We start from the raw sequence: 55,964 nt of genomic DNA on the forward strand, positions 1-55,964 counted from the left end.
CCGCGCAGGAGCGGCACGGACACATCGGTCTTCGGCACGAGTCCCGTCATCTTCGCCGTCACCGACATCGAATAGAGCGCAGGACGGTGAATGTGGCCGCAGAAGGTGACGTGGGCGGGGGTCGATATCAAGCTCCTGGCGGCGTCCGCCGTCGAGCGAATGTAGTGCCAGCGCTGGGGATGAGAGGCTTCCGAGTGCACGAACAGGCGGTCACCGTCCTCGACGAGCATCGGCAGCTCGGCGAGAAACCGGCGCTGCACGGCGTCGAGCCGTCCGCGCGTCCATTCCATGGCGATCTGGGCTTCATTGTTCATGGTTTCGGACGAGGAGTTCACCGCCTGGTCGTGATTACCGCGGACGGCGACGGCCCCCTGGGCGACCAGCTCCATCGCGGTATCCACGACCCATTCCGGATCGGCACCATAGCCGACGAAATCGCCGAGCATGACGAAGCGCTCCGCACCCCTGGCGCGGGCCGCCTTCAGGCATGCCTCGAACGCCTGCCGGTTGCCGTGGATATCCGAGAAGACAGCGAGAAGCACGCACCCTCCACCCTCAAACTCCTAATTGACGCCGATAAAGCCAATTTGAGGGAGGCGGGCAAGATGCGCCAGCGCGGGGCGGTTGACCAGCGCCGCGCTGACGTGATGGTGAAGAGCCTATTCCTCGTCCTTGGGCGGCATCCGGGGCGGCGGCAGCGGCGTGAAGACCGCTCCCTGCGCGCCGGCCGGCGGGGCGCTGAACTCCCCGGTCGAGGAATCGCCGCCGCTGGTCTCGAGGATGACCTTGGGCGTCACATATTCCCGCACCATGTCGATCAGGCTGCCCTCGCCGCCGCCGAAATCCGCCGCGCGTCCGCCTTGCGGGTGGCCCGCAGCGATCTCGTTCTCGGCTGCATGGGTCTTGTCGGCCAGGGCGTCGTTGTAGGGGACGCGGAAGGCGCGCGGGATGCCGCTCGGACGATGATCCTCGTCGACTTCCTCGACCCAGAGATAAATCGAGCCGGGATCGCCCTCCAGCGAATGCGGCTCGACGATCCGCGCCTTGAGCAGCTTGAAGTTGGCAGGCAGCCGGTCGGTGCTGGCCCAGCCGAGCAGCCCGCGCATTTCGGTGAAGCTGACGACATAGAAGGCGCTGGTCACCACCACTGCGACAGCCTTGAGCGACCAGTGCAGCCGCGCATAGACCAGCACGACCAGCAGCAGCGCGCCGATCACGGCATAGGCAACAGACAGCGTGAGGATGACCGTCTGCAGATTAATCACGGCGGATCCTCTTTACGTTCGCGCTCACACCGGTGCTCGGGTCGAGGTCGGCCCCATTGCGCCAGGTGCTGCGAAAGGTCTCCATCAGCGATTTCGGCCTTTGGCTGACATCGATGACCTTGCCCTCGGCATCGAGCCGGAACCGCACTGCGGTCTTCTCGTCACCGGTATGGTCGAGCGTGAACTTGTTGTCGAAGACCACCTGCGCGGTCGGGTTGAGTTTCTGCACTTTCACATTGGCCGTGACAGGCTCGCCGGTCGTGGCGACGAAATGCGAGACGTTGACGGTGTATTCACCCGGCACGATACCGCGCAACGTCACGATCTCCTCGCGAATGGGCGAAGCGATCTTCTTACCGGCGACCATGATGAAGTCGTTGGCCCCGCCGCGGTCGTCGCGGTCGAGCGTGAGGAAGCCGGCCTCGCGGTGGCGATACCAGGCGATGTTGCCGGCGGGGTCCTGCACGAACAGGTCGAGATCGTCCGGGTGATTGTCCGGCCAGTCCAGCGTGATCATGAACTCGGCCTTGGAGTCGATCTTGCCCTCCTTGGCATCCGGGGAGACCGCAAGCAGCGCAAGGAAGAACAGGAAGGCGACCACCTGGAGCGCCTTGAACAACATCACGCCCAAGGGATCGAACTGCTCCTCGCGCGGATAGAGACCGAAATCATCCATCATGACGGCGTTCCAGCGCCTTTGCGCTCGAGCACCGGCGTCACATAGGTCTCGGTCAGCACCACGGCATCGGAGAACACCCGCTGGGTCGCGGAATCCAGCATGTAATACTGGATGCGGACCAGGATGGAACCGACGAGGCCGGCCAGCGTCGTATACATCGCAACCGCCATGCCGTCGCTCATCAGCCCCATCGAGGAGCGCATCGCGACCTTGTCGGCGGCATCCAGTCCGGCAATCGGCGCCAGCATGATGATGAAACCGATGATGGTGCCGAGCAGGCCGAGCTTCATCAGCGTGTCGGAGACGAAGGCACCGAACCCGTTGGAGCCGCGGAGCCGGTCGGCGAGCGTTCGCAGCAGCAGCGTCTGATCGACCGGCCGGTAATCCTGCGCGGCGGCCTTGGTCACGAGGCTCTCGATGTGATCCCGCACCAACCCGCGCGGCAGCGTGGTCGCGCTCGCATCGAGCACCCTGCTGCCGTCGGGCGCCGCCAGCACCGCGCGGCAGCGTCGCGCGGCCGCTCCCTCACGCGCGATCGCCCGTGTGCGCAGGAAGCAATGACCGCAGGTCAGGATATAGAGCACCGCGATCACGCTCGAAATATAGGTGCGGTCCGAGGTCAGCATCAGATGGATCAGGCCGAACCGCCACAGCAGCACCACGGCAAAGATCGATAGCCCCGTGAAGATCATCCAGAACAGCAGCGCGCTGCGCTCGGATGGGTCGGTCGCCGTGTTCGCGATCGGTCCAATCGTCATCGAACTCATGCTGCACTGCTCCTGACCTTCGATTCCACCCCGATTAGATCAAAGCCGCCGCATCCGGTCCAAAGACCCATGCCCAATCCGGCTTGGGAAATTTGCCCGAGCTGCAATCTTGCGGTGCCCTGCAATTGGCAAGGCGCGACGGCGTTGTTAGGCTGAGCTTACCAAACTTTGGGGTGATCGCATGCGCCTCGTGCTTCAGCTTGTCGCCCGTCTGCTTCTCATCGTTGCGCTCTGCCTGGGCGCGGCGACCTTATGGGCCACGTTCGATGCCTATCGCAGCGTCGACCGGGCGACTGCGACGTCCGCGCAGCGGGTCGCGCAGGCGCTTCAGGGGCTGTATTGGCACGAGCTCTTGCTGCGCAGCAGCAGAATGCGCGAGCATCTCATGCCGGTTCCGGAGTGGCGAACGCTGGAAACGATGAAGTTGATCTCGCCCGGCGTCTGCGTCGAGTTCCAGCCGGCCACTGCATTCGAAAAGCCGCTGTGCGGCCAGAGCCAGGGGATCGGCAGGATGCCGCCGCGCTGGTTCGCGTCCATCGTTCCGACCTTCCTCGGTAGCCACGCCGAGGTGGTACGGCCGGTCAGCCCCCGGGCGGCAGCCGCCGGAACGGTGGTTGCGACACCGGATCAAGCGGCCGCAATCTCGCTCGCCTGGGAGTACATTCTCAATGTGATCGACGTCGCGCTGCTGATGGCGGCGGCGATCGCCCTGCTCGCCTCGCTCGCGATCGCGCACACGCTGGCACCGGCGCGGGCCATTGTGCTTGCCCTGCAACGCATGGCGCGCGGCCAGTATCGCACCAAGCTGCCGCGCTTCCGCTCCATGGAGCTCGGGATGATCGGCGGGGCCGTCGATGCGCTGGGCAGCCGGCTGGAAGAATCCGTCGAACAACGCGCGGCGCTGACACGGCGCCTGATCGAGATCCGCGACGACGAGCGGCGCGCGCTCGCCCGCGAACTGCACGACGAGTTCGGGCAAAATCTCTCCGCCATCCTCGCTTTCGCCAACACGATCGAGACGGCGAGTACGAAGGACAGGGATCATGGCATCGCGCAGGACGCGCGCATGATCTCGCAGGCCACGCACCATCTGATGGCCTCGCTGCGCGATACGCTGAAGCGCCTGCGCAATCCCCTGCCCGAGGAGCTCGGGCTGGAAGCCAGCCTCGTCAACCTCGTCGACAGCTGGCGCTCGCAGAGCGCGACGCAGCCGACGATCCAGCTCGACCTCAAGGGCGACCTCACTGACATCAGCGGTCCGGCCGCCACGACCGCCTATCGCGTCGCCCAGGAATGCCTGACCAACGCGCTGCGCCACGGTGCGGCCCGCGAGATCTCGTTGCACGTCGAACGCTGCGCAGGCGAGGACGATGCGCTGCTGATCCGCGTCGAGGATGACGGCGGCGGCGATGCGGCGCGCGTGGCGCGCTCGGCCGGTTTCGGCCTCACCGGCATCCGCGAGCGTGTCGCAGCCGCCGGCGGATCATTGTCGATCCTGCCCGCGAGCCGCGGGCTCAGCGTCGCCGCGACGATCCCGCTTGCCGCATGAGGCCGTCATGAGCGAGGTCGCAGCAACAGGCATCTCGGTGCTGCTGGTCGACGACCATCCGATCGTCCGCCAGGGCTACCGGCGCGTGCTGGAGAGCCAGGGCGATCTCCACGTCGTGGCGGAAGCCGACAATGCCGCGGATGCCTACGGCGCCTTCAAGACGCACGACCCCGACGTCGTCGTGATGGACATCTCGATGCCCGGCGCCAGTGGGCTCGAGGCGATCCGCAACATCCGCGCGCGCAATGCGCGGGCACGGATCCTCGTCTTCACCATGCACAACGAGGCCGTGCTGGTGAAAGCCGCCTTCAGTGCCGGCGCCTCCGGCTTCGTCACCAAGAGCAGCGCGCCCACCGCCGTCGTCAACGCCATCCGCAGCGTCGCCCGCGGCGAGCGCGCCATGAGCGACGACATCGCGCATGTCCTGGCCGAGGACAGCCTGTCGACAGGCTCGGCGCTGGATCAGTTGGGCGAGCGCGAGATCGAGATCTTGCGCCAGTTCGCCGGCGGCGCCACCACCGAAGAGATCGCGACGCATCTCAATCTCAGCGTCAAGACGGTCCAGAATTATCACTATCTGATCAAGACCAAGACCGGCACACGCACGGATGCGCAGCTCGTGCGGCTGGCGGCGAGCTGTGGATTGACCAGGATTTAGAGCTTAGCGACGACGTGCTCGCATAAGTTCCCAAGGCCCCTCATCAAAGCTCTGCTGCCCCAACGAAGGTCTCCAGCCTCCCCCAGATTGTGCTAGGCTCGATCGCCGGCACGGCATCGAAGCCACCCTCGTTCCCGTTGTATGTTTCGCACAACAGCAGGAGACGCTTCCATGAACATCAGGGACAGTCTTCTTGCAGCACTGATCGCCTTCAGCGTTTTCGCGAGTGGCCCCACCGAAAGCGCGGCAACCGAGGCGAAAGACCAGATCACCATTCTTTATGACGCCTTCGGCACCAATGACGCGATGACAAAGGACTGGGGCTTCTCCGCCCTCGTCGAAGTCGCGGGAAAACGCATCTTGTTCGACACGGGTAACAACCCCGAAATCTTCGCTGCAAACGTGAAGGCCAAGGGTGTCAACCTCTCGGACCTCGATTTCGTCGTTCTTTCGCACCGCCACTCCGATCACATGGCGGGTTTGTCCTACGTCCTGAGCGTCAATCCGACCGTCAAGATCTACGCGCCCAAGGAAGGATTTGGCATCTACGGCTCTTCGCTGCCGTCCGGCTTCTACCGGAAAGACGAGGCCTTGCCGCCGGAGATGCGGTACTATGGAGGCAAGCCCCCAGCGGTGATAAAATCTGGCTCGGCATGGGCCAATGCAAACTTCGAGCTGATTGATCAAACGACCGAAATTGCTCCTGGTATCACGCTTATTTCGCTGATCTCCGACGTGCCCGGGACGAGAGAACTCAAGGAGCTATCTTTGGCCGTCAACACCGCAGAAGGCGTAGTCCTTCTGGTCGGTTGTTCGCACCCCGGGATCGAGCGCATTGTCGAAGCGGCAACCGCCATCAATCCCAGGATTCATCTCATCGCCGGTGGATTTCGTCTGGTCGTCGCACCTGACGAGGCCATCGCGAAAGTCGTTACCGCTCTGAAGGACAGATTCAAGGTCGACGCCGTCGCACCGGGACATTGCACCGGTGAGCCGACTTTTGCCGCGCTCAAGCAGGCGTTCGGCGACAACGATCTCTATGCCGGTCTCGGCACGTCGATTTCGGTTGGAACGAGTGGGAATACCAGACGCGGGGAGGGTCCGACGCTTGACGACCTTGCGACGTACCGCAGACTGGCCGGGCGCGAGGACCCGTTCGGCATATTGCGGTCGCGCAACTTGCGGTCGGGATCCGCGCTCTAGCACATCGGCGCGGTTCGCATTTTATCCAACGCTTGAGCCGAGCGGAATGGAACCGACACCGTCGCGCGTTTGTTGGCAGCAGAGTGAAGGAGTTGCGCCATGAGTAAGGCTATGCACCGAACGCTCGTCGATCCTCCGCTCCTCACCGTGGGCGACCTCATCGACGAACTCTGCCGCCTGCCGGATACGGCGGTCGTCCACTTCCGCTGCCCCGCGCTCGATCAGGAGCTTACATTCCACCACCTTCGGAGGCAGTCAAAGAACATCGTCGAAATCGCGGTGAATGCATATCCGCAGAGCCCGCCGGTTGTCCCATCCGCCGACGCCGCTTTTCACGCACGAAAACAATCGTCCCCCTCGCCTTCTCTTCGCGAGGACACCCTTCTGCGCAAGGCGAAAGGCTGAAGCGACGGTTGCGCGCTTTGGTGGGAGGGTGTTGGCCTAGGCTGCCTTCAATCCGCGCAGCAACAGCGCGAGCGTCGCGTCGACGCGCGCGGGCAGATCGGCATCTTTCCACTCGTCGGCATGGGCCGGATGGTGGAAGCGGCAGGTCGCATCGAACAGCGCGCGCGCGGTGGTCTTGACGTCGTCCACGGCGAACACGCCCTGCTTGACGCCGTCGGTCAGGATCGCCGCGATCTGATCGATCATCGTGTCCTTGTGACACTTGACCGCCGCGCAGGCCTCGCGCGCCAGCGTGAGATAGGTCTCGAACATCTCGGGGTCGTCGAGCACGCGCGAACGCTTGGCGGCGAACAGCGTGCGCAGCCAGCGGTCGAGCCTGTCGGGCGCAGGGCCCTGCTCCTTGGTGATCGCCAGCAAAGGCGCGTCGATGCGGTCGAGCCAGCGCTTGGCAACGGCCTCGCGCAGCGAAGCCTTGCTCGGGAAATGGCGATAGACGCTGCCGTGGCTCACATCGAGCGCACGGGCAACGTCGACCACGGTGGCCTTGGCAAGTCCGTAGCGCCGCAACACGTCCTCGGTGACTTCGAGGATCCGCTCCGGCGTCAAGACAACGGCTTCGTTCATGCCAGCACCATGTTCCCGTTCAGGGTCCAGTTACCCGGCGATGGATGCTTACCGAAGCGCCCATACCGGTCGGTTCGGAAAGCTCTCGCCTTAATGAGGCAGTTTTGCAGCCTGCGCCGCGATCTGGCGCGCAACCAGTAAATTGAGCCAATGCCCAATCGTCCCGGTGAGATTGATGATTTCGGTCGTCATTGTCGTAGTCTCCATTCGTCCGCGGCCCTCGCCCTTGAATGACGACCCTCGACCCGGTGTTGTTTCGGATCGCGGGCTCCCCCTGGAGGTGGCCACGGGACGCCCAATCGGAGCGTCCGAGAACGGATATACACGTCTCGATGACAGATTTCAATATCTGTCAGTCAATGATCCGTGATTGACAGCCAATATTTGCGGGGCCGCTGCCTGGGTTTGCCGACCACATCCGCTCCGCGGACCATGATACCTCTCGGCACTATCGTCCCCCACCGCTTTGCCGCGCCGTCTGTTTCGCCCTCCCCCTCCGCCACATCACGGCGTAAAAAGCATTCTCGCCGGCGTACTCCGCTTTCGCCCACCGCCCGCCTCCCATGCGGCGTACGCTGCGTCCACCCGTCCTACGAAGAAGAAACGGATCCCCTCCATGCCCATCGTCAACCGCATCGCCGCCCTCTCCGATGAAATGGCCGCCTGGCGCCATGACTTCCACGAGAACCCGGAGCTGCTCTACGAAGTCCATCGCACCGCCGGCATCGTCGCCGACAAGCTTCGCGAGTTCGGCTGCGACGAGGTGGTGACGGGCATCGGCCGCACCGGCGTCGTCGGCGTGATCCGTGGCCGCAAGTCGGCCTCCGGCAAGACCATCGGCCTGCGCGCCGATATGGACGCGCTGCCGATCCTGGAAACCGCCGATGTGCCCTATGCCTCGAAGATCCCGGGCAAAATGCACGCCTGCGGCCATGACGGCCACACTGCGATGCTGCTGGGTGCCGCAAAATACCTCGCCGAGACGCGCAATTTCGACGGCACGGCGGTCATGATCTTCCAGCCCGCCGAAGAAGGCGGCGGCGGCGGCAAGGCCATGGTCGAGGACGGGCTGATGACGCGCTGGAACATCGACCAGGTCTACGGCATGCACAACATGCCGGGCCTCGCTGAGGGTCATTTCGCGACCACGCCGGGTCCGTTGCTCGCCTCCTCCGACAACATCCGTATCACCGTCCACGGCAAGGGCGGCCATGCCGGCGCCACCCCGCACCAGGCGATCGACAGCGTGCTGATCGGCTCGCAGATCGTCAACGCGCTGCAATCGATCGTCGCGCGCAACGTCAATCCGCTGCAGTCGGCGGTGGTCTCGATCACGCAATTCCACGCCGGCACCGCCTTCAACATCATCCCCGAGACCGCCGAACTCAGCGGCACCGTGCGCACGCTCGATCCTGACGTGCGCGATCTCGTCGAGCGCCGCATCGGCGAAGTCGCCGAAAGCGTCGCCCGCGCCTATGGCGGGGCGGCGGAGACGACATACACGCGGATGTATCCGGTGACCTTGAATCATGCGCGCGAAGCCGGCGTCGCCGCCGACGTTGCCCGCGACATCGTCGGTGCCGACCGCGTCAACGACAAGATCATCCCGATGATGGGCGCGGAGGATTTCTCGTTCATGCTGGAAGCACGCCCCGGCGCCATGGTGCTGGTCGGCATGGGCGACAGCCCGGCATGCCATCACCCGGCCTATGTCTTCAACGACAATATCCTCGGCCACGGCGCCTCGTTCTGGGTACGCCTGATCGAAACCGCGATGCCGGTCGGGTAGTCTTGGTCTCGTAGCTGCGTAGGGTGGGTTAGCCGAAGGCGTAACCCACCTCTTCTGCTTCCGCGGTGAGAGACAGCGGTGGGTTACGCTTCGCTAACCCACCCTACGACTGCGTACCTCTCATCCCTGATATTGCAGCACGTGCATGCCGGCGTTCCAGTCGCTGACGAACATCATCCCGTCGGGCCGGACATAGGCGTCGCACGTCTTCGCCGCGAGCGCGACGTTCGGACGGGGGTCGATGAGCTTCTTCGGCGTCGGCGGCACCCAGTAGGCGAGCTCCTTCGGCGCAAAGGCGTCCCTGACGTCGAACACCCGCACGCCGGCATTGTTATAGGTCGCGAAAATCGTCTCCTCGCTCTGGAACGCGCCGGGACGGTTCTCGTGTAGATTATGCGGACCGAAGGTGCCGTTGGTGCAGAAATCGCGGTCGCGCGGCGTCGGCAGGGTTGCGATCGGCACCGGGTTTTCCGGCGCGCGCACGTCGAGCACGAAGGTGTGGAACAGGCCCTTGGCGCACTGGTCCGCGTTCGCTTCATCCGCGACGATTGCGAGCTGACGCTTCGGCAGCGGCAGCGGCGTATGCGTGCCGCCGGCGAAGGGCGGCGACCAGTTGATGTGCGACAGCAGCTTTGGATTGGTGGGATCGCTGATGTCGTGGATGGTGAAGCCGCCGTCGCGCCAGGCCGCATAGCCGCGATCGCCCGCCGTGATCATGTGATGGAGCGCAAAGCGCTTACCCTTCGGCGTCGCCGGCTCGCCGGCCGCACGGTTCATCCCCGGCAGCCACCATTTCGCGACGATCTCCGGCTTGGTGATGGTCTTGAGGTCGACCACGCAGAGGATGTGGTCGGTGAAGCCGTCGAAATGCGCCGACACATAGGCGTAGCGCCCGCCGGGCCACCACAGCCGGTTGATGCCGAAGCCGGGCATTTCCAGGAATGCGATCTCGCGCATCTCGCCGGGTTTGGAGATGTCGTGGATGGAGAGGCCAGAGCGGAATTTCTTCGCCTTGGTGATGCTGTCGACCAGCGTGTTCTCGAAATAGCCGCGCATGTTGTCGTAGGACTGCATCGCGACGATGTTGGCGCCGTTCGCAAGCAGCAGCATATCTTCAGCCACCTGCAGATGGTGGGTGCGGGTGTACTGTCCCGCGGTGAAGAAATTGACCGGCTTCAGCGCACGCGGATCGGAGGCGTCCAGGATCGTCACGCCGTCGCTGAACATGTGCCCGACATAGATGTGCTGCCGGTTGAACATCACCTGCACGCTGTCGGGCCGCCCGCCGATGTCGCTGTAGGAGATGTGCTGGATGCCCTTGCCGATGCCTTCAGGGGGAACGTCCGGGTCTGCGGCCCGTGCCGGCCCCGACCAGCCAGACAGCGCGGCAGATCCGAGCACGGCTGACAATTGCCGAAGATGGCTGCGGCGAGTGACTTCAGGCATCACGTTTCCCCCATTTTTTGGCGAGATGATGCTCGCTTGCGGCGAGGCACGCAAGCCTTGTGTCGTCCGCCATGCAAGCGTCACGATCGACGAGCTGCGTCAGCAAATTGGTCAAGACGCGCTGCGCGCACCGCCTGTCAGCGGGCCGCAGAGCGTAGACCTATTGGCTCATCCGCCCTCATCGGGCGAGGTGCGGTCTGGTCTGACGCGAGAGGTAGAGTGAACTGGAAGACGGCGCCTCGCGGCTCGTTTGCACCAGCCCACATCCGTCCGCCATGCGCCTCGATGATCGAGCGGCAAATGGCGAGGCCCATCCCCATGCCAGTGGGCTTGGTGGTGTAGAAGGCTTCGAACAGGCGCTCCACGTTCTTCGGATCCAACCCGAGACCGGAATCCCGCAAAGTGACGTGCACGCCGTCCGATGCATCCCAACCGGTGCTGATCAGCAACTCGCGTTCCCCCTCACCGACCGCGGCCATCGCCTCGATCGCGTTGACGATCAGGTTGAGCACCACTTGCTGAAGTTGAACCCGATCTGCCTGAACGGCCGGCAAGCCCTCGGCAAACTGCGTTCGCACCGAGACGCTGTTCTTGAACGCTTCGCTGCGGGTCAGCGCGATGACCTCAAGCACCGCCGGGTTGATCTCCAGATTCTCTTTTTGTGGGGGAGCATTCCTGATGAGCGCCCGAATCCGGCCGATGATGTCGCCGGCGCGCATGCCGTCACTGGTAATCCAGCCGAACGTCTGTCGAACCCGCTCCAGATTCGGCGGCTGGGCCTCCAGCCAGTTCAACCCGGCCTCGGCGTTCGCCACCATCGCGGCGATCGGCTGGTTGACTTCATGGGCAATCGAAGCGGTGAGCTGCCCCATCGTGGTGACGCGATTTGCGTGCGCGAGCTCCATCAGGGCTTCACGGTAGCGCCGCTCGTGTTCGCGGCTTTCGGCTTCCGCCCGCTTGAGTGGCGTCAGATCAAGGACGAAGCCGACGCCATTATCCGTACCTTGCCCAAACATGGTCCCGCCGATCAGCACCGGCACACGGCTTCCGTCCTTGCGCACATACTCCTTCTCGAATGGTTGCGCCGACCCGATCCGCTTCAATTCCGTCACGGTCTGCAAATCGCGATCGCGCCATTCCGGCGGTGTGAGGTCGGTCCGATGCAGACGCCCCGAGGCGAGATCCTCCCGATCGTACCCCACGATGCGAAGGAATGCATCGTTGGCCTCCAGAATGCGTCCCTCGACTTCCCAGATGATGATGCCGATGATGTTGGCATCGAACAGGCGCCGGATCTTGATATCTCGCGCTGCAAGATCGCTCTGGAGCTGGATGTTCTCCTCGGTCGCCATTCTTCGCCGTTTCGCTTCGAGCCGCGCGAGCGCCAGCGCAGCTCCGGCCAGCGCGACGACGAGGACAACGGCGCCGGCGATCAGCCAGGTCCAGCGACGCTCGAATGCTTCAGCGCGCGCCTCCCGGTCGGCGAGCCGAAAGCGCTCGTGATCCACCATCTGGTCGATTTGCGAGCGGATCTCATCCATGCTGCGGATCATTGCCAGCGCGGCCAGCCCGGACGTGCCGGCCGTCTTCAGCAGCTCGTCGATTTCGCGTAGCGTTGCCGCAACGGTCAGTGCCAGATGTCCGGCCCGAAGGCCTTGCAACGGATCGTCCGCGACCAGCGTCTGTAGCGCCTGGGCCTCCCGTCGTACACTTTCGTCAGAGACGCCGTAGGCCTTGAGATAGGCGGGGTCGAGAGTCATGAGATACCCGCGCCGTTCGGTCTCCAGTTCCGCGACGATCGCCCGCAGCCGATCGAGCGTTTCGAGCACCTGGCGGCTATGCTCGGTGAATTGATGAGCTGCTTGCCGCTCCTCCCAATATTGCAGGCCGAGGAAGCCGGTCGCGGTAAACAGGGCCACCAGCACTGCGACCGCAAGGATCAGCGGACGAGTAAACCACCGCAGATAATACCCAGGAGCGAAGACTGGCATGGCCGTGGATCATCGACGCGCGTCGGAGCGGAGTGTTGCCGGAACGATAGCATGGGTGGGTCCGCGCAGGTGAGCGGGGAACCAGCCATTCTCGACGCACGCTACGCCGGCGCCGAAATCCGCCGGTTGGCGGGGCACAATGTCACGGCTGACGTCCCCTTTGGTGCAATTGACTGCCCGCAATTTGAAGCGCCAACATGGTACCAGGCGGAAACTCATGGAGCGGTGGGGTGTCAACCAGCCGTCGGAGCTTCGTCAAGGGATTGGGAGCGGCGGGAGCCGTCTTGCCCGCAGTCGGGCTGTTGCCGGGGCGAGGCCTGGCGGAAGATGCTCCCCCGGGCTATGCCGCCGCGATCGACTGGAAGCAATTTGCGGGACAGACGATCGCGCTTTCGGGCGCGATCCATCCGTGGTCGAATGCGATCGCGCCGCTGTTGCCGGAGTTCACCATACTCACCGGCATCAACGTCACCATCGATTTCCAACTGGAAACCACCTACCTCGGCGCCACGCCGATCAAGCTCGCCCGCGGCAGCAGCACGCCCGACGTCTTCATGTTCACGACCTATGGCCAGGGCATCTCGAACGGATGGCTGGAGCCGCTCAACGGCTATTTTTCCAACAGGTCGCTGACCGATCCTGCGTGGTATGACGAGGGCGACCTGCTCAAGACGGCTAGAGCTTTCCCGCTGTGGTCGGACGGCGAACGGTATGCCGTTCCGATTACCTCCGAGGCGATGACGCTTTTCGTCAACAAGGATGCGCTGGCAGCCAAGGACCAGCCGCTTCCCCGGACTTTCGACGAGCTGCTTGTCGTGGCCAGGGCGGTCAAGACCAACGGGATGTCGGGGATCACCATGCGGGCCCAGGCCGGCGGCAATTCCTCCCCACCGGCCATGGGTTTCGTGTTCTCCTACGGCGGGGCCATGGTCGAGCACAACAAGGTCGCTTTCGCGAGCCCGGAGGCGATCGCGGCCGTCGAGATGTACGGACAGCTGCTCAGCCAGGCCGGGCCTGCCGGCGTCGGCAGCTATGAATGGTACAACGTGCTGGACGACTTCCTTCAGGGGCGGACGGCGATGGCGATCGACAGCAGCAACTTCGCGACCGACATCTCCAATCCTGCGAAAAGCCATGTCGCCAAGCAGGCCGGGTTTGCAACCTTTCCGCATCTCGCCGGTCGCGGACCCGTCCCCTTCATGTCGCACTGGCAGGCGTGCATCAATTCCAAATCGCGAAACAAGCGGGCGGCTTTCCTGTTCCTGCTCTGGGCGACGAGCAAGGCGACCTCGTTGCGGACTGCCGCTGCGGGGCTGGCGACGACACGCGTGTCGGCCTGGTCGAGCGAGGGCTTCAAGACGGCGTTCGGCTCGGAGGCAGCAGAGGCGGCGCTGACCAATTTGCAGAATGCCGATGTCGACCGCGCCAAGGCGATCCTTTTCCATCCGCAATCGAGACCGATCCTGGACGCCTTCATGATCGGCGTGAATGAAGTGGTCAACGGTGCGAAATCGGCGAAGGATGCGATGACGGGCGCAGCCGAAAGGGCCAATGCGGCGATCCGCGGGTAGCGGCGATGCGCCATGCGATCGGAAGACATGGGGCCATGCCGCGTGCGGCCCCATCGCGCCCAATTAGCCGAAAACCACCTCATGCCGCATCACGAACGGGTCGAGCAGCGCGTGCACCTCGCCGGCGACCGCCTCCTGCTTGTCCCCCGGCGCGCCCACAACCGTCACGGTTGCGATCGAGCCGTGGCTGCCATGGGCGCCGACCTTGACCTTGCAGTCGATGCCGCGCGCGGTCAGCGGCGTCAGCACTTTCGTGAACACGCGCTGCGCCGCGTCCCAGCGCAGTTGCGGCTTGAATACCTTGCCGACGCCGGTCACCGGCATCGGATCGATCGGAATGATCTGCACCGGAACGGCGGCGCGCTCCGGCGTGCGCTCGCGCACCCACGTCTCGAGCTCGCCGGGCTCGACGGACGCGCCGGGCTTCAACTGCACATATCCAACCGGCAGCTCGCCTGCGTAAGCGTCGGGTTGGCCGACCACCGCAGCGAAACCGACGGCGGGATGGCGGAACATGATCTCCTCGATCGGTGCCGGATCGATGTTGTGACCGCCGCGAATCACGAGGTCCTTGGCGCGGCCGGTGATCCAGAGATAGCCGTCGGCATCGAGCCGGCCGAGATCGCCGGAATTGACCCAGACCTCGTCGACGAAGGCCCCCTTGTTGTGGGCGTCGTTGAGATAGCCACCGAACACGCCGGGCCCGGCCATGATAACGACGCCGATCTCGTCCGGCTTGCAATCGCGGATCAGGTTGCCATCGGCATCGAGCTGCACGATGCGGACGCGCGCGTATGGCATGGGAAGACCGACCGAACCGAGCCGGATCGGTCGGCTCGGATAGGCGAGCGTATGCACGCTCGATGTCTCGGTCATGCCGTAAACTTCGACCACCGGCAGCTTGAGTTTTTCCTGGATCGCAGATCCCACCGCGACCGGGATCGCCGAGCCGCCACCGGCTGCATATTTCAGGCTGGAGATGTCGGCATTTCCGGGGGGCACCGCGAGCGTCGCGGCGAGCACCGTCGGCACGCTCGACAGCGCCTCGGGCTTGAAGCGCTCAACCAGGCCCCAGATGTTCTTCACCGCGTTCGGATTGCGCCAGCCGCTCGGCGACAGCACGACCAGCGAGCCGCCGGCGGAGAGCGTCAGCAGCACCTGCGTCAATGATCCGCCGACGTGAAACAGCGGCATGCCGAACAGCATGTTCGCGCCCGGTTTCGACTTCAGCAGCAGGTTGAGTGCCCAGGCCTGATAGACTTGGTTGGCGTGGGTATGCCGCACCAGTTTTGGTGTGCCGGTGGTGCCGCCCGTGTGGAAGTACGCAGCGATGTCGCTGCCCGAAATCTTGCGCCCGCCGACAAGCCGATCGGACGGCTGCTGCTTGATCAAATCGTTGAACGCGAAAATTCCGTTGGCGGGATCGCCGCCGGCCACCTGCACGATCGCCTTGAGGTGCTTGAGCTGCGGGCGGATCTGCTCGACCTTCTGCCAGATGTCGGTGCCCGGCATCGGCCCGAGCGCCACCAGGATTTTCGTGTTCGCCGCCTCCAGAATTTCCGCGATCTGGTGCGGCTCGAGCAGCGGGTTGACGGGATTGGCGATGCCGGCGGCCTCCGCACCGAACAGCGTCACAAAGGCATCGGGCAGCAACGGCAGCATGAAGGAGATGACATCGCCCTTTTCCGCGCCGAGCGCGTGAAACATGTTGGCGGCCTGCGTCACGCGCGCGATGAAGTCGCGGTAGGTGACGATGAGCGGCGTGTCCGCCGGATCGGCATTTTGCAGAAACTGGATTGCCGCCGCGTCGGGATTGCGCGCAGCTCCGAGCCTGATGGCATCATAGGTGCTCTCTGCCGCGACACGGTCCGCATAAGGGACCTGCTCGAAGGCCCGGACCTCCTCGTCCGTCAAGAGCTCCGGATAGTCATTGCCGATGAACCGATCGAGCGCGTGGATGCCCGCCATGGAATTCCGTCCTCCCTCGGATGCATTCCCTCGCCGCCTGTCTTTTGACATTTTGGTTCGGCGAGACCTCGACCGATGACCGATCGAGCGCGGACAGAATGATGGATGATTTGGCGTTCGTCCATGGCCTAACGGCTACGGTCGTAGCACTCGGGTGCGCGTCCTTTTGAACCTCCGCGTCCGATCCGGGGACCAAGAACATGCGTCGGATTCGCCGGCCAGCGTCCTGCCGCAAGACTCGAGGTGATCATGACCACGCCCCCGCGGGACCGCGCCACACGGCTGATCGTTGCACTCGCCATGACGTCGGCGATCACGGCAACGGCGATCGCCCTGCCGCGCGCCGCGCTCGCCGATGGCCCGCTCGACAAGATGCGGGCCAAGGTCACGGCCTTCATCGGCGACAAGATGCAGACGCTCGGCGGCTCACGCATCGTCTACCAGGTGGACAGCTCCGGCCTGCGCGAAAGCGTCGTCACGGATCTGCGCGACGACGTCTACAAGACCTTGCACGACGGCCATGTCGCCTTCTCCAATCTTGCGATCCGTGACGGCGGCGTCGACGTGAAGATCGCGGACGCCAAGGGCCGCGATCAGCTGGCGCGCAAACTCGCCTCGGCCGCGGACGGACTGCCCTCGCATGCGATTGCCGTGACCGACGGCGGCGACGGCGCGGTCAGGCTCGCGCCGACCGATGCCGCATCCGCTGCACGGCTGAATGACCTCGTCGAAGATTCCATTGCCATGATCGAGCAGCGCCTCAAGGATTCCGGCGTCAAGCTCGTCAGCGTCGTCCCTGACGGGACCGACCGCATCCGCATCGTCCTGCCCGGTGTGACCGACCCCGAGCGCGTCACCGCGATCTTCGCGCGGAAGGTCAAGGTCAGCTTCCGCCTGGTCGATGCCTCGATGTCACCGGAGCAGGCACAATCCGGCACACCGCCCGAAGGCACCGAAGTCCTGCTCGGTTTCAAGGACAAGCGACCCTATCTGGTCGCCAAGGACAGTGCGCTGGACGGCGACGACATCAGCTATGCGGCGCCCGGCTTTGCGGCCGGCACCAAGGACCCGGTCGCTTCGTTCCGCTTCAACGGACGCGGCACCCGGCGCCTCGCCCACGTCACGGAAGAGAGCGTCGGCAGACCCTTCGCCATCGTGCTCGACGACAAGGTGATCTCGGCCCCCGTGATCCGCGAGCCCATCACCGGCGGCTCGGTCCAGATCTCGGGCAATTTCACCCTCGAGGAAGCCAACAGCGTCGCCATGCTGGTCCGCGCCGGCGCGCTGCCCGGGCACCTGACCCTCGTCGATCAGCAGGTCATCCAGCCGGCCACCAAGCCCTGAGGCCCGGAGCCCCCGCCGCGCCGGACAGCTAAGTTCGCTCAAACTCCGTCCGAAGTCCGTTCGCGACGCCCGGGCCCACACCCCGGCAGCCCCGAATCACGGCTGCATCAAGGCCATACGCGCAACCAACGGGCAATTGCCGAAATGCCCGATCAGGCTAAAATTTGCCTCTTGCAGCATGACGGCCGAAGGCTTCATTCAAGCGGTCGTCATTCGATTTCGGCTATACGAATACCGAGCAGGACTGAAGGCCTTACGCAGGGATAGTACCATGCCGTCCGGCAGCGCAGACATTTCCTCGATCCTCGACCGCATTCTGGACGCGGCGACGGATAATCTCAGGATCGCGAAGATCCTGGTCCAGATGGGCCTCGATCCCAACAACGTCACCTACGACGCGATCTTCAACCGGCTGCTGGAGATCTTCGTCCACAACATCACGCTGGCCAACATGTTCGCCGCGGTCGGCGCCGGCTTCTTCGTCGCCACCCTGCTGATGCGGACCATGGTGCCCTTGCGCGTCGCCAACATGATCGGCTGCGCCTTCTTCGCCATCTTCGGCGCGCTTTCGGCCAATGTCTCGACGTTCCTGCTGTATCTGCTGTTGCTTCCGATCAACGCTCTTCGCCTGCGACAGATGCTCAAGCTGGTCAAGAAGGCGCGGCATGCGGCCGAGGGCGACATGTCGATCGAGTGGCTCAAGCCGTTCATGACCGAGCGCAAATATCGCCACGGCGACACGCTGTTCAAGCTGGGCGATCCGGCCAAGGACATGCTTCTCACGGTCACGGGCAAGTTCCTGGTCAAGGAGATCAACGTCGAGATCGGGCCCGGCGCGCTGATGGGCGAACTCGGCTTCCTCACGCCCGATAACCGGCGCACCGGAACGATCGAATGCATCGAAGACGGCCAGGTGCTGACGATCACCTATGACCGCCTGCTCGAGATCTACTTCCAGGACCCGCAGTTCGGCTATTACTTCCTGGTGCTGACCAGCCAGCGCCTCCTGCAAAACATCGATCGCCTGCAGAAGCAGCTGGCCGCGGCGCGGGCGCCGACCACGAACAGGATCGCGTAAACCGGGCGACCAATTCGGCCGCCCGGTTTTCCGATTTTTCCCGCGATCAGGCGTTGGTGCCGCCGTCGACCGTAAGATTCGCACCCGTAATGTACGACGCCTCCGGGCTGGCGACGAAGGCGACCAGCGCCGCCACCTCCTCCACCTTGCCGTAACGGTTGAGCGCGGTCGCCGCCTTCTGCGGGGTCGCCCAGTCGCCGGAGGCAGGGTTCAGATCAGTGTCGATCGGCCCCGGCTGCACGTTGTTGACGGTGATGCCGCGCTCCCCGACCTCGCGCGACAGCCCTTGCGTAAACATCCGGATCGCAGCCTTCGTCGCTGAGTAAGGCACCAGTCCCGGTGTCATCATGCGCTCGCCGACGCATGAGCCGATCGAGATGATTCGGCCGTTGTCGTTCATCTGCTTCAGCGCTGCCTGCGTGGCGATGAACACGCCGCGGATGTTGAGGTTGATCACCTGGTCGAGTTCCTCCAGCGCGGTCTCCTCGAACTTCTTGGGGATCGCGGTGCCCGCATTATTCACGAGCACGTCGAGCTTACCGAGCGTACTGACGGTCTTGTCGATCGCGGCCTGCACGGCCTTGGGATCGGTGGCATCAGCCTGAATGGCGATGGCCTTCCCGCCTGCGCCTTCGATCGCCTTGACGATTGCGGCCGCAGCATCCGCGCCTCGGCTGTAGGTGATGGCGACCTTGGCGCCATCACCTGCGAGCCGCTTGGCGATGGCAGCGCCGATTCCGCGCGAGCCGCCGGTGACGAGTGCAGTTTTGCCTTCGAGTTTCTTTGACATGTTGGACTTCCTTTTGAGGTCGGGAAAGAGACGGCGGCGGCCAGCTCAGAGTTTCGAGCCTCCGTCGACGTGAACTGTGTCGCCGGTGATCCAGCGCGCATCGGGAGAGGCGAGGAAGGCGACGGCATCTGCGATGTCGTCGGGCTCGGCGATCCGCTTCAAGGTCTGCATGCCGAGCGTATAGTCGCGCCCCGCATCGGTCTTGGTGAAGGACGACATCTCGGTCCCCACCACTCCGGGCGCCACCGCGTTGACGCGCACGCCTCGCGCGCCGAGCGCTGCCGCAAAATGCTTCACAAGCGTGTCGATCGCGCCCTTGGTCGCGGCATAGGCCGGCAGCGTGCCGACCACGGCATGCGCAGCCAGCGAGGAGACCAGCACGACGCTGCTGCCCTCATGCAGGGTGGGCAGCAATTGCTGCACCAGGAAGAAAGGCGCGCGGACGTTGACGGCGAACAGCCGGTCGAAATCCTCGACCGTGGTCTCCTCGATCACGGCCGCCTTGGCGACACCGGCGTTGGCAACCAGGATGTCGAGCCGGTCACCGACGATGCCGCGCACGCGGCTCGCCAGTTGATGCGCCCCATCAGGCGCGCCGAGATCGGCCCCGATGGCGTCGGCGCGACCGCCGTTCTTGCGAATCTCGGCGACCACGGCTTCCGCCTCCTTGGAGCCTTGGCCATAATGCACCAGCACCTGCGCGCCGCGCTTCGCCAGCGCCAGCGCCGAGGCATGGCCGATGCCGCGCGAAGCGCCGGTGACGAGAGCAGTCTTTCCTTTGAGGTCGGTCATGGTCTTGCTCACTTTCTCTGGAATGGTCTGGAAACGACTTAGCTGGCGGTCTTGCCGCCGTTGACGCGAATGATCTGGCCGGTGATGAACGAAGCCTGCTCCGATCCGACGAACAGCACCGCGTTCGCGATCTCGTCTGGCCTTGCGCCGCGCTTGAGGGGCACGGCCGCGTAGAACGCCGCCTTCTTCTCCGGCGATCCGGTCAGGCGATCGAGCATGGCGGTATCCGTCGGACCGGGAGCGACCGCATTGACGCGCACGCCGAAGGCCGCAGCTTCCAGGGCCGCTGACTTGGTCAGGCCTTCGACGGCATGCTTGCTGGCGGTGTAGAGTGCCAGGTTGGCCGCGCCCCGTTCGCCCATGGTCGAGGAGATGTTGATGATGCTGCCCGCGCCCTGCGCCTTCATCACGCGCAGCTCGTGCTTGATGCTGAGCAACGTTCCAAGCACGTTGGTGTTGAAGATGTCGGCGTAGCTTTGCTCGGTCTGCTCCCACACCGGGGCGGGAGTGCCTTCGACGCCGGCGTTGTTGACCGCAATATCGAGGCGGCCGAACCGCTTGACGGTCTTGTCAACGAGATCGCTGATCTCGGCTTCATTGCGGACGTCGGCCTTGACGAATTCGGCCTCCGCGCCAGGGTCGCGCAGCTCTGCGGCCAATGCCTGCCCGGCATCGTCCCGTCTGCCGGACACCGCCACCCGATGACCGGATCGCGCGAAGGAAACGGCAGTCGCCCGGCCGATACCAGCGAGCGCGCCCGTGATCAATACAACCGGGAAAGCCATGAAAATCCCTTTCTCTCTGCCTTTTCCGACGCTGCCAGATCGATTGGGTCCAACAGCATCGCTTCCGTGAGATAGGGAAAGGCTCTTTTCGTCGCCAAGACTTTGTTAGTTGCCTTTCATGCCTGACAGGTATGGGATGGTCGCCAGCGGCGCCTTTGCCTGGAGGCAATTGGGCCGCGAACCTGTTGAGAGGCATTTGCTCATGGAGCTGCGTCACCTCCGGTACTTCGTCGCTGTCGCCGAGGAAGGCAGCTTCACGGTTGCCGCCGAGAAGCGGCTGCGCACCGCGCAGCCCTCGCTCAGCCGCCAGATCCGTGACCTCGAATACGAGGTCGGCGTGCCCTTGTTTGCGCGCAGCGTGCACGGCGTCGAGCTGACGGTCGCGGGAAAGACCTTTCTCGATCACGCGCGCCTGGCGCTGACGCAAGCGGACGCGGCAATCGAGGCAGCGCGGCGCGCCGGCCGCCCCGAAAAATCACGCTTGGCACTCGGCTTCCTCACCGGGCAAGAAATCGACTGGCTGCCCGAGGCGATGCGCGTGCTGCGCGACGAGCTGCCGAACATCGACGTGACGGTGACGAGTGATTTTTCGCCCGTGCTAGCAGAGGGCCTGACGCGCGGCAGCCTCGACCTCGCCTTCATGCGGCGTGAGGCCAAATCGACCGATCTCGTCTACCAGACCGTGATCAAGGAGACGCTGGCCGCTGTGTTGCCGAGCGACCACCGTCTCGCCAAGCTGGACCGTGTCGAGCTTGCAAGGCTCGAGGGGACGCCTTTCATCAACGTTTCCGACACCGCGCCCGAGCTTTTCAAAATCATCAACGACCATTTGCGCGACAGCGGGCTCGGCATCGCGACCGCCCATGAGGCCGACAACATCGTCATGGCGGTGTCGATGGTCGCCTCCACCCGCGGCTTCGCGCTGCTGCCAAGCTATGTGAAGAACTTTCTACCCTGGTCCGTCGTCAGTCGCCCGCTCAAGGGCAAGGCGCCGACGATCGACCTCGTCGTCGGCTACCACAAGGCCAATGCCTCGCCGATCCTGGCGAAATTCATCTCGCGGTTGGGCGACCTGATCGAGCGCGCGACCAAGCACGTGCCGCGGTGATCGTGCCCGCGCGCTGCTCAGCTCAAGAGCAGCGCCATGCCCGGATCGCCCTTCTCCATCGCACGCCGGTAAGCCGGACGCGCGCCGATGCGGCCGAGATATTTGACCACGTTCGGGCATCGCGCGAGATCGTAGGGCTGGAAATAACGCATCGTCGTGAGCGAGAAGCCCATCATGATGTCGGCCGTGGTGAAGGTGCTGCCCGCGAGATACTCGGCATCGCGCACGCGCGCATCGACGAGATCGAAGGCACGGTCGATGCGCGCCTTGGTCGCGACCAGCATCGGATTGTCCTCGGCGAGCTTGAGCCGGTTCAGCAGCATCAGCCGGCCCATGCCGGCTTGCAGCGTGCCGTTGGCGAAGTGAAACCAGTAGAGGAATTGCGCGAAATCGGGCGCGTCCGGGCCGAGCACGAGGCGGCCCTTGCCGTATCTGGCCATGATGTAGTCGACGATGGCGCCGGATTCGGCGAGCACGAGATCGCCGTCGACGATGACGGGCGCCGACCCGATCGGATGCAGCGCCTTGTAGTCGGGCGGCGCCAGCATCGTGACGGAATCGCGCGCATAGCGCTTCAGCTCGTAGGGAATCCCGAGCTCCTCGCAGAGCCAGACGATGCGTTCGGATTGCGATTTGCCGAGATGATGGACGGTGAGCATGGGCGTCTCCTGCGGGCAGAGTTCCGCCCGGCCCAAGCATAGCGTAGCCAGGTGTCGCCTTGAAGATCGTTCAGGCGACCAGGCTGCGCAGCGCTCCGATCATCTTGTCCGGCGCATAGGGCTTGTTGAAGAAGCGGCTTCGTTCCGGCAGCTCGGCGTGCTCGACCAGCATGTGCCCGGAGACGACGACCAGTTGAATCGGTGGCCAGCGATTGCGCACGACTGCGGCCAGACGCAGCCCGTCCATTGAGCCGGGCATGTCGACGTCGGTCAGCACGATCCGGATATCGTCGCGGCTTTCCAGCATGACGATCGCCTCGTCCGCATTGTCTGCGAAGATCGGCGTCAAGCCGGCATCCTCGACGAGGTCGCCCGCAATCATCATCTGGAGAGGATCGTCCTCGACGACGAGCACGACGGGCTTCGCTGTCACTTCAATCTGCCCGTCCACTGTCTAAGCCTGCGACGCCGTGAGAGGTTCGTTCCGCAATCTGCCACCTGGCCGCGCTCGCCACCAGACTCGGATCGTGCGTTCGATGAGATGCCACCTTGTCCCGCATCGCGCTCGTGCCCGCGATGATGGCAGCATGTGAGTGAACTTTATAAGCTCGAGATCACGCGAAGGTTCCGCCGCGCTGGGTCACGGCGGCGTGACCCAGCGCATCGCCAACGACGATGCGACGGGTGAAACGTGGCAAGCGTTGGCTGCCTTACGCCGCCTCGTCGGTCACCATGCGCGCCACGACGCGGTCGCGGCGGATGAAGTGGTGCCAGAGGGCCGCGATCACATGGACCGCGATCAAGGCCAGCAGCACATAGGCAAAGAAGATGTGCCGATCCTCGAAGGCATCTGCCGCCGCCTTGTCCGGAGAGGTGAATTGCGGCACGTGAAACAGGCCGAAGAAGTCCGAATAGTTGGTCGCGCGCGCGCCGGAATGCGCCCAGCCCAACATCGCGACCAGGATCACGACGAGATAGAGCGCGCTGTGGCTGACATAGGCAGCGATCTTCTGCCAACGCGTGGTCTCGGCCGGCAGCGCCGGGGTCGGATTGATGGCGCGCCAGACCAGGCGCAGCACCGTGAGCAGCAGGATCACGTAGCCGATGTCGGCGTGGATCGAACGGTAGAAAAACCGATCGGGCCGTGCGGGAAAATGGTTCATCCACCAGCCGAAGGCGATCATGCCGATGATCGCCAGCGCCAGGCCCCAGTGAAACCACCGGGCGACGCTCCCCCAGCCGGTCCTCGTGTTTCTGATCATGTCGGCTCCCGAAAATTTGCGGATGTCCCAACCGCAGCGCAGCACGGCTGCAAATAGCGGGAACATGCGGCAAAGGTGAAATTGAATCGTTCCAAACTGGGCGTCGGCCGCCCCCGCCGCAAAACCGCCCTAAAAACCGAATGGTAACCATGGCGGGCTAGGGTAATCACGTGACCAATTCCCCGACGATCCTGGTATTCGACTCCGGTCTTGGCGGCCTCACCGTGCTGCGTGAGGTCGTGGCCGCGCGCCCGGACGCCCATTACGTCTACGTCGCCGACGATGCCTTCTTCCCCTATGGCCATCACAGCGAGGACGAGATCATTGCCCGCGTGGTGCCGCTGATGGGGGAGCTGATCGGCACCCATGATCCTGACCTCGTCGTCATCGCCTGCAACACCGCCTCCACCCTGGTCCTATCGCATCTGCGGGCCGCTTATTCCGTGCCCTTCGTCGGCACGGTGCCGGCGATCAAGCCGGCCTGCGCCCGCTCGAAGACCCGCCGCGTCTCGGTGCTCGGCACCAAGGGCACGGTGAAGCGCGAATACACCAAGGCGCTGATCCGTGATTACGCACTGGGCTGCGAGGTCACGCTGGTCGGCTCGCCCGAATTGGCCTCGCTCGCGGAGCGCGAGCTCAGCGGTCACCCGATCAGCGACGGCGATATCCTCACCGAACTCACCCCCTGCTTCGTCGGCGATGCCGCGGACGCGGGCGCGCGCACCGACACCGTGGTGCTTGCCTGCACGCATTATCCGCTGCTGCTCGACCGGATGAAGAAGCTCGCGCCATGGCCGGTCGAGTGGATCGACCCGGCACCTGCGATCGCCCGCCGCGTCTCGGATCTGCTTGGCGCATCGACCTGCGGCATCGTGCAGTCCGGCGCCGAGATGATTTTCACGTCGAACCGCGTGCATGGCCTCAGCGCCACGCTGACGCCGTTCTTCGGCGGGCGCGCGGTCGCCTGACTTGCGCCGCGGCGGCGCGCTGCTAGGCTCCGCCGTCGTCATCCCTCCGCAGGTCATCACATGCCGGTCCCCGCAACGCCGCTCAATAGCCTCCGCCAATTGTGGAGCGAAGGCCGCCCCGCCTTCGGCGCGATCGCAACGATCCCGAGTGTGCAGATGGTGCAGATCATGGCGCGCTCGCTCGACTGGATCATCGTCGATCTCGAGCACGGCCCGATCGGATTGACGGAAGCGCATGCAATGATCGCCGCGACGACGGGCACGCCGTGCACGCCGCTGGTGCGGATCGCGGCGAACGAGCCGTGGCTTGCGAAAGCGCCGATGGACATCGGCGCCTTCGGCATCAATTTCCCGATGATCACGAACCGCAGCGAGGCGGAGAAGGCGGTGCGCAGCGTACGCTATCCGCCGCGCGGCGATCGTCTGTGGGGTCCGTTCCACGCGCCGTTCCGCTGGGGCCAGTCGATGCCGGACTACATGGCGTCAGCCGACGACGAGATGATCTGCATGATCACCATCGAGCATGTCGATGCCGTCAACCGCATCGACGAGATCATGGCAACGCCAGGCATCGACGTCGCCGTCATCGGCCCCGGCGATCTCGCCACCTCCATCAACAAGCGCGGACGGATGGACGATCCCGAGCTGCTCGAACTGGTCGCCCGCGCGGAGGCCGGCATCCTCAGAAGCGGCGTCCCGATCGGCGGCGTGGCCCGTACCGCAGACCAGGCCAACGCCCTGATTGATCGCGGCTACCGCGCGATCGCGCTCGGCTTCGACTGGTCGCTGTTCCAGCGCGGCATCATGGCGGCCTTCGACGGTATCAAGCGCTGAACAGGCCGGTTGCCACCTTGCCGGGAACAGCGGCACTGCTAGGGTCGGCCGTTCCAGAGAGGAAAAACCATGCTCAAAAAGACTTTGCTCGCTCTGACCTTCACCAGCCTCGCCGTCGCTGCCTTCGCCCAACAGACCGGCATCAAGCGCACCCCGCTCCAGAAAGTCGAATTCCCGGATGGCTACAACACCGTTACCGCCATCGCGGAAGTCCCGGCGGGCGGGGCGGCAGGACGCCATACCCATCCCGGCGTTGAGACCGGCTACGTGCTCGAAGGCGAGCTCAATCTGCTGGTCGATGGGCAGCCGGAGAAGACCCTGAAAGCCGGTGATTCCTACCAGATCCCGGCAGGCGTCGTGCACGACGCCAAGGCTCATGGGGATAAGGCCATGAAAGTGCTGGGAGTTTACATCGTCGACAAGACCAAGCCGCTGGCCTCGCCGGCCCCCTGACAGGGCCGAACCGATACGCCCCCAGGCGGTTGGTTCGTGCTAGAGCAGACGGCGAGCGGGCGCCCCCTCGTCGTCGCTCATTTTCAATCCGCGGGAACCGGAGAACGATGCGCGGTCAACCTAAGAACATTTCGCTGCCGCGCCGCCTGATTATCGACCTCATGCGCGCCTCGATGGGCGTGCCGTTCGTCTCGCTGTCCCGCTCGCTCAATATCCGGCCGCTACTGGACGCCCGTGGGGGCGCGATGGCGCCTGCCGGCTGGGCCGCGATGTTCGTCAAGGCCTTTGCCCTGGTCGCCAGGGACGAGCCGGTCCTGCGCACCGTCTATGCCAAATGGCCCTGGCCATCGCTTTACGAGCTGCCGAAGAGCGTGGCGCTGATCGCCATCGCCCGGGTCGAGGACGGCGAGGAATGCGTGATGCCGCAGCGAATCGCGGCTCCCGAGACCATGACTCTGGCCGCGATCGACGCCGAAATCCGGCGCGCCAAGACCGCGCCGATCGACGACGTCCCGATGTTCCGCAAGATCATGCGGGCGACCCGCCTGCCGCTGCCGCTGCGGCGGCTGTCCTGGGCGGTGGGGTTAAATTTCGGCCGGCAGCGGGGCAATTGGTTCGGCAGTTTCCAGGTGAGCTCGGTGGCCGCCTATGGCGGCGGCGAGCTCCATCCGGTCACGCCCGGCCCCTTCATCGTCAGCTACGGGGTCGTCGAGCCCGACCAGACCATCCATGTCGTGATCCGCTGGGACCATCGGGTCACGGATGCCGCCCCCATCGCCCGGGTCCTGACCCGGCTGGAACAGGTGCTAAACACTGAAATCGCTGCCGAATTACGGGCGGCTGGCGCCAAACCGATCCGGGCCGTCGGAACCTGATTCCGGGGCCGTTCGCATTGACAAATCGGCCCAAACTCTCCTAAAAGCCCCCTGCTCGCGGGCCGATTTCGGCCCGCGAAGCGTTTCGCGACCCGTGGTCCTGTTCCTTCAAGCTTTGGGGATCGGATCTGTCAGTGCCGGGCTAGCCCGTCACCCAGGAGGGCGCGTTTCCTCAAACCATGCAACCGAAGAGGACGCGATGACTAAGCGCAGTGAGGCGAAGTACAAACTCGATCGCCGTATGGGCCAGAACATCTGGGGCCGCCCGAAGAGCCCCGTGAACCGCAGGGAATACGGCCCCGGCCAGCACGGCCAGCGCCGCAAGGGCAAGCTTTCCGACTTCGGCGTGCAGCTGCGCGCCAAGCAGAAGCTGAAGGGCTACTACGCCAACATTTCCGAACGTCAGTTCCACGGCATCTATGTCGAGGCGAGCCGCCTCAAGGGTGACACCGGCGAGAACCTGATCGGCCTGCTCGAGCGTCGTCTCGACGCGGTCGTGTACCGCGCCAAGTTCGTCTCGACGATCTTCGCCGCGCGCCAGTTCATCAACCACGGCCACATCAAGGTGAACGGCCGCAAGGTCAACATCTCGAGCTACCAGATCAAGGTCGGCGACGTGATCGAGGTCAAGGAAGCCTCCAAGCAGCTCGCCCACGTTCTCGAAGCCAGCCAGCTCCCCGAGCGCGACACCCCCGATTATCTCGAAGTCGACCACGGCAAGATGACCGCCAAGTACGTGCGCATCCCCGGCCTCTCCGACGTGCCGTTCCCGGTGCAGATGGAGCCCCATCTGGTCGTCGAATTCTATTCGCGCTAAGATCTGAATACCGAAAGGCCCCGGTTCGCCGGGGCCTTTTCATTTGCGGCTGCCACTCCCACGTCTGAAGTGATCTGTGCTATGATTGCGGTGAGTGGAGATGATCATGACGCGTCTTCTGGAAGAGGCCTTCACCAAGGTTTCCGGACTGCCCGATTCAGAGCAGGACGAACTGGCGCGGACCCTGCTTGAACTCGCCGGGGTCGATCAGCCGCCGATCCAGCTGACAGCAGCAGAAGAGGCAGATCTCGCCGACGCCGAAGCTGAAATTGCCCGTGGCGAGCTTGCCACGGCCGACGAAGTTCGCGCCATGTGGGCCAAGCACGGGCTGTGAATGTTCGCTACACGAAGCGGGCGCTCGCCCAGATCGACGCAGTTCTGACTTACATCGATGCGCGCTCGCCCCAGGGAGCCAGCCATGTGCGCGACCGCATTGTCGCGCTCATCACACTGCTTGGGGATCACCCCTATGCCGGACGGCAGACCACACGCGCATACGTCCGTCGCTTGCCGGTCAACCCTTATCCTTATCTGATCGATTATCGTGTGACCTCGACAGAAATCGTTATTATGCGATTTCGCCACGCTGCGCGGCGTCCACCCAGAACTGGCTGACCGCGACCAAATGCCATTCCCTCAGGGAGCAAGTTGATGCTCTACACCCCTCCCCCGATCGATCCCAAGGCGCCGCCGGTGCGCATCAATCTGCTCTCGGACACGCAGACCAAGCCGACGGCTGCGATGCGCGAAGCGATGGCGCGGGCCGAAGTCGGTGACGAGCAGGTCGGCGACGATCCGACCGTGAATGCGCTGTGCGAGCGCGTCGCCGATCTGATGGGCAAGGAGGCCGCGGTCTACATGCCGTCGGGCACGATGTGCAATGTCACCGCGACGCTGGTGCATTGCCGTCCCGGCGACGAGATCCTGGCGCACGAGACCGCGCATATCATCGCCCGCGAAGGCGGCGCGCATGCCGCGATCGGCGGCTTCCAGGTGACCCAGCTCAAGGGCGCCGACGGCCAGTTCACGCCGGAGACGTTCCGGAAGGCGCTGCATCCGCGCACGCGCTACCAGCCGACACAGACCGTCGTCAGCGTCGAGCAGACCGCTAATATCGGCGGCGGCACGATCTGGAAGAAGGCCGCGCTCGACGAGATCGTCGCGATCGCCAGACAACATGGCCTCGTCACCCACATGGACGGCGCGCGCCTGCTCAACGCCACGGTCGCGAGCGGTATCTCGCCGCGCGACATGACCGCGGGCTGGGATTCGGCCTGGATCGATTTCTCCAAGGGCCTCGGCGCGCCGATCGGAGGCGTGCTCGCGGGCACCAGTGCCTTCATCGACGCAGTCTGGCAGTGGAAGCAGCGCCTCGGCGGCTCGATGCGGCAGGCCGGCGTCTGCGCGGCCGCCTGCATCTACGCGCTCGACCATCACGTTGACCGCCTCGCCGACGACCATGCCAATGCGCGCGCGCTGGCCCGCGGACTGTCGCAGATCTCGGGCGTCGAGGTGCAGGAGCCCGAGACCAACCTCGTATTCTTCAAGCCCGACGGCGCCGGCGTCTCAGGCGACAAGATGGTCGCCGCACTGCGCCAGCGCGGTGTGACGCTCGCGATGATGGACGGCCGCATCCGCGCCTGCACGCATCTCGACGTCAATTCGAGCCAGATCGAGGAAACGATCGGCTATGTCAGAGAGATCGTGCGCGGGGCTTAAGACTTAAGTCCCGTGTAGCCCGGATGGAGCGCAGCGAAATCCGGGCGACGAAAGCGGACAACCGAACACGATCACCGCCCCATCGCCTGATAGATCAGCGTCTTCAGCGCGAGCTGAATGCGGCCGCGCTGCGACGGGGTCTGCACCATGAAAATCCCGAAGAGATCGTCTTCGGGATCGATGAAGAAGAAGGTGCCGCCGACGCCATCCCAGCGATATTCACCGAGCGGCCACGATGTGCCTGACGGCACCGAGATGCGCACGGCGACGCCGAGGCCGTAGCCCGAGCTCACCCCCGGGTAATAGTTCTTGTCACGCTCGACATGGGTGTCAGGACCGATGTGGTCCGACGCCATCACGGCGAGCGTTTCAGGCTTGAGATAGCGTCGTCCCTCGAAGGTGCCGCGGTTGAGCAGCATCTGCGAGAAGCGCGCATAGTCGCCGATGGTGCCGACGAGACCCCCGCCGCCCGACTCCCATCGCAATGGTTTCCGGGGATCGCGGACCTGCGTCATCGGGCTAATCGCGCGATCCTGCGGCATCGGCTCGGCGATGCGCGGCCACTTGGCGGGATCGGCGACATAGAACGCGGTGTCCTTCATCCCGAGTGGATCGAGCAGCCGCTCCTTCGCGAACGCGAGCAGCGATTTCCCCGAGATCACCTCGATGATGCGGCCGAGCACATCGGTGGAGTGGCCGTAATCCCAGATCGTGCCGGGCTGTTCGGCGAGCGGCAGCGCAGTGATCTTCGCGACGAGCTCGGCATTGGTCAGGTCTTTGCTGTCGAACAGACCGGCGTCCGCATAGAGCTTGTTCACCAGGCCCCCGCCGTAATAGCCGTAGGGGATCCCGGCGGTGTGGCGCATCAAATCCTCGATCGTCACCGGACGATTGAGCGGCTCGAGCTCCAGCGAGACCTTGTTGTCCTCGGCCTTCTTCTCGACGCCGACCTTCATGCCGGCGAACGCCGGAATGTATTTCGAGACGGGATCGTTGATCGCGAGCCTGCCCTCCTCGACCAGCATCATCGCCAGGACGGAGGTGATCGGCTTCGACATCGAATAGAGCCGGAAGATCGTGTCCGCGCTCATCGAAAGTTCGGTCGCGACGTCGCGGACGCCGAAATTCTCGTAATAGACCGGCTTGCCGTGCTGCTGGAGCAGCAGGATCGCGCCCGGAAACTTGCCGGTCGCGATCTCGTTCCTGATGTAGTCGGAGACTTTTGCCAGGCCCTCCGGCGTGAAGTTGTGCGCGCGGTTCTCGGAGCCCGCTCGCGCACCGACGACGCCGAACAAAAGGACGAGCGCCGCAATCAGCCCGCGGCGCCCGTGCATGTCAGTTCTCCATGGCTTCATAGATCAGTTGCTTCAATGTCCGCTGGATGCGCTGGCGCTCGGTCGGGGTCTGTTCAAGCAGGACAAAGAACATGTCCTGCTTGGGGTCGATCACGAAATAGCAACCGGAGGCACCGTCCCACTTCAATTCACCGAGATCGCCGGGCGGCGGCGGTTTTGCGTTGCCGGGATCGGTGCGCACGGCAAGACCGAGCCCGAAGCCGAAACCGTCGCCGGGAAAGTAGAAATAGTCACGACTGACGCCGGAATTCGGGCCGACCTGGTCGGTCACCATCAGCTTGAACGTCTCGGGCTTGAGGATGGTCTTGCCGTCCAGCGTGCCGCCGTTGAGCAGCATCTGGGCGAAGCGCTCATAGTCGGCCATGGTCGTCACCATGCCGCCGCTGGCGAACTGGATCTTCTTGACGACCGTCGGATCGTTGATGCGGCCGACCCGGAAATCGCTGTCGTTCGGCACCGGCTGCGCGAGAAGCTTTTGTTTCTCGGGGTCCGTGACGAGGAAGCCGGTGTCGACCATGCCGAGCGGACCAAGCAGCGTCTCCCGCTCGATATCGAGCAGCGGCTTGCCCGCCGCGACCTCCATGACGCGCGCCAGGATGTCGGTGGAATGGCCGTATTGCCAGAGCGCACCCGGCTGGTTGTGCAGCGGCAGCTTTGCGATGCGTTCGGCGAACTCCGCGAGGTCGAAATCGCCGGCATAGATATTGGCGTCGCGATAGGCCTTGCGGACCAGGGTGTCGCCATAAAAGCCGTAGGTGACGCCCGAGGTGTGCGTCATCAGATCATGCACCGTCATCGGCCGGTTTGGCGGCACGAGCTCGAGCGACTTGGTGCCGTCGTCGGCCTTCTTCTCGACGCCGACCTTCACATTGGCGAAGGACGGGATGTATTTGGAGACGGGATCGTCGAGCTTGATCTTGCCGTCCTCGAGCATTTTCATCGCGACCACGGCAGTGATCGCCTTGCTCATCGAGAACAGGCGGAAGATCGTCTTGTCGGTGATCGGCGCCTTGCTGACCACGTCCTGCACGCCGAAGGCCTCGTGGTAGACCGGCTTGCCGTGCTGCTTGATCAGCACGGTTGCACCCGCAATCTTGCCGGTCGCGACCTCGTTCTTGAAGAACTCGCTGACCTTCGCGAGCTTGTCCTGATTGAAATGTGCGCCGGCCGGAATCTCGTAAGTGCCTTCCGCGCGCGCGAGCGACATCGTGCCAAATGACACAAGCGCGCCGCAAACCAACGCAAATCGTCCAAAACGAAAAATCATATCCCCTCCACGGAACATGGGCGGGCGGAGTGTACTGACGGCGCCATCAGGCACAAGGGCCGCTATGTCGCGCGAGCGCCTCGGCATGGAGTTCGGCGCTCGACTCAGAGAAGCAGCAGAAGACGACCCGATCAACGGATGGCGTGGCGGGCAACATCTCGACCGTCGTGCGGACGGCGATCTCGGCCGCCCGGTCGGCCGGAAAACGATAGACGCCGGTCGAAATCGCGGGGAACGCCACCGAGGTCAGCGCGTGCTGTCCGCACAGCTCCATCGCGCGGCGGTAGCAGGAGGCGAGCAGATCGTCCTCGCCGATCGTGCCGCCGTTCCAGACCGGTCCAACGGTGTGGATCACGTGCGCGGCCTTGAGCCGATAGCCTTTGGTGATTTTGGCATCGCCGGTCTTGCAACCGTGGAGCATCCGGCATTCGGCAACGAGCTCAGGCCCGGCCGCCCTGTGGATCGCGCCATCCACGCCGCCCCCGCCAAGGAGCGACGTATTGGCGGCGTTGACGATAGCGTCAACGCCGAGGGTCGTGATGTCAGCAACGAGGACGTCGAGCTGGACGGCGCCGATCTGGCGCGTCAGCGCCGTCACGGATCAGGCCGCGACCGCGACGCCCTTCTCGGAGAAGAGCTGCTGCAGCTCGCCGGCCTGGAACATCTCGCGGACGATGTCGCAACCGCCGATGAACTCGCCCTTCACGTAGAGCTGGGGGATGGTCGGCCAGTTCGAGTATTCCTTGATGCCGTTGCGGAGCTCCGCGGATTCGAGGACGTTGAGGCCCTTATAGCCGACGCCGATGTGGTCGAGGATCTGCACGACCTGGCCGGAGAAACCGCACTGCGGAAATTGCGGCGTACCCTTCATGAACAGAACCACGTCGTTCGACTTCACTTCGTTGTCGATGAATTCCGCGATGCTCATATCCGTATCCTTCTGGGGCAGAGCCCTCACCTGTCATTCCGGGCCGGCTCAGCCGATCTAACCCGATACCTGCCTATATATGTAGCCCAAACCGTTGTGCATCCAAAGTAAAATGGCGGCGAACGGCCCCTGGACGGTCGGCCAGGGCACCCCCGGGTCCATTGCATGATGGCACGAATATCATCGCCGGGGAGGACTTTCATACCGTAACGGAGCCCCTATCTAGGACGAACCTTGGTTTTGGAACCGGGTATCGCCAACAACGTTCTCTTGTCCTGTCTGGAGAAAAACGTGACGAAACAAGCCTCCGCAACGGCCAGTCCGCCGCTTTCGTCACCCTCCCCCGACCAGGGCGGCCTCGCCCAGCGGCTCGAGGCCGCGTTTCTCGCGGTCCGCAACGAGACCGAGCGCCGGGCCGCGCCGCTCTCGCCCGAGGACCAGCAGATCCAGTCGATGCCGGACGCGAGTCCGGCGAAATGGCATCGGGCGCATACCACCTGGTTCTGGGAGCAGTTCTTGCTCGGCGAGCACGCCCCTGGCTACCGGCCCTTCCACCCCGATTTCGCGTTCCTGTTCAATTCCTATTACGTCAGCGCCGGCCCCCGCCATGCCCGCAATCATCGCGGCGACGTCACCCGGCCCAGTGCCGACGAGGTCGGCGCCTATCGCCGCCATGTCGATGCTGCCGTCGTCAAATTCTTCCGCGAGGCCGGCGAGGACAAGCTTCGGGCCGTGGCGCCACTGGTCGAGGTCGGCCTGAACCACGAGCAGCAACATCAGGAATTGATGTTCACCGACATCCTGCACGCGTTTGCGCAGAACCCGATCTATCCCGCCTACGATGCGGACTGGCGCTTTCCGGCCGCGACGCGCATGGGTGAGGACTGGCTGACACTCAATGAAGGCATCCACACCGTCGGCCATGTCGACGACAGCTTTCATTTCGACAACGAAAAGCCCGCGCATCGCGCCCTGATCGGCCCGGTGAAGATCGCACGCAATCTGATCACCAATGGCGAATGGCTCGCCTTCATGCGCGACGGCGGCTACCGGACCGCAACGCTCTGGCTGATGGACGGCTTTGCCGCGGCCAGCAAGGAAGATTGGCAGGCCCCAGGTCATTGGCGCGAGATCGATGGTCAGTGGCATGTGATGACGCTTGCCGGCGTCAAGCCCGTCGATCCCGACGCACCGGTCTGCCATATCAGTTATTACGAGGCCGATGCGTTTGCGCGCTGGGCCGGAAAGCACCTGCCGACCGAGATGGAATGGGAGGTTGCCGCACGCGCCGGCCAGTTCAACGACGCCTTCGGCATCGTCTGGCAGTGGACGCGTTCATCGTATTCACCCTACCCCGGCTACCGCGCCATTGAGGGCGCGCTCGGCGAGTACAACGGCAAATTCATGGTCAACCAGCTGGTGCTGCGCGGCTCGTCACTTGCGACGCCCGACGGTCATAGCCGTGTCACATATCGCAACTTCTTTTATCCGCACCACCGCTGGCAATTCACGGGGTTGCGGCTCGCCGATTACGTCTGACGTCTTTGAAGTCTCATCCGACGACAACCGCGCGCCGGACAGCGCGTTCAGGAGAGTATCATGAATGTGCACGCCAGCGCCTTGGCCGAAGCCCATCTCCCCGACGAGCAGACGACCGCCTTCGCCCGCGAGGCCATCGAGGACCTCTCGCAGCAGCCGAAGAAACTGTCGCCGAAATATTTTTATGACGCGACCGGATCGGAGCTGTTCGAGGCGATCACGCGCCTGCCGGAGTATTATCCGACGCGCACCGAGCTTGCGATCCTGAAGGAGCGCGGCAGCGAGATCGCAAAGATCATTCCCGAAAACGCCGCGCTGGTCGAATTCGGCGCGGGTGCGACCACAAAAGTTCGTCTGTTGCTGAACCAGTCCAGGTTCGCGGCCTATGTGCCCGTCGATATCTCCGGCGATTTTCTGAAGGCACAGGCCAACGGGCTGAAGCGGGATTTCCCCTCGCTCGGCATCTATCCGGTCGCGGCCGATTTCACCACGCCGTTCGAGCTGCCCAAGGCGGTGGCGTCAATGCCCAAGGTCGGCTTCTTCCCGGGCTCGACCATCGGCAATTTCGAGCCGCATGAGGCACAGGCGTTCTTGAAGAGTGCCCGCCAGATCCTCGGCAAGGGCGCGCAGATGATCATCGGCGCCGACCTCGAGAAAGAGGAGCGTCTGCTCCACGCCGCCTACAACGATGCCGCCGGCGTCACCGCGCGCTTCAACCTCAATGTCCTCGTGCGGATCAACCGCGAGCTCGGCGGCAATTTTGACCTCTCCGCCTTCACCCACGGCGCGATCTACAATCACGACCGGCACCGGATCGAGATGCACCTGATCAGCCGGAAGAGCCAGACCGTGCGCCTGCTCGGCACCAGCTTCTCGTTCCGGCCGGGCGAGAGCATCCACACCGAGAACAGCTACAAATACAGCCTCGAGCGCTTTGCCGCGCTGGCGCAGGGCGCCGGCTGGCGAGTGCGCGAGAGCTGGACTGACGCGGCGAAGATGTTCTCGGTGCACGCGCTGGAGGCGGCGGAGTAAACGCTCAGGCGCCATCGCATTTCAGAGCGGCTTCCTGCAGCGCATCCTTCGAGACGCCCGCCCTAGGCGGGCTCCTCAGGATGAGGACGGATTGTGCGGCAACAGCTCTAACGGGCACTTATGCTGATCAGCCTCATCCTTGTAAGTCAGATCGCGCCAGATCGGCTAAGATAGCCGGTGCGGTAACGGACGGGAGACCGCTTCATCCAAGGGCTATGAAGCCCGTGCCTCAGCGCGGCGCCCCGTCCGTTGTTCCATCGAACCCGAACAGTCGCGAGGGCCGCCTGGCGAGCCCGGTTGCGCAAGGATGGGTGCAGATGGACGCGATCTATGTTGGCATAGATGTATCTAAGGACCGGTTGGATGTTCATATGCGTCCGAGCGGAGAAGTGTTTGCCGTGGCGCGCGACGGCAAGGGCTTGGAAGATCTTGTTGCGCGGCTTGCGGCCTGTTCGCCGAGCCTGATTGGGCTGGAGGCGACTGGCGGCTTCGAGACGGTGGTCGCGGCAGCACTGGCCGGCGCCCAGTTGCCGCTGGCGGTCATCAATCCGGCCCAGATCCGGCACTTCGCGCAGGCGATTGGCCAGCGCGCCAAGTCCGATCCGATCGATGCCGCGGTGATCGCACGGTTCGTTGAGGCGGTGAAGCCCGCCCTGCGTCCCGTCCCGGACGAGCAAGCTCGCTTGCTGGCCGAACTGGTTGCCCGACGCCGGCAGATCATCGAGATGATCGTCGCCGAACGCCAGCGCGAGAAGCGGGTGGAGAATGTTCGCGTCCGCAAGAGCCTTGCCCGCCACATCAAGGTCCTCGAGAAGGAGCTGCCGGACATCGACAACGACATCGACACGCTGGTACGGGGCTCGCCGGCCTGGCGGGACCAAGAAGATTTGCTGATCACCTTCCCGGGGGTCGGCAATACACTCGCACGCACCTTCCTTGCCGAGGTGCCCGAACTCGGCACCCTCAACCGGCGTCAGATCGCAAGCCTTGCCGGCCTTGCTCCCTTCGTTCGCCAGTCCGGCCGATGGAAAGGCAGGAGCAAGATCGGCGGTGGACGAACTGCCTTGCGGGCGGCCCTCTACATGGCTGCCCTCTCGGCGATCCGATGCCACCCGCAGCTCAAGCTTTTCTACCGTCACCTCGTGAGCGCCGGTAAGCCGAAAATGGTCGCCCTCATCGCGGTCGCCCGCAAGCTCCTCACCATCCTCAACGCCATGCTCAGGGATCGAAAACCATGGCAACCCGCTTGACGAAGAACACAGTCGCTGAGGAGACTGCGAAGCAGCCGTCTCGAAGGACGAGGCGCTCGCTCAGGCCTCCCCGGATTCCTCCTCGGCCGCTTCCGGCTTCGATCCCAGCGACACCGATTCCCATACCGCGACGACGATCATGATCACGCTCGTCGCGACCGAGAGCCAAAGTGGCGAGAGATCGGCGGCGAACCACCACAGCGCCACCAGCAGGATGATGCCGATGCCGTGGGAGAGCTGGAGGAAGCCGCGGATCGAGTGCTTGAACAGGATGGTGCCGACCAGAAACACCAATGGGCCGCCGATCGTGCTCACGATGGTGCGGATGTCGGAATGTCCGGTCGGGTGCTTCAGCACCAGCTCGTCCGAAACCGCGGTCAGGATGATGCCGGCGACGATCGGCATGTGCAGATAGGTGTAGGCGAGCCGCGCCAGCCGGCCGGACTCGGCGCTCTTCGAGATCCGTTCGGAGCCGGCCTCCGCGCCCTTGTGGAAATAGACCCACCACATCGCGACGCTGCCGACAAGGCACGAGACAAAAGCCAGAATGTTGTCCGCGGTCCAGTCCAGCTCGGCGAAGGTCGCGCCGTTGACGACGACGGCTTCACCGAGCGCGATGATGATGAAGCCGGCGCAGCGCTCGGCCATGTGGCCGCCCTCGACCGCCCAGGCCTCGACCGACGAGAAGCCCAGCTTCGGCACCCAGAAACGCACCGCCGGCGAGACGTATTCGATCGTCAACGCCACGATCCAGAACCATAGCCTCTCCTCGCCGTGCGACAGGCCACCGAGGATCCAGAACACCGCGGAGCCGCAGAGCCAGACCAGGATGCGGATTGCGTTGTGGCGCACGGCGGTGCGATGGCGCGGGGTCGCGAACAGCCAGAACGCGGTGCGTCCGACCTGCATGACCGCGTACGCGATCGCAAACCACAGGCCGCGGCCGTCGAACGCGGTCGGGATCGTCGTCGACAGCACGAGGCCGCCGAGCATCATCAGGAAGATCAGGATGCGGACCGGCGTCAGCTCGGGGTTGAGCCAGTTGGTGACCCAGGCGGTGTAGACCCACACCCACCACACCGCGAGGAACAGCAGCGTGACCTCGACCGCTCCCAGCGGCGTGAAGTGGTGCAGCAGCGTGTGCGAGATCTGCGTGACGGCGAAGACGAAGACGAGGTCGAAGAACAGCTCGGCATTGGTGACGCGGCTGGGCTGGTTCGGCACGATCACGCGAAACATCGCGCCGCGCGGATTGTCGGCCGCCATAACCGCCCCCCGTCGCTCGATCAGGTCAGGCGCCAGGTACGCCGGTTTGCAGCGCCAGCGCATGCAATACGCCGCCCATCTGGCCCTGCAGGGACCGATAGACGATCTGGTGCTGCTGAACGCGGGACTTGCCGCGGAAGGATTCCGAAATCACGGTCGCGGCATAGTGGTCGCCATCGCCGGCGAGGTCACGGATGGTCACCTCGGCATCGGGGATTGCGGCCTTGATCATCGCCTCGATATCGTGGGCGTCCATGGGCATTCGGGTCTTGCTCCTGTCTCGGCATCGAATCGCTTTGCCGGGGGTCCGGATCTGTAAGGCCAAACCTGCCGGCTGGGCCAAACTTAGCGTGAACGGCCTTCTACGTCACGCCTTCAGGCACTATATCCCTGATCCCATCAGGATAAAGGCACGACAAAGTGCCGCGCGCGGCAGATTGAACGAAAAGGCGTGAAATCATGAAGCTTCCCGGGCCGGATCACCCCATCACCATCACCCAAAACCCCCGGCGCGTCCGCGTCACGGCGGGCGATATCGTGATTGCCGAGAGCACCAAGGCGCTGACGCTGAAAGAGGCCAGATATCCGGCAGTGCAATATGTGCCACGCGAGGATGCCAACATGGCGCTGCTGGAACGCACCGATCGCACCACCCACTGCCCCTATAAGGGGGACGCCAGCTATTACAGCATCAAGGCCAGTGGCAAGACGCTCGATAACGCGATCTGGACCTACGAGACGCCGTTTCCCGCCATGACCGAAATATCAGGCCATCTCGCCTTCTATCCGGACAAGGTGAAGATCGAGGAAGTGGGCTAAGTTCACTGGCGCCGTGACGCCGGGCGATCATCAGGCCGCCTCCCTCAGTCGACATCGGGCATGAGATGCCGCGCAAGGCCGCAAGACTGATTGGGGTCTCGTTGCTGGGATTGGCCGGCGCCCTCGTTGCATTCACCGTTGCCGGACTGGGTTTTCGCGCCTACCGCCAGCATCTAGCCACCGAAACTCTCGCGATCCGCTCTCCCAACGGCATCCAGGAGGGCGCGTTCGTCGATATCGGCGGCATCAAGCAATGGATTCAAATTCGCGGCGAGGATCGGGATAACCCGGTTCTCCTGTTCGTCCACGGTGGACCTGGAGGCTCAACCTTGGCGATTTCGTCGGGCTGGCGTCCCTGGGAAAGGCATTTCACCGTGGTGCAGTGGGACCAGCGCGGCGCTGGCCGCACCTATGGCGCCGCCGGCGACACGCTCGCGCCAACCATGACGCTGGAGCGAATGACACAGGATGGCATCGAGCTGGCTGAATATCTACGCGCGCACCTGCACAAGGACAAAATTGTCCTGGTCGGACATTCCTGGGGTTCGTTCCTGGGCATTCACATGGTGAAGAGGCGCCCGGATCTGTTCTCGGCGTATGTCGGCACCGGCCAGGTGGTTGGCAGGGTGACGTTCGAGAAGCAATTCGAGATCACGATCGCGCATCTACAAGCGTTGGCGCAGTCCGCAGGCAACAGCGAGGCCCAAGCCGAATTGGCACCAATCGTGGCGCGCCCTCTGATCAATCCACAAAATCGATTGGTTGCGGACAAGTGGAGCAAAGCGCTGGGGCTACCCTCCATTGAGAGCGTCCAGTTGGCGGGTCCCATTCCACCCCCGTTCATGCCGGATTTCTCGCTGCTGGACTGGTACAACTGGCGCAAAGGCATGGCCTTCTCCGCAAAATATCTGCGCGGACGAGAGGGCCCCATGTTCAAGCGCGACGTCGCCTCGCTGGGACTCGCTTTTTCGATCCCGATGATCTTCATCGAGGGCGATGCGGATGACAACACACCGGGTGGGCCGGCCGAACAACTCTTCAATCAGATCACGGCCCCGCATAAGGAATTTGTCTGGGTGCGCGGCGGCGATCATTTCATTCCGTTCGATCGTCCCGACGAGTTCCTGGCGGAGCTGCTGGCCCACGTCGTGCCGTTCACGCGTAATTGAGAGCGGCGCTACGCTCGGAAGATCGTAAGTCCGAGTATGAGCAGCACCAGGAAGATCACCACGAAAACGTAGAACAGGAAGCGGGCGACATCGGCGGACGCCGCCGAGATGCCGGTGAAGCCGAGCACACCCGCCACGATCGAGATCAGCAGGAAGATCAGTGCCCATTTCAAGATTGTCATCGCCAGCTCCGCGACTGCGGCCACCGCAATCGGTGGCCTTCGCCTGTTTCGGAAACGCTAACCGTGTTGCGCGGAACTGGTTCCTAAATACACGACGCAAGGTTGTCGTGGCACCAACTGCCCTTGGTGAATCGGGTTCCCCGCCGCACATTCCGACCGGCGCAAGGGGGCAATCGGGGCGATCATGATTTCGATGTCACATTCTGCGGCGATCGGCGCGGAGGCGCATGCCGAGCCGAAGGCCAAGGTGCGCAATCTGTCGCTCGACCGCGCCCGCACCTTCCTCACGCTGGTGGTGCTGCTGCATCACGCCGTCATTCCCTACACCTATTTCGGCCACACCGATCCGACCTCCTGGATCGGCTTCGACATCGTCGTGCTCGCCACCGACAGTTTCTTCATGGCGATGTTCTTCTTCCTGTCGGGGCTGTTCACCTGGCCCGGCATCGCGCGCAAGGCGCCGTCGGTCTTCCTGCGCGACCGCCTGCTGCGATTGGGGCTGCCATTCGTGATCGCAGCCTTCACCGTCATTCCGCTCGCCTATTACGCGATCGCGCTGCGCGAACAGGCCGAGCTGACCTTTGCCGCGTTCTGGTGGAAGACGATCACCGTCGGCCCGTGGCCGAGCGGTCCGATCTGGTTCGTCTGGGTGCTGCTGGCATTCGACCTCACCGCAAGCCTGCTCTACCGGGTCTCGGCGCATCTGGTCGATCCCGTCAACCGCATTTCGGTTCGGGGCTTTGGACAGCCGGCCATCTTCTGGCTGCTGCTCACCGTCGTCACGGCCATCGTCTACGTGCCGGCACTGGCCTATTTCGGCGTCAACAAATGGTTCGAGTTCGGGCCGTTCTCGGTGCAGGCGAGCCGCGTGCTGCTCTACTTCGCCTATTTCTTCTTCGGCGTCAGCGTTGGGGCTGCGAACTTCAATCACGGCATTCTCGGCGCCGACGGCCAATTGCCGAGGAGCCGCTGGCTCTGGGCGATCGCGACGCTGATCCCTTATTGCGGGATGTGGGGCATGATCTACATCAAGCGCGGAATCCTGGGCAATCCGGAGGTGCTGCCGGGTTGGTACCAGGCCATCTACGGCACGTTCTTCGTGCTGTTCTCGGCCGCGATCCTGCTCGCGATCCTCGCCTTCTTCCTGCATGCGAAGACGCCGGGACCGACGTTGCTCGACCGCATGCAGGCGGATGCCTATGGCATGTTCCTGGTGCACTACCCGATCGCGCTGTGGACCCAGTACGTCCTGTTCGACTACGGACTGCCGGCCATCGTGAAGGCCGCGATCGGCTTCGTGCTCACGGTGATTTTGAGCTGGGGCCTGACGGCGGCGTTGCGGAAGCTTCCGGGCGCGTCGCACGTGTTGTAGACGTGCTCGTAGCCCGGATTTCGCTACGCTCCATCCGGCTACGGGACTGAAGTTGTGGCGGTGCCTTACGCCGCCTTGCCGCCCATATAATCCGGCAACCAGCGCTCATGCGACGCCTTCAGTGCGTCGATCGACACGGGCGTCTCGCCCGCGATCGAGATCGTATCGCCACCGGTGGTGCCGATGCGCACGCAGGGCACCTCGCAGCCGCGCATCTTGGCGAGCACGCGGCCGGCTTCCGTTTCCGGCACGGTGACGAGATAGCGCGCCTGGTCCTCGCCGAACCAATAGGCATGCGAGACCAGCGACGTCGGCGCCGCCAGCAGCTTTGCGCCGATGCCACCAGCCATCGCCATTTCGGCGAGCGCAATCAGCAGGCCACCGTCGGAGAGATCGTGCACGGCGGTCGCAGTGCCCGCATGGATCATGCCGCGCACGCAGTCGCCGTTGCGCTTCTCGGCGGCGAGATCGACCGGCGGCGGCGCGCCCTCCTCGCGACCGCAGATATCGCGCAGATAGACGGACTGGCCGAGCCAGCCATGGGTGTCGCCGACCAACAGGATCGCCTCGCCCTCGGCCTTGAAGGCGAGCGATGCAGACTTGGTGAAATCGTCGAGCAGGCCGACGCCGCCGATCGAGGGCGTCGGCAGGATCGCGCGGCCGTTGGTCTCGTTGTAGAGCGAGACGTTGCCGGACACGACCGGGAAGTCGAGCGTGCGGCAGGCTTCCGAGATGCCCTTCAGGCAACCGACGAACTGGCCCATGATCTCGGGCCGCTCAGGATTGCCGAAATTGAGGTTGTCGGTGATCGCGAGCGGCTTGCCGCCGACAGCGGTGATGTTGCGCCAGGCTTCCGCCACCGCCTGCTTGCCGCCCTCGAACGGATCGGCCTCGCAATAGCGCGGCGTGACGTCGACGGTCAGCGCCAGGCCCTTCGGCCCGTCCTGCACGCGCACGACGGCAGCGTCGCCGCCGGGGCGCTGCATGGTGTTGCCGAGGATGACGTGGTCGTACTGCTCCCAGACCCAGCGCTTGCTGCACATGTCGGGCGTGCCGATCAGCTTCTCCAGCGCGCTACCTACGCCCATCGGCGCCGGCACTTCGCGCGCATGCACGGTCGGCAGCGCGGCGGAAGGGACATGCGGACGGTCATAGAGCGGCGCCTCGTCGCCGAGCTCCTTGATCGGCAGGTCGGCCATGACGTCGCCGCCATGCTTGACCACGAAGCGCTTGCTCGGCGTGGTGTAGCCGACCACGGCGAAATCGAGGCCCCATTTCTTGAAGATCGCCTCGGCTTCCTGTTCCTTCTCGGGCTTGAGCACCATGAGCATCCGCTCCTGGCTTTCCGAGAGCATCATCTCGTAGGCGCTCATGCCGGTCTCGCGGGTCGGCACCGCGTCGAGATCGAGGTCGACGCCGAGGTCGCCCTTGGCGCCCATCTCGACCGCCGAGCAGGTCAGGCCCGCCGCGCCCATGTCCTGGATCGCGATGACGCAGCCCTTCTCCATGATCTCGAGGCAGGCCTCGAGCAGCAGTTTCTCGGCGAAGGGATCGCCGACCTGCACGGTCGGGCGCTTCTCCTCGGACTTGTCGTCGAACTCGGCCGAGGCCATCGAGGCGCCGTGGATGCCGTCGCGGCCGGTCTTGGAGCCGAGATAGACGATCGGCATGTTCACGCCGGAGGCGGCCGCATAGAAGATCTTGTCGGCGTCGGCGAGGCCGACCGCCATCGCGTTGACGAGGATGTTGCCGTCATAGCGGGTGTGGAAGCGCACCTGGCCGCCGACCGTCGGCACGCCGAAGGAATTGCCGTAGCCGCCGACACCGGCAACGACGCCGGAGACGAGATGCCGGGTCTTGGCATGCTCGGGCGCGCCAAAACTCAGCGCGTTGAGGCAGGCGATCGGGCGCGCGCCCATGGTGAAGACGTCGCGCAAAATGCCGCCGACGCCGGTGGTCGCGCCCTGGTAGGGCTCGATGTAGCTCGGATGGTTGTGGCTCTCCATCTTGAAGACCACGGCCTGGCCGTCGCCGATGTCGATCACGCCGGCGTTCTCGCCGGGACCCTGGATCACCCAGGGCGCCTTGGTCGGCAGGCCCTTCAGATGGATCCGCGAGGATTTGTACGAGCAGTGCTCGTTCCACATCGCCGAGAAGATGCCGAGCTCGGTGAAGGTCGGCTCCCGCCCGATCAGCTTCAGGATGCGCTCGTACTCGTCGGGCTTGAGCCCGTGGGCGGCAACCAGTTCGGGGGTGATCTTGGGTTCGTTCTTCATGGATTCGGGGCTTTCGGCGGGCGTTTGGCCGTTCTTAGGAACATCGGGGGCTCTCGAAAAGCCCTTTATGAGGCATTTTCCCGCTGTCCCACGTTTTGCAAGCGGGGTCGGCGGGAACGGGAATTGCAAGGCGCTGACGGATCGGATTTAAGGGCTAAAGACCCGTAATTGAAGGCCCATTTCCTTGCACGAATTGACCAAAGTCCCCTCCACCCGCCGTCCCGACCTGCACGTCGCCACCGAGGGCGAGTTCAAGGGCTGGCGGACCTGGATTCGCGACAGTTTTGAGAGCCATATCGGCCCGTTCTGGCACAAGATCGAGGACGACGGCAGCGTCCGCTCGGCGTTCCGGGTCGAGAAAAAGCACCTCAACGGCTCCGGGAACGTCCATGGCGGCTGCTTCATGGCCTTCGCCGACTATTGCCTGTTCGCGATCGCCACCCACGAGCTGGACGGTCCGGCTGTGACGACCAATTTCGCCTGCGATTTCCTCGACGCGGCCCGCGAGGGCGAGCTGGTCGAATGTACCGGCGAAGTGTCCCGCGCCGGCGGCTCGCTGATCTTCCTGCGCGGCAAGCTGACCTCGGCCGGGCGGCCGCTGTTCACCTTCTCCGGCACGATCAAGCGGGTGAAGCGGAAGCCGGCCGTACCGGCAAACGCATAGCCTCGCAGCTTCCCGTTTGACACGCCCTCGCCCGGGGTTATCTCGGCCGGCTCGTCACACTGACCGCGAATGCGCAAGCGGACTCGCGCATTCCGATCGGATGGGCCTCTGCCATTGGCGATGACAAGGGAAAATTTCGGTTGTCACCGCCCATTGCTCCAATCAAGCAGCCACGTTCGGCTGCCGGAAGGCCGCTTCCATCTCGCGGCGCACCCGCACGGCGAGACTGTTGGGATCGTACTCCACGTCTTCCCATTTCAGGCGCTGGCCCGGCTCGATGTCGGTCTTGAGCTTGACATGGTGGGCGAGGCCGAGCGGCAGGTAGCCCTGCTTCAGTGACGCGTCTGCCGGGGTCTGCTTGCCCCAGACGCAGAAGCCGCCCTCGCCGTCGAGCATCTCGCCGGCCTTCAGCTTGCGCTTGGCGGTCGCGACCACGTCGGAGTTGAAGACGATCGGCGCGCCGGTGGGCTCCTTGCGCAGCGCCGCGGAGGCCACGGAGATGCCGAGCTCGAGCCCGATCATGTGGATCGGCCGATACAGCGAGGCATATTTGCCGGTCTTGTCCGGCAGCATGCTGTATTCGCGGAAGCATTCCTCCGAATAGGCGCTGTCAGTCTCAAACACGACATAGGTGCCCATCACGAGGCTCTGCGGCACGTCGGTGCCGTCGCGATAGACCGAGGATGTCACCTCGGTGACGCCTGATCTCTCCAGCGTGCCGCCGTCGGATTTCGGCTTGCAGATTTCGGCGTGCTCGAAGCGCGTGGCCGGCGGGAAGGACAAGCCTTCGCTCTGCGCATGCAACCCGGTCGCGTTGCAAACCGCGGTCATCTCGATACCCGACTTGGTGCCGTCGACGAACGAGTTGAACATCTTCGGATTGATCGAGTTGCGATCCTTGATCTTCATGTATTTGTCGAGGATGTCCCAGACCGTATCCGGCGTCGACTGATGATAGGTCGGGTGGTAGCGCGTGCCCTTGCCGGCGGCGACGACCTTGAATCCGGCTGCACGCGCCCAGTCGACGTGATCAGCGATCAGCGCCGGCTGGTCGCCCCAGGCCAGCGAGTAGACCACGCCGGCCTGCCGCGCCTTGCGCGCCAGGATCGGGCCTGCGACGGCGTCCGCCTCGACATTGACCATCACGATGTGCTTGCCGTTCTCGATCGCCTTCATCGCGAAGCGGATGCCGGCGCCGGGATCGCCGGTCGCCTCGATGATCACCTCGATAGCGGGATGGGTGATCAGCGCGTCGGCGTTGTCGGTGACGATGGTGCGGCCGTGCTTGAGCGCATCGTCGATCGTAGCAGCCGCATATTGCTCCTCGGGCCAGCAACCGAGCTTGAGCTGGGAACGGGCGCGCGAGGTGTTCAGGTCGGCGACGCCGACGAGATGCATGCCGTCGGTCTGGCGCACCTGCGACAGGAACATCAGGCCGAATTTTCCGGCGCCGATCAGGCCAATGGTCACGGGCCTGCCGGCCGCCTTGCGCTCCAGCAGCATGCGATGAAGATTCATCTGGATTTCCTCAAGCGTTCCTCGGGTGACGACGTTGCTGCAGCCGTGGATTCCGGCCGCGCTCGCCTTGTCCGGAAACGTTAGGCAGCGGCGAATCCGAGGGCAATTCAGATTATCTGCCGCGACGATGTAGGCGCGCTAAACAATCCGCGCGCTTTGGCTCCTGGTTTGCGCATGATCTCTCTCGGAAAACCGCTTCACACTTTTCCGGATCATGCGCGTGCGCTCCAGGCATCGCGTTCCCCGCGCAACCAGTCGAGAAAAGTGCGGGTCTTGCGGTGGCGCAGATGGCCATGCGGGCAGACGATCCACTGCGTGGTCAGCACGACCTCCGGCGGATTCCTGACCGGGCAGACCAGGCGGCCGTCGCGCAATTCGCGCCAGGCCAGCAGCTCGCTCTCCAGCCCGATGCCGAGGCCGTCGACGGCAGCGTCGATCGCCATGTGGCTGCGGTCGAACAGCACGCGCTTCCAGCGCTCTGCAGGCTCGATGCCGGCCTCCATGAACCAGCGCGGCCATTGCATCTGCGATTTCACCGAATGGATCAGCCGGTGCTTGAGCAGATCCTGGGCCGAGAGGCTGCCCGCCGCAAGAAACGAAGGCGCGCACAGCGGGAAGAATCGCTCCTTGCCGAGGCTTTCCACGAACAGGCCGGCCCAGCCGCCTTCGCCATGGCGGATCTCGAGGTCGACATTCTCCTTGCGGAAATCGGTCGGCTCATTGGTGCCGTCGAGCCGCAATTCGATGTCCGGATTGGCGTCGACGAAGCTTGCCAGCCGGGGCAGCAGCCATTTGCTCGACACGCTCGGCGCGGCCCGCACCGTCAATGTGGTGGCCGAACGGATGCCGCGAACGTGCTGCGTCACGTCGGTGACGTGCTCGATCTCGCGGCTGATCATCTCGAAATAGCGCTCACCCGCTTCCGTCAGCGTGATGTTGCGCCCGACCCGCGACGTCAGCGCCGTGCCGAGATGCAGCTCCAGCGCCTGGATCTGCTGGCTGACGGCCGACGGCGTCACCCGCAATTCGTCCGCCGCGCGGGAAATGCTGCCCGCGCGCGCCACCGCGTGGAAGACGATGATGGCGCGGAACGGTATCTGCATCGGGAAACCTTTTAGGCCAGCTAAAGTGACGGCGAATATAATTCAATTGTCGTGCATGACCAGCGATCTAGGCTTCAACCTCAAGGCAACCCGCGACAGACGGGTGCCAAAGAGGAAACAGGACCGCGCAGGCAGCCGGTCCGCCCGGGGGAAGGAACGCAAGGCTCAAGCCCTTTCACCAGCTCCAGCGATTTTGACGACCGGCGCAGCAAGGCCTGCGCGCGGCAACGAACACGTGCGCCGACAAGGCGCCGCAGGGATCATCAAGGGAGGACCAAAGATGTCGGGCAAAAGCCACAGGATTTCACGCCGCAATTTCATGGTAGCGGCTGCCGCCGTTCCGCTGGTCGCGATCCGCACCAGGCCGGCGCAGGCCGCGGAGTTCGAATACAAGCTCGCCACCGGCCAGTCGCTGACGCAGCCGATCAACACCCGCCTCGATCAGGCGGTGAAACGGATCAGGGAAGCGAGTGGCGGCCGGCTGGAGCTCAAGTTCTTCCCTGCCTCGCAGCTCGGCTCGGACACCGACCTCTTGACCCAGATCCGCAGCGGCGGTGTCGATTTCCTCAACATCGCCGGCTCCGTCCTGTCGACGGTGGCGCCGATCGCCGGCATCGCCAATGTCGGCTTCGCGTTCTCGGACTACGGCCAGGTCTGGAATGCGATGGACGGCGACCTCGGCAAGCTGATCGCCACGCAGATCGAGAAGACCGGCGCACTGGTGATGGCCAAACCCGCCGACAACACGTTCCGGCAGATTTCGTCGTTCACCAAGCCGATCAAGACGCCGGCCGACCTCGCCAGCTACCGCATCCGCGTGCCGGTGTCGCCGATCTTCACCTCGCTGTTCAAGTCGCTCGGCGCCAATCCAACCTCGATCAACTTCAATGAATTGTACACGGCATTGCAGACCCATCTCGTCGATGGCCAGGAGAACGGCCTCGTCACCATCGAGGCCGGCAAGATCTACGAGGTGCAGAAGTACATCTCCGAGACCAACCATATCTGGGATCCGTTCTTCATCCTCGGCAACCGCCGCTCGGTCAAAGCGCTGCCCGACGAATTGCAGGCGCTGGTCCGCAAGGAATTCGATCAGGCCGCGATGGAGCAGCGCGCGGACACCGCAAAACTCAATCTGACGCTCAAGGACCAGCTGATCGCCAAGGGCATCACCTTCGAGGCCTCCGACAAGGAAGCGTTCCGCAAGGAGCTGTCGGCCGCCGGCTTCTACAAGGAATGGCGCGGCAAGTTCGGCGACGACAATTGGAAGACGCTGGAGGCAGCGGCGGGAGCACTGGCATGAGCGCAGTGATCGACATGTCGGAAACGGCGACACTCGGCAAGGCCCAGCCGTTGCGCGGCCGGTGGCTGGAGCAGTCGCTGCGCTGGCTGGTGGAGATCCCGGCTGCGATCGCCGTCGTCGCCGAAGTCGTCATCCTGTTCGCCGGCATCGTCGCCCGCGGGATCTTTCATCGGCCAATCATCTGGTCGGACGAGCTGGCCTCCATCCTGTTCCTGTGGCTGGCGATGCTCGGCAGCGCGATCGCCGTGCAGCGCTCGGCGCATATGCGCCTGACCTTCTTCACCTCGTATCTGTCGCCACGTGTCGAGGCGTGGGCGTCGACGCTCGCCGCGGGCGCCGTCGCGCTGTTCCTCGCGATCATCCTGCATCCGGCGCTGGACTATGTCGAAGACCAGGCCTTCGTGGAGACGCCGGCGCTTGGCTGGTCCGGCATGATCCGCGCGGCCGCGATTCCCGTCGGCTGCATCATCGCACTCGCCAGTATCTGCCTCACCCTCGTCAAGCGGTCGGCGAAGGACCTGCTTGCCGTGGCCGTCCTGTTTGCGGCAATTGCCGGCGCACTCTATCTCGCAGGTCCCTCGCTGAAGCCGCTCGGCAACTGGAACCTGCTGATCTTCTTCGTCGGCCTGCTCGGCTGCGCCGTGATGGCCGGCGTGCCGATCGCATTTTCCTTTTGTCTGGCGACCGTCGCCTTCCTGCTCACCACCACGCGGACGCCGTTGCTGGTCGTGGTCGGACGGATCGACGAGGGCATGAGCTCGCTCATTTTGCTCGCGGTGCCGCTGTTCGTGCTGCTTGGTCAGCTGGTCGAGCAGACCGGCATGGCGCGCGTCATGGTCGCGTTCCTGGCGTCGGTGCTCGGCCATATCAGAGGCGGGCTGTCCTATGTGATGTTAGGGGCCATGCTGCTGGTCTCGGGCATCTCCGGCTCCAAGACCGCCGACATGGCGGCGATTGCCCCGGTGTTGTTTCCCGAGATGCGCAAGCGCGGCATGAAGGATGGCGAGCTGGTGTCGCTGCTGGCGGCGTCAGGTGCGATGAGCGAGACCATCCCGCCGTCGATCGTGCTGATCGCGATCGCCTCCGTCACCGGCGTGTCGATCGCGGCGCTGTTCACTGCCGGCATCCTGCCGGGCATCGTGCTGGCGATCGTGCTCGCATTCGTCGCGCGCTACCGGGCAGGCGCGGAGGAGAATGCCGCGCTCAAGGTGGCGCGCGCGCCGATGTCGGTGGTGGCGAAGACGTTGTGGGCTGCGTTGCCGGCGCTGGCGTTGCCGTTCCTGATCCGCAGCGCGGTGGTCGAGGGTTATGCCACCGCGACCGAGGTCTCGACCATCGGCATCGCCTACTGCCTCGTGCTCGGCCTGATCGTCTATCGCGGCAGCCTGGTCTGGAAGAACGTACTGCCGATGCTGGTGCAGACCGCCTCGCTGTCCGGCTCGATCCTGTTCATCGTGGGAGCTGCGAGCGCGATGGCCTGGGCGCTGGCGCAATCCGGATTTTCGCATGATCTGGCGGCGCGCATGGCCGGCGTGCCCGGCGGCGCCTACGGCTTCCTGCTGATCTCGGTGATCGCATTCATCGTGCTCGGCAGCGTGCTGGAGGGGATTCCGGCGATCGTGCTGTTTGGCCCGCTGCTGTTCCCGGTGGCGGCAACGTTCGGCATCAACGAGGTGCACTATGCAATGGTAGTGATCCTCGCCATGGGCCTCGGCCTGTTCGCGCCGCCGTTCGGCCTCTGCTACTACGCCGCTTGCACCATCGGTGGCGTGTCGCCCGATGCCGGCATGCGCCGGATCTGGATCTATCTCGCCTGGCTGTTCCTGGGCCTGCTCCTGATCACCTTCGTGCCCTGGATATCGCTGGTGTTTCTATGAGGGTCATGAGCAAAATTGCATCATGCGCTGCGGACTGCATCGCGCAGCAATCCGCTCGCCAACTGTCGAAACGCATCCACGGCCTTGTTCAGCACGGCTTTCGGATCGTCGGCCGCGGCGACCCATAAAGCAGCGCTGAGCGCGGCGCCGTTCAGCAGTCGCCCCGCCGCTTCAACGTCCACGGGCTTCACCACCTTTTCGTCGATCAGTGAACGGATCGTTCGCATGGTGACGTCCAGGCAGGCGTTCTCGCCGGGCCATTTCGATGGATCACCGAGTACGGCCGGTCCATCCAGAAGCATGATGCGCTGAATTTCAGAATCGAGCGCCATTTCGATATACGCACTGCCCTCTGCGAGGAGGCCTTGCCACAAGGTGGGCGCCTGCTCGCGGATCGCGCGCAGCCGCTCCGCCATTTCGGCGTCGATCTGCTCGACGACGGCCCAGAGCAGCCCCTTCTTGTCTTCGAAATTGTGATAGAGCGCGCCCCGCGTCAGCCCGACCGAGGCCGTCAGCTCATCCATCGACGCGTCTGCATAACCTTGCGTCGCGAACGCCTTGCGCGCGGCCCGGATGAGCTTGACCCGATTTTCCGCCATGGCTGCGGCGCGCTTTCCCTCGACCATGCTCGCTCCACTTTTCAGTTGACATACGCCTCGTATGTGAACGATACCAACTCACATACGGAACGTATATGAAGAATGTCACGGCCGGCGCCGCAAGGCAATTCGGCCGCCAGCTCCACAGTTTCTTTCGAAAGGCTCAAGCCATGCTCCAACGCGAGGCAATCTTCCCCGCTGACCGCCATGCGCTTTACCAGGCGCATCGGTATTCTCCGGCGATCCGATCCGGCGACTTGCTCTTCGTTTCGGGCCAGGTCGGTAGTCGCGAGGACGGCTCACCGAGCCGGTGTTCGAGGATCAGGTCCGGCGTGCGTTTGCCAATCTGCGCGCCGTGCTCGCACCTGCCGGATGCACACTGAGCGATGTGGTGGATGTCACCACGTTCCACACCGATCCTGACAAGCAGATCGATACGGTGATGGCCGTCCGCAGCGCAGAGATCGGTGACGCCCCCTATCCGAACTGGACGGCCGTGGGAGTGAATTGGCTCGCGGGGTTCGACTTCGAGATCAAGGTCATCGCCCGGATCCCTTCAGCCGCGTAAGGCCGTCTCCCGCCAATGCGGGAGAGACGCCTACGGCTTGGCGTCGTCCGCCAGCATCTTCCGGTACTTCTCGACGTCGCGCGTCACGAGTTTTTGCAGAACCTCGGGCGTGTGCTCGTCGGGATCGGGCGCGACGGTCGAGAGATCCGCAAAGCGCTTCTTCACCGCGTCGGTCTCGACCGCGGTGCGCGCGGCAGCATTCAGCTTGGCGATGATGGCCGGCGGCGTGCCCTTCGGCGCGAACAGGCCGTTCCAGCCCTGCGCCTCGAACTCGGGCAGGCCGGCTTCGGCCGAAGTCGGCAGGTCGGGCAGCGTGGCGAGCCGCACGGTCGAGCCGACCACGAGCCCCCTCACCAGCTTCTCGTTGATCGACTGCGACACCGAGGCCGCAGCATCGCAGACGCCATCGATCTGGCTGCCGATCGCATCGGTGAGCGCGGGCGAAGCACCGCGATAGCCGACCAGCGTCGCGTCGATACCGGCGGCCGTGACAAAACTCTTGCAGATGAGATAGTTCGACGAGCCGACGCCGGCGTGTCCCAGGTTGATCTTGCCCAGATTGGCCTTGGCGTAGGCGATGAACTCCTTCAGGTCCTTCGCCGGAAAGTCCTTGCGCAGCGCGATGATGCCGAAGGTCTTGGCCACCATGCCGATCGGCGCAAAAGACTCCGGCGTGAACGGCAGCTTGGGATAGATCGTGTAGGTCGCCGCATTGGTGCCGGCATTGCCGATCGCGATGGTGTAGCCATCAGGCTCGGCGCGGGAGGCGCGCGTCAGCGCAGTCGAGCCGCCGGCGCCCGCAACGTTCTCGATCACGATGGACTGGCCGAGCGCAACGCCCATCTGCTCGGCCACCGTGCGTGCGATCACGTCCGAGGTGCCGCCGGCCGCGAACGGCACGATCATGGTGATCGGACGCTTGGGGAAATCCTGGGCGAAGGCGGCAGATGTCAGCGACAGCGCCGCAATCGCGGCGAACGCGCGCTTCAACACGAACGAGATCACGCGGCCTTTTCCAGATGGGCAGTGAGGCCGGCGAACAGGCCGCGGCCGTCAGTGCAGCCCATGATGTCTTCGACGTGGTTTTCCGGATGCGGCATCATGCCGAGCACGTTGCCCTTGTCGTTGACGATTCCGGCGATCGAATGCGCGGCACCGTTGATGTTGGACTGGTCGTCGACCGTGCCGTCCGGGGAGCAATAGCGATAGAGCACGCGCCCCTCGCCCAGCAACCGCTTCACCGTCTCTTCGTCGGCCGCATAATTGCCCTCGCCATGCGCGACGGGCACGCGAATGACCTGGCCGGCATTATAGCCGCGCGTGAACGGCGTATCCGAACGCTCGACTCGCAGGTGAACATCCTTGCAGATGAATCTCAGCCGCGAATTGCGCATCAGAATGCCCGGCAGGAGGCCGGATTCGCAGAGGATCTGGAAGCCGTTGCAGACCCCGAGCACGAGGCCGCCCTTGGCCGCATAGTCACGCACCGCATCCATCACCGGCGCCCGCGCCGCAATCGCACCACAGCGCAAATAGTCGCCGTAGGAGAAGCCACCGGGCACGACCACGAGGTCGGTGCCTGCCGGCAGCGAGGTCTCGGCGTGCCAAACCATCGCGGGCTCATGGCCCGAGATGAGCTTCAGCGCGCGCGCCATGTCGCGCTCGCGGTTGATGCCGGGGAAGACGAGGATGGCGGCTTTCATCAGAGCAGCTCGACCCGATAGTTCTCGATCACGGTGTTGGCGAGCAGCTTGTCGGCGGCATCCTTCAACGCGGCTTCCGCCTTGGCCTTGTCGGCGCCGGCGAGCTCGATGTCGAACACCTTGCCCTGGCGGACGCTGGCGACGCCGTCGACGCCGAGCGACTTCAGCGCGCCTTCGATGGCCTTGCCCTGCGGATCGAGGATACCCGTCTTCAGGGTAACGGTAACACGTGCCTTCACGTCAAATCCCTCTCAGCTCTTCACCAGCACCGGACCGGAACCTACCGGACGCTCATTCTCCATGAGGATGCCGAGGCGCTTGGCGACTTCGGTATAGGCCTCGAGCAGGCCGCCGAGATCCCTGCGGAAGCGATCCTTGTCGAGCTTCTCGTTCGACTTGATGTCCCAGAGACGGCAGCTGTCCGGCGAGATCTCGTCGGCAACGATGATGCGCATCATCTCGTTCTCGAACAGCCGGCCGCACTCCATCTTGAAGTCGACGAGGCGAATGCCGATGCCGAGGAAGAGGCCGGTGAGGAAGTCGTTGACGCGAATGGCGAGCGCCATGATGTCGTCGATCTCCTGGGGCGTGGCCCAGCCGAACGCGGTGATGTGCTCTTCCGACACCATGGGGTCGTTGAGCTGGTCGTTCTTGTAATAGAACTCGATGATCGAACGGGGCAGCTGGGTGCCCTCCTCGATGCCGAGGCGCTGCGACAGCGAGCCGGCGGCAACGTTCCGCACCACCACTTCGAGCGGCACGATCTCGACCTCGCGAATCAACTGCTCGCGCATGTTGAGGCGGCGGATGAAGTGGGTCGGCACCCCGATGTCGTTGAGGTGCTGAAACAGGTACTCCGAGATCCGGTTGTTGAGGACACCCTTGCCCTCGATCACCTGATGCTTCTTCGCATTGAACGCGGTGGCGTCATCCTTGAAGTGCTGGATCAGGGTACCGGGCTCCGGACCTTCGTAAAGAACCTTTGCCTTGCCTTCATAAATGCGACGCCGACGGCTCATTGGGATGTACCGTGTTTTGTTGAAATCCATGTATTTGGTGTGCTCCGGTTACCAGGTTACGACCCACAGCGGAGCTGCCGTGAACGGCCCGGAACCCCTTCCGAATCCTTGGAAACAGAACGGGAACCAAGCCTTTAGGCAACCTATCCGATTGGCTGTCCCAGCACAATCGATCCGGCCCATCCGACGCTGACTTATACCGCCTCGCCTGCGGCTTTACGGCTCGTTGTTTCGTCGATCGTGCCCTCTATCTAGGCATGCGTGGGGGCCCTCGCAACGAGGGCCGCCAGGTCCATAGCCCCGAGGAATTGGAAGACGCATGAGCGAATTCAACAAGCGCGAAGAAGGCTTTGAGAAGAAGTTTGCCCTCGACGAGGAGCAGAAGTTCAGGGCGGAGGCCCGCCGCAACCGGCTGCTGGGGCTGTGGGCGGCCGAAAAGCTCGGAATCACCGGCGAAGCCGCCACCGCCTATGCCAAGGAGGTGGTCGCGGCCGATTTCGAGGAGGCCGGCGACGGCGACGTCCTGCGCAAGGTCATGGCCGATTTCGCCGCCAAGAACGTCGCCCTCACCGAACAGGCGATTCGCGGCAAGATGAGCGAGCTGATCGCGGTCGCGGCCGCCGAGGTGAAGGCCGGGAAGTAAGCTTAACAGCGAGCGGTGGACGGCCACGGAAGGCCTCCCCGCCGCTCGCGCTGCCGGGCTTGCAGCCGGCCCCCAGCAATGCCAAATGGGCGGCATGTCCCAGGAAAACCGCCAAGATCACATCTCCAACGTCCTCGCCCAACGCTATGCCTCGCCCGCCATGCGGGCCATCTGGAGCGGTGAAGGCAAGGTTCGCCTCGAACGCGATTACTGGATCGCCGTGCTGAAAGGCCAGCGCGATCTCGGCATTGCCGTGCCCGATGGCGTGATCGAGGCTTACGAGCGCGTGAAGGACCAGGTCGACCTGGACTCGATCATGCGGCGCGAGCGCATCACCCGCCACGACGTCAAGGCTAGAATCGAGGAGTTCTGCGAACTGGCCGGCCACGAGCACCTGCACAAGGGCATGACCAGCCGCGACCTCACCGAGAACGTGGAGCAGCTCCAGGTCTATCGCGGGCTGCAGCTGATCGAGACCAAGAGCATCGCCGCGCTCATCCGCTTTGCCAGGCACGCCAAGCAGCTCCGCGACATGCCGTTCACGGCGCGCACGCACAACGTCGCCGCGCAGGTTACGACGCTCGGCAAGCGCATCGCCATGTTCGGCGAGGAGATGCTGATCGGACATCAGAGCCTGGTCAACGTGCTCGACACTTATCCCGCGCGCGGCCTGAAGGGCGCGGTCGGCACAAGGCTCGACCAGATCACGCTGTTCAACGGCGATGCCGGCAAGGCCCGCGCGCTCGAACAGCAGATCCTCAAGCACCTCGGCCTGCCCAAGAGCTTCGATGCGGTCGGCCAGGTCTATCCGCGCAGTCTCGACTTCCGCGCGGTCAGCGTGCTCACCGAGCTCGCCAGCGGTCCCGGCAATTTCGCCAAGACGGTGCGCCTGATGGCGGGCCATGAGCTCGCCAGCGAAGGTTTCGCCAAGGGCCAGGTCGGCTCGTCCGCGATGCCGCACAAGATGAACAGCCGCTCCTGCGAGCGCATCAACGGCCTGCACGTCGTGCTGAAGGGCTATCTTGCGATGGCCGCAGGCCTTGCCGGCGATCAGTGGAACGAAGGCGACGTCTCCTGCTCCGTCGTCCGCCGCGTGATGCTGCCCGATGCCTT

The 55,964-nt window shown here is 64.2% G+C and carries 56 protein-coding genes and 3 pseudogenes (2 of these 59 running past the window's edge); 29 read left to right on the top strand and 30 right to left on the bottom strand.

Features of this window, described 5'->3' with window-relative positions; all coding sequences use genetic code 11:
• The 4 genes from NLM32_RS30595 to NLM32_RS30610 form a co-directional block, all read right to left on the bottom strand.
• A protein-coding gene (locus NLM32_RS30595) for a metallophosphoesterase (protein ID WP_254132468.1) crosses the window boundary here: on the bottom strand, positions 1-542 show its 5' portion. The gene continues 199 nt to the left of window position 1, outside the view; the window shows 542 of its 741 coding nt (coding positions 1-542); the start codon lies at positions 540-542; its stop codon lies beyond the left edge, outside the window.
• 117 nt (positions 543-659) lie between these two features.
• Complete coding sequence (locus NLM32_RS30600; protein ID WP_254132469.1) at positions 660-1,265, bottom strand: hypothetical protein; 606 nt, start codon at positions 1,263-1,265, stop codon at positions 660-662.
• Positions 1,258-1,944, bottom strand: a complete 687-nt coding sequence (locus NLM32_RS30605) for a hypothetical protein (protein WP_254132470.1) — start codon at positions 1,942-1,944, stop codon at positions 1,258-1,260. Before NLM32_RS30605 ends, NLM32_RS30600 begins: the two co-directional genes overlap by 8 nt.
• The gene (locus NLM32_RS30610; protein WP_254132471.1) at positions 1,941-2,711 is read right to left on the bottom strand and encodes a MotA/TolQ/ExbB proton channel family protein; all 771 of its coding nucleotides are present in this window, start codon (positions 2,709-2,711) and stop codon (positions 1,941-1,943) included. Before NLM32_RS30610 ends, NLM32_RS30605 begins: the two co-directional genes overlap by 4 nt.
• A gap of 181 nt (positions 2,712-2,892) precedes the next feature.
• Here NLM32_RS30610 and NLM32_RS30615 point away from each other — a divergent pair, with 181 nt between their 5' ends.
• From NLM32_RS30615 to NLM32_RS30630, 4 genes are all read left to right on the top strand, one after another.
• A complete protein-coding gene (locus tag NLM32_RS30615) occupies positions 2,893-4,260 on the top strand; it encodes a sensor histidine kinase (RefSeq protein WP_254132472.1) in 1,368 nt (455 codons plus the stop codon).
• A gap of 7 nt (positions 4,261-4,267) precedes the next feature.
• Positions 4,268-4,918, top strand: a complete 651-nt coding sequence (locus NLM32_RS30620) for a response regulator transcription factor (RefSeq protein WP_254132473.1) — start codon at positions 4,268-4,270, stop codon at positions 4,916-4,918.
• Between the two features lie 171 nt (positions 4,919-5,089).
• Entirely contained in the window at positions 5,090-6,121 is a 1,032-nt protein-coding gene (locus NLM32_RS30625) for an MBL fold metallo-hydrolase (RefSeq protein WP_254132474.1), read from the top strand.
• A 99-nt stretch (positions 6,122-6,220) separates the two neighbouring features.
• Positions 6,221-6,526, top strand: coding sequence for a hypothetical protein (locus tag NLM32_RS30630; protein WP_254132475.1), 306 nt, complete (start codon positions 6,221-6,223; stop codon positions 6,524-6,526).
• Between the two features lie 36 nt (positions 6,527-6,562).
• On the opposite strand, the gene NLM32_RS30635 is transcribed toward NLM32_RS30630, so the two are convergent.
• Positions 6,563-7,150 carry a TetR family transcriptional regulator gene (locus NLM32_RS30635; RefSeq protein WP_254132476.1) on the bottom strand — a complete coding sequence of 196 codons (588 nt, stop codon included), beginning with the start codon at positions 7,148-7,150 and terminating at the stop codon, positions 6,563-6,565.
• A gap of 616 nt (positions 7,151-7,766) precedes the next feature.
• Between NLM32_RS30635 and NLM32_RS30640 the strand changes: the two genes are divergently transcribed.
• Complete coding sequence (locus tag NLM32_RS30640; RefSeq protein WP_254132477.1) at positions 7,767-8,939, top strand: M20 aminoacylase family protein; 1,173 nt, start codon at positions 7,767-7,769, stop codon at positions 8,937-8,939.
• Positions 8,940-9,059: 120 nt separating this feature from the next.
• On the opposite strand, the gene NLM32_RS30645 is transcribed toward NLM32_RS30640, so the two are convergent.
• The 3 genes and pseudogenes from NLM32_RS30645 to NLM32_RS30655 all read right to left on the bottom strand — a co-directional run.
• Positions 9,060-10,385, bottom strand: a complete 1,326-nt coding sequence (locus tag NLM32_RS30645) for an LVIVD repeat-containing protein (RefSeq protein WP_254132478.1) — start codon at positions 10,383-10,385, stop codon at positions 9,060-9,062.
• A 137-nt stretch (positions 10,386-10,522) separates the two neighbouring features.
• Positions 10,523-11,818, bottom strand: a pseudogene (locus NLM32_RS30650) (sensor histidine kinase); the annotation flags it as partial.
• A gap of 93 nt (positions 11,819-11,911) precedes the next feature.
• Positions 11,912-12,376, bottom strand: a pseudogene (locus NLM32_RS30655) (CHASE3 domain-containing protein); the annotation flags it as partial.
• A gap of 230 nt (positions 12,377-12,606) precedes the next feature.
• Between NLM32_RS30655 and NLM32_RS30660 the strand changes: the two are divergent.
• Positions 12,607-13,947 (top strand): extracellular solute-binding protein, encoded by a 1,341-nt coding sequence (locus NLM32_RS30660; protein WP_254132479.1) that lies wholly within the window; start codon positions 12,607-12,609, stop codon positions 13,945-13,947.
• A gap of 63 nt (positions 13,948-14,010) precedes the next feature.
• On the opposite strand, the gene NLM32_RS30665 is transcribed toward NLM32_RS30660, so the two are convergent.
• The gene (locus NLM32_RS30665) at positions 14,011-15,915 is read right to left on the bottom strand and encodes an acyl-CoA synthetase (protein WP_254132480.1); all 1,905 of its coding nucleotides are present in this window, start codon (positions 15,913-15,915) and stop codon (positions 14,011-14,013) included.
• 249 nt (positions 15,916-16,164) lie between these two features.
• Here NLM32_RS30665 and NLM32_RS30670 point away from each other — a divergent pair, with 249 nt between their 5' ends.
• Positions 16,165-17,259 (top strand): preprotein translocase subunit SecD, encoded by a 1,095-nt coding sequence (locus NLM32_RS30670; RefSeq protein ID WP_254132481.1) that lies wholly within the window; start codon positions 16,165-16,167, stop codon positions 17,257-17,259.
• 271 nt (positions 17,260-17,530) lie between these two features.
• Complete coding sequence (locus NLM32_RS30675) at positions 17,531-18,337, top strand: Crp/Fnr family transcriptional regulator (protein ID WP_254132482.1); 807 nt, start codon at positions 17,531-17,533, stop codon at positions 18,335-18,337.
• A gap of 46 nt (positions 18,338-18,383) precedes the next feature.
• On the opposite strand, the gene NLM32_RS30680 is transcribed toward NLM32_RS30675, so the two are convergent.
• From NLM32_RS30680 to NLM32_RS30690, 3 genes are read right to left on the bottom strand one after another with little or no spacing between them, the layout of a single operon-like run.
• Positions 18,384-19,127, bottom strand: a complete 744-nt coding sequence (locus NLM32_RS30680; protein ID WP_254132483.1) for a 3-oxoacyl-ACP reductase family protein — start codon at positions 19,125-19,127, stop codon at positions 18,384-18,386.
• A 45-nt stretch (positions 19,128-19,172) separates the two neighbouring features.
• On the bottom strand, positions 19,173-19,919 hold the full coding sequence (locus tag NLM32_RS30685) for an SDR family NAD(P)-dependent oxidoreductase (protein WP_254132484.1): 747 nt from the start codon (positions 19,917-19,919) through the stop codon (positions 19,173-19,175).
• 38 nt (positions 19,920-19,957) lie between these two features.
• On the bottom strand, positions 19,958-20,704 hold the full coding sequence (locus NLM32_RS30690) for an SDR family NAD(P)-dependent oxidoreductase (RefSeq protein ID WP_254132485.1): 747 nt from the start codon (positions 20,702-20,704) through the stop codon (positions 19,958-19,960).
• A gap of 202 nt (positions 20,705-20,906) precedes the next feature.
• On the opposite strand from NLM32_RS30690, the gene NLM32_RS30695 reads away from it, so the two are divergent.
• Positions 20,907-21,812 (top strand): LysR family transcriptional regulator, encoded by a 906-nt coding sequence (locus tag NLM32_RS30695; RefSeq protein WP_254132486.1) that lies wholly within the window; start codon positions 20,907-20,909, stop codon positions 21,810-21,812.
• Positions 21,813-21,829: 17 nt separating this feature from the next.
• Here the strand turns inward: NLM32_RS30695 and NLM32_RS30700 are convergent, their stop codons facing one another.
• The 3 genes from NLM32_RS30700 to NLM32_RS30710 form a co-directional block, all read right to left on the bottom strand.
• On the bottom strand, positions 21,830-22,471 hold the full coding sequence (locus NLM32_RS30700) for a glutathione S-transferase family protein (protein WP_254132487.1): 642 nt from the start codon (positions 22,469-22,471) through the stop codon (positions 21,830-21,832).
• A gap of 70 nt (positions 22,472-22,541) precedes the next feature.
• On the bottom strand, positions 22,542-22,904 hold the full coding sequence (locus NLM32_RS30705) for a response regulator (protein ID WP_309144865.1): 363 nt from the start codon (positions 22,902-22,904) through the stop codon (positions 22,542-22,544).
• Positions 22,905-23,181: 277 nt separating this feature from the next.
• Positions 23,182-23,733 carry a cytochrome b gene (locus NLM32_RS30710; protein ID WP_254132488.1) on the bottom strand — a complete coding sequence of 184 codons (552 nt, stop codon included), beginning with the start codon at positions 23,731-23,733 and terminating at the stop codon, positions 23,182-23,184.
• Positions 23,734-23,903: 170 nt separating this feature from the next.
• On the opposite strand from NLM32_RS30710, the gene murI reads away from it, so the two are divergent.
• From murI to NLM32_RS30750, 8 genes are all read left to right on the top strand, one after another.
• A complete protein-coding gene (gene murI, locus NLM32_RS30715; RefSeq protein ID WP_254132489.1) occupies positions 23,904-24,701 on the top strand; it encodes a glutamate racemase in 798 nt (265 codons plus the stop codon).
• A gap of 60 nt (positions 24,702-24,761) precedes the next feature.
• Positions 24,762-25,535, top strand: a complete 774-nt coding sequence (locus NLM32_RS30720; protein ID WP_254132490.1) for an HpcH/HpaI aldolase/citrate lyase family protein — start codon at positions 24,762-24,764, stop codon at positions 25,533-25,535.
• A gap of 69 nt (positions 25,536-25,604) precedes the next feature.
• Positions 25,605-25,988, top strand: a complete 384-nt coding sequence (locus tag NLM32_RS30725; RefSeq protein WP_254132491.1) for a cupin domain-containing protein — start codon at positions 25,605-25,607, stop codon at positions 25,986-25,988.
• 107 nt (positions 25,989-26,095) lie between these two features.
• Positions 26,096-26,863 (top strand): acyltransferase, encoded by a 768-nt coding sequence (locus tag NLM32_RS30730; RefSeq protein WP_254132492.1) that lies wholly within the window; start codon positions 26,096-26,098, stop codon positions 26,861-26,863.
• Between the two features lie 199 nt (positions 26,864-27,062).
• A complete protein-coding gene (gene rpsD / locus NLM32_RS30735) occupies positions 27,063-27,680 on the top strand; it encodes a 30S ribosomal protein S4 (protein WP_092228027.1) in 618 nt (205 codons plus the stop codon).
• A 106-nt stretch (positions 27,681-27,786) separates the two neighbouring features.
• On the top strand, positions 27,787-28,014 hold the full coding sequence (locus NLM32_RS30740; RefSeq protein WP_254132493.1) for a hypothetical protein: 228 nt from the start codon (positions 27,787-27,789) through the stop codon (positions 28,012-28,014).
• Positions 28,011-28,295 carry a type II toxin-antitoxin system RelE/ParE family toxin gene (locus NLM32_RS30745; protein WP_254132494.1) on the top strand — a complete coding sequence of 95 codons (285 nt, stop codon included), beginning with the start codon at positions 28,011-28,013 and terminating at the stop codon, positions 28,293-28,295. The genes NLM32_RS30740 and NLM32_RS30745 overlap by 4 nt, the downstream gene beginning before the upstream one ends.
• 36 nt (positions 28,296-28,331) lie before the next feature.
• Positions 28,332-29,399, top strand: coding sequence for a low specificity L-threonine aldolase (locus NLM32_RS30750; protein ID WP_254132495.1), 1,068 nt, complete (start codon positions 28,332-28,334; stop codon positions 29,397-29,399).
• Positions 29,400-29,470: 71 nt separating this feature from the next.
• Here NLM32_RS30750 and NLM32_RS30755 read toward each other — a convergent pair whose 3' ends face one another.
• From NLM32_RS30755 to grxD, 4 genes are read right to left on the bottom strand one after another with little or no spacing between them, the layout of a single operon-like run.
• Positions 29,471-30,733, bottom strand: coding sequence for a serine hydrolase (locus tag NLM32_RS30755; protein ID WP_254132496.1), 1,263 nt, complete (start codon positions 30,731-30,733; stop codon positions 29,471-29,473).
• Position 30,734: 1 nt separating this feature from the next.
• Complete coding sequence (locus NLM32_RS30760) at positions 30,735-32,021, bottom strand: serine hydrolase (protein WP_254132497.1); 1,287 nt, start codon at positions 32,019-32,021, stop codon at positions 30,735-30,737.
• 46 nt (positions 32,022-32,067) lie between these two features.
• Complete coding sequence (locus NLM32_RS30765) at positions 32,068-32,619, bottom strand: O-acetyl-ADP-ribose deacetylase (protein WP_254132498.1); 552 nt, start codon at positions 32,617-32,619, stop codon at positions 32,068-32,070.
• A 3-nt stretch (positions 32,620-32,622) separates the two neighbouring features.
• Positions 32,623-32,949, bottom strand: coding sequence for a Grx4 family monothiol glutaredoxin (gene grxD, locus NLM32_RS30770; protein ID WP_122402493.1), 327 nt, complete (start codon positions 32,947-32,949; stop codon positions 32,623-32,625).
• A gap of 240 nt (positions 32,950-33,189) precedes the next feature.
• On the opposite strand from grxD, the gene egtB reads away from it, so the two are divergent.
• The 3 genes from egtB (at position 33,190) to NLM32_RS30785 (ending at position 36,770) form a co-directional block, all read left to right on the top strand.
• A complete protein-coding gene (egtB, locus tag NLM32_RS30775) occupies positions 33,190-34,488 on the top strand; it encodes an ergothioneine biosynthesis protein EgtB (protein WP_254135458.1) in 1,299 nt (432 codons plus the stop codon).
• 60 nt (positions 34,489-34,548) lie between these two features.
• On the top strand, positions 34,549-35,520 hold the full coding sequence (gene egtD, locus NLM32_RS30780) for an L-histidine N(alpha)-methyltransferase (protein ID WP_254132499.1): 972 nt from the start codon (positions 34,549-34,551) through the stop codon (positions 35,518-35,520).
• A 317-nt stretch (positions 35,521-35,837) separates the two neighbouring features.
• Complete coding sequence (locus NLM32_RS30785; protein WP_254130737.1) at positions 35,838-36,770, top strand: IS110 family transposase; 933 nt, start codon at positions 35,838-35,840, stop codon at positions 36,768-36,770.
• Between the two features lie 60 nt (positions 36,771-36,830).
• On the opposite strand, the gene NLM32_RS30790 is transcribed toward NLM32_RS30785, so the two are convergent.
• Complete coding sequence (locus NLM32_RS30790; protein WP_254132500.1) at positions 36,831-38,036, bottom strand: low temperature requirement protein A; 1,206 nt, start codon at positions 38,034-38,036, stop codon at positions 36,831-36,833.
• Between the two features lie 25 nt (positions 38,037-38,061).
• A complete protein-coding gene (locus NLM32_RS30795; RefSeq protein WP_014494139.1) occupies positions 38,062-38,298 on the bottom strand; it encodes a BolA/IbaG family iron-sulfur metabolism protein in 237 nt (78 codons plus the stop codon).
• A gap of 197 nt (positions 38,299-38,495) precedes the next feature.
• Here NLM32_RS30795 and NLM32_RS30800 point away from each other — a divergent pair, with 197 nt between their 5' ends.
• Both NLM32_RS30800 and NLM32_RS30805 read left to right on the top strand, forming a co-directional pair.
• A complete protein-coding gene (locus tag NLM32_RS30800) occupies positions 38,496-38,855 on the top strand; it encodes a DUF427 domain-containing protein (protein ID WP_254132501.1) in 360 nt (119 codons plus the stop codon).
• 65 nt (positions 38,856-38,920) lie between these two features.
• A complete protein-coding gene (locus NLM32_RS30805; protein ID WP_254132502.1) occupies positions 38,921-40,024 on the top strand; it encodes an alpha/beta fold hydrolase in 1,104 nt (367 codons plus the stop codon).
• 8 nt (positions 40,025-40,032) lie between these two features.
• Here the strand turns inward: NLM32_RS30805 and NLM32_RS30810 are convergent, their stop codons facing one another.
• Positions 40,033-40,206, bottom strand: a complete 174-nt coding sequence (locus NLM32_RS30810) for a DUF1328 domain-containing protein (RefSeq protein WP_092228199.1) — start codon at positions 40,204-40,206, stop codon at positions 40,033-40,035.
• Between the two features lie 184 nt (positions 40,207-40,390).
• On the opposite strand from NLM32_RS30810, the gene NLM32_RS30815 reads away from it, so the two are divergent.
• A complete protein-coding gene (locus NLM32_RS30815) occupies positions 40,391-41,578 on the top strand; it encodes an acyltransferase (protein ID WP_254132503.1) in 1,188 nt (395 codons plus the stop codon).
• Between the two features lie 65 nt (positions 41,579-41,643).
• Here NLM32_RS30815 and purL read toward each other — a convergent pair whose 3' ends face one another.
• Positions 41,644-43,854 (bottom strand): phosphoribosylformylglycinamidine synthase subunit PurL, encoded by a 2,211-nt coding sequence (gene purL, locus NLM32_RS30820; protein ID WP_254132504.1) that lies wholly within the window; start codon positions 43,852-43,854, stop codon positions 41,644-41,646.
• Between the two features lie 184 nt (positions 43,855-44,038).
• On the opposite strand from purL, the gene NLM32_RS30825 reads away from it, so the two are divergent.
• Positions 44,039-44,518, top strand: coding sequence for a PaaI family thioesterase (locus tag NLM32_RS30825; RefSeq protein WP_254132505.1), 480 nt, complete (start codon positions 44,039-44,041; stop codon positions 44,516-44,518).
• 162 nt (positions 44,519-44,680) lie between these two features.
• On the opposite strand, the gene NLM32_RS30830 is transcribed toward NLM32_RS30825, so the two are convergent.
• Together NLM32_RS30830 and NLM32_RS30835 are read right to left on the bottom strand one after the other, a co-directional pair.
• Positions 44,681-46,036, bottom strand: a complete 1,356-nt coding sequence (locus tag NLM32_RS30830) for an NAD(P)H-dependent oxidoreductase (protein WP_254132506.1) — start codon at positions 46,034-46,036, stop codon at positions 44,681-44,683.
• Positions 46,037-46,248: 212 nt separating this feature from the next.
• Entirely contained in the window at positions 46,249-47,139 is an 891-nt protein-coding gene (locus NLM32_RS30835) for a LysR substrate-binding domain-containing protein (RefSeq protein ID WP_254132507.1), read from the bottom strand.
• A 280-nt stretch (positions 47,140-47,419) separates the two neighbouring features.
• On the opposite strand from NLM32_RS30835, the gene NLM32_RS30840 reads away from it, so the two are divergent.
• Both NLM32_RS30840 and NLM32_RS30845 read left to right on the top strand, forming a co-directional pair.
• Positions 47,420-48,442: a TRAP transporter substrate-binding protein gene (locus NLM32_RS30840; RefSeq protein WP_254132508.1), complete on the top strand. Its 1,023-nt coding sequence runs from the start codon at positions 47,420-47,422 to the stop codon at positions 48,440-48,442.
• Positions 48,439-50,319: a TRAP transporter large permease subunit gene (locus NLM32_RS30845; protein WP_375143582.1), complete on the top strand. Its 1,881-nt coding sequence runs from the start codon at positions 48,439-48,441 to the stop codon at positions 50,317-50,319. Before NLM32_RS30840 ends, NLM32_RS30845 begins: the two co-directional genes overlap by 4 nt.
• A 20-nt stretch (positions 50,320-50,339) precedes the next feature.
• Here NLM32_RS30845 and NLM32_RS30850 read toward each other — a convergent pair whose 3' ends face one another.
• Complete coding sequence (locus NLM32_RS30850; protein WP_254132509.1) at positions 50,340-50,945, bottom strand: TetR/AcrR family transcriptional regulator; 606 nt, start codon at positions 50,943-50,945, stop codon at positions 50,340-50,342.
• A 143-nt stretch (positions 50,946-51,088) separates the two neighbouring features.
• Here NLM32_RS30850 and NLM32_RS30855 point away from each other — a divergent pair.
• Positions 51,089-51,486, top strand: a pseudogene (locus NLM32_RS30855) (RidA family protein).
• 30 nt (positions 51,487-51,516) lie between these two features.
• Here NLM32_RS30855 and NLM32_RS30860 read toward each other — a convergent pair.
• The 4 genes from NLM32_RS30860 to purC are packed head-to-tail and all read right to left on the bottom strand — an operon-like array spanning position 51,517 to position 54,208.
• On the bottom strand, positions 51,517-52,491 hold the full coding sequence (locus NLM32_RS30860; RefSeq protein WP_254132510.1) for a tripartite tricarboxylate transporter substrate binding protein BugD: 975 nt from the start codon (positions 52,489-52,491) through the stop codon (positions 51,517-51,519).
• Positions 52,488-53,189 (bottom strand): phosphoribosylformylglycinamidine synthase subunit PurQ, encoded by a 702-nt coding sequence (gene purQ, locus NLM32_RS30865; RefSeq protein ID WP_254132511.1) that lies wholly within the window; start codon positions 53,187-53,189, stop codon positions 52,488-52,490. Before purQ ends, NLM32_RS30860 begins: the two co-directional genes overlap by 4 nt.
• Entirely contained in the window at positions 53,189-53,428 is a 240-nt protein-coding gene (gene purS, locus NLM32_RS30870) for a phosphoribosylformylglycinamidine synthase subunit PurS (RefSeq protein ID WP_015685059.1), read from the bottom strand. Before purS ends, purQ begins: the two co-directional genes overlap by 1 nt.
• A 12-nt stretch (positions 53,429-53,440) precedes the next feature.
• Positions 53,441-54,208 (bottom strand): phosphoribosylaminoimidazolesuccinocarboxamide synthase, encoded by a 768-nt coding sequence (purC, locus tag NLM32_RS30875; RefSeq protein WP_208866972.1) that lies wholly within the window; start codon positions 54,206-54,208, stop codon positions 53,441-53,443.
• A 319-nt stretch (positions 54,209-54,527) separates the two neighbouring features.
• Between purC and NLM32_RS30880 the strand changes: the two genes are divergently transcribed.
• The gene (locus NLM32_RS30880) at positions 54,528-54,851 is read left to right on the top strand and encodes a DUF1476 domain-containing protein (RefSeq protein ID WP_254132512.1); all 324 of its coding nucleotides are present in this window, start codon (positions 54,528-54,530) and stop codon (positions 54,849-54,851) included.
• A gap of 94 nt (positions 54,852-54,945) precedes the next feature.
• On the top strand, positions 54,946-55,964 hold the 5' portion of the coding sequence (purB, locus tag NLM32_RS30885) for an adenylosuccinate lyase (protein ID WP_254132513.1). Its footprint extends 424 nt past the window's final position; only the first 1,019 of its 1,443 coding nucleotides appear in the window; the start codon lies at positions 54,946-54,948; its stop codon lies beyond the right edge, outside the window.

It is taken from the genome of Bradyrhizobium sp. CCGUVB14 (assembly GCF_024199935.1).
Lineage (GTDB): Bacteria > Pseudomonadota > Alphaproteobacteria > Rhizobiales > Xanthobacteraceae > Bradyrhizobium.

Excerpts from the sequence above, each read along its gene's own strand:
- NLM32_RS30605 (WP_254132470.1), bottom strand. The coding sequence starts at position 1,944 with ATGATGGATGATTTCGGTCTCTATCCGCGCGAGGAGCAGTTCGATCCC.
- NLM32_RS30610 (WP_254132471.1), bottom strand. The coding sequence starts at position 2,711 with ATGAGTTCGATGACGATTGGACCGATCGCGAACACGGCGACCGACCCA.
- NLM32_RS30615 (WP_254132472.1), top strand. The coding sequence starts at position 2,893 with ATGCGCCTCGTGCTTCAGCTTGTCGCCCGTCTGCTTCTCATCGTTGCG.
- NLM32_RS30620 (WP_254132473.1), top strand. The coding sequence starts at position 4,268 with ATGAGCGAGGTCGCAGCAACAGGCATCTCGGTGCTGCTGGTCGACGAC.
- NLM32_RS30625 (WP_254132474.1), top strand. The coding sequence starts at position 5,090 with ATGAACATCAGGGACAGTCTTCTTGCAGCACTGATCGCCTTCAGCGTT.
- NLM32_RS30630 (WP_254132475.1), top strand. The coding sequence starts at position 6,221 with ATGAGTAAGGCTATGCACCGAACGCTCGTCGATCCTCCGCTCCTCACC.
- NLM32_RS30635 (WP_254132476.1), bottom strand. The coding sequence starts at position 7,150 with ATGAACGAAGCCGTTGTCTTGACGCCGGAGCGGATCCTCGAAGTCACC.
- NLM32_RS30640 (WP_254132477.1), top strand. The coding sequence starts at position 7,767 with ATGCCCATCGTCAACCGCATCGCCGCCCTCTCCGATGAAATGGCCGCC.
- NLM32_RS30645 (WP_254132478.1), bottom strand. The coding sequence starts at position 10,385 with ATGCCTGAAGTCACTCGCCGCAGCCATCTTCGGCAATTGTCAGCCGTG.
- NLM32_RS30665 (WP_254132480.1), bottom strand. The coding sequence starts at position 15,915 with ATGGCGGGCATCCACGCGCTCGATCGGTTCATCGGCAATGACTATCCG.
- NLM32_RS30670 (WP_254132481.1), top strand. The coding sequence starts at position 16,165 with ATGACCACGCCCCCGCGGGACCGCGCCACACGGCTGATCGTTGCACTC.
- NLM32_RS30675 (WP_254132482.1), top strand. The coding sequence starts at position 17,531 with ATGCCGTCCGGCAGCGCAGACATTTCCTCGATCCTCGACCGCATTCTG.
- NLM32_RS30680 (WP_254132483.1), bottom strand. The coding sequence starts at position 19,127 with ATGTCAAAGAAACTCGAAGGCAAAACTGCACTCGTCACCGGCGGCTCG.
- NLM32_RS30685 (WP_254132484.1), bottom strand. The coding sequence starts at position 19,919 with ATGACCGACCTCAAAGGAAAGACTGCTCTCGTCACCGGCGCTTCGCGC.
- NLM32_RS30690 (WP_254132485.1), bottom strand. The coding sequence starts at position 20,704 with ATGGCTTTCCCGGTTGTATTGATCACGGGCGCGCTCGCTGGTATCGGC.
- NLM32_RS30695 (WP_254132486.1), top strand. The coding sequence starts at position 20,907 with ATGGAGCTGCGTCACCTCCGGTACTTCGTCGCTGTCGCCGAGGAAGGC.
- NLM32_RS30700 (WP_254132487.1), bottom strand. The coding sequence starts at position 22,471 with ATGCTCACCGTCCATCATCTCGGCAAATCGCAATCCGAACGCATCGTC.
- NLM32_RS30710 (WP_254132488.1), bottom strand. The coding sequence starts at position 23,733 with ATGATCAGAAACACGAGGACCGGCTGGGGGAGCGTCGCCCGGTGGTTT.
- NLM32_RS30720 (WP_254132490.1), top strand. The coding sequence starts at position 24,762 with ATGCCGGTCCCCGCAACGCCGCTCAATAGCCTCCGCCAATTGTGGAGC.
- NLM32_RS30725 (WP_254132491.1), top strand. The coding sequence starts at position 25,605 with ATGCTCAAAAAGACTTTGCTCGCTCTGACCTTCACCAGCCTCGCCGTC.
- NLM32_RS30730 (WP_254132492.1), top strand. The coding sequence starts at position 26,096 with ATGCGCGGTCAACCTAAGAACATTTCGCTGCCGCGCCGCCTGATTATC.
- rpsD (WP_092228027.1), top strand. The coding sequence starts at position 27,063 with ATGACTAAGCGCAGTGAGGCGAAGTACAAACTCGATCGCCGTATGGGC.
- NLM32_RS30740 (WP_254132493.1), top strand. The coding sequence starts at position 27,787 with ATGACGCGTCTTCTGGAAGAGGCCTTCACCAAGGTTTCCGGACTGCCC.
- NLM32_RS30750 (WP_254132495.1), top strand. The coding sequence starts at position 28,332 with ATGCTCTACACCCCTCCCCCGATCGATCCCAAGGCGCCGCCGGTGCGC.
- NLM32_RS30755 (WP_254132496.1), bottom strand. The coding sequence starts at position 30,733 with ATGCACGGGCGCCGCGGGCTGATTGCGGCGCTCGTCCTTTTGTTCGGC.
- NLM32_RS30760 (WP_254132497.1), bottom strand. The coding sequence starts at position 32,021 with ATGATTTTTCGTTTTGGACGATTTGCGTTGGTTTGCGGCGCGCTTGTG.
- grxD (WP_122402493.1), bottom strand. The coding sequence starts at position 32,949 with ATGAGCATCGCGGAATTCATCGACAACGAAGTGAAGTCGAACGACGTG.
- egtD (WP_254132499.1), top strand. The coding sequence starts at position 34,549 with ATGAATGTGCACGCCAGCGCCTTGGCCGAAGCCCATCTCCCCGACGAG.
- NLM32_RS30785 (WP_254130737.1), top strand. The coding sequence starts at position 35,838 with ATGGACGCGATCTATGTTGGCATAGATGTATCTAAGGACCGGTTGGAT.
- NLM32_RS30790 (WP_254132500.1), bottom strand. The coding sequence starts at position 38,036 with ATGGCGGCCGACAATCCGCGCGGCGCGATGTTTCGCGTGATCGTGCCG.
- NLM32_RS30795 (WP_014494139.1), bottom strand. The coding sequence starts at position 38,298 with ATGCCCATGGACGCCCACGATATCGAGGCGATGATCAAGGCCGCAATC.
- NLM32_RS30800 (WP_254132501.1), top strand. The coding sequence starts at position 38,496 with ATGAAGCTTCCCGGGCCGGATCACCCCATCACCATCACCCAAAACCCC.
- NLM32_RS30805 (WP_254132502.1), top strand. The coding sequence starts at position 38,921 with ATGCCGCGCAAGGCCGCAAGACTGATTGGGGTCTCGTTGCTGGGATTG.
- NLM32_RS30810 (WP_092228199.1), bottom strand. The coding sequence starts at position 40,206 with ATGACAATCTTGAAATGGGCACTGATCTTCCTGCTGATCTCGATCGTG.
- NLM32_RS30815 (WP_254132503.1), top strand. The coding sequence starts at position 40,391 with ATGATTTCGATGTCACATTCTGCGGCGATCGGCGCGGAGGCGCATGCC.
- purL (WP_254132504.1), bottom strand. The coding sequence starts at position 43,854 with ATGAAGAACGAACCCAAGATCACCCCCGAACTGGTTGCCGCCCACGGG.
- NLM32_RS30830 (WP_254132506.1), bottom strand. The coding sequence starts at position 46,036 with ATGAATCTTCATCGCATGCTGCTGGAGCGCAAGGCGGCCGGCAGGCCC.
- NLM32_RS30835 (WP_254132507.1), bottom strand. The coding sequence starts at position 47,139 with ATGCAGATACCGTTCCGCGCCATCATCGTCTTCCACGCGGTGGCGCGC.
- NLM32_RS30840 (WP_254132508.1), top strand. The coding sequence starts at position 47,420 with ATGTCGGGCAAAAGCCACAGGATTTCACGCCGCAATTTCATGGTAGCG.
- NLM32_RS30845 (WP_375143582.1), top strand. The coding sequence starts at position 48,439 with ATGAGCGCAGTGATCGACATGTCGGAAACGGCGACACTCGGCAAGGCC.
- NLM32_RS30850 (WP_254132509.1), bottom strand. The coding sequence starts at position 50,945 with ATGGTCGAGGGAAAGCGCGCCGCAGCCATGGCGGAAAATCGGGTCAAG.
- purQ (WP_254132511.1), bottom strand. The coding sequence starts at position 53,189 with ATGAAAGCCGCCATCCTCGTCTTCCCCGGCATCAACCGCGAGCGCGAC.
- purC (WP_208866972.1), bottom strand. The coding sequence starts at position 54,208 with ATGAGCCGTCGGCGTCGCATTTATGAAGGCAAGGCAAAGGTTCTTTAC.
- NLM32_RS30880 (WP_254132512.1), top strand. The coding sequence starts at position 54,528 with ATGAGCGAATTCAACAAGCGCGAAGAAGGCTTTGAGAAGAAGTTTGCC.